Raw genomic sequence first — 56731 nt, forward strand, 5'->3', positions numbered from 1 at the left:
GGGCAACTGCCCCGGTCTACCCGACAGGAACTCCTGGGCATCCTGGGGGAGGGGAAACTGACCCGTTCCATCGCCGCGCACCGCCAGCGAGTGGTAGGCGCCCGCGGCAATGGCGGTGATGCTGGTGAGGCCCGAGACCTGGACGGGCGTGGAGCGGTGGGTCGTCGACCCATCACCGAGCTGCCCGTTGGTGTTGTAGCCCCAGGCCCAGACGGTGCAGTCACTGCGATGGCTTCTATCCCGCCTATGCACCCCAGACGGTGATGATCAAGCAGCCGTCCCGCTGAGTGGGGACACGGGAAGACAACACGGTCCGCCGGACGTCACGGAGGGCCGTAGCCCTGCACGCGCGAGTTCAACTCCACCGCGGTGGCGTAGATCTGCGCCCAGGTCTGGAACTTGATGCGGTTGCCCAGGCCCTTCTGGTCATGCGCGTAGTCGAAGAGATCCTCGCGGAAGAGGGCGTCGGCGGCCTTGCGCGCATCCGGCCCGAGCGGCGTGCCCTTGCGATCGTAGTAGCGCAGCAGGTCGTAGCCGTAGTCGTGCGTCTTGGCCGCGGGATCGAACTCCATGTCCGGACCCACCTTGCCGGGGGCGGAGGCGGAGCCGAACGGATCCTGCATCCGCTGGCCATGCTGGGTCTGGATGGCGAAGGGCTTGTAGCCCATGACCTTCTCGAAGTCGGCCGGAGGCGGACGAGCACCGGTGAGGTACTCGGTCATCAGCGTGCCGTGATTGCTCGCGGGGGCGGCGCCCACCTGGGCCGTGCGCTGCAGGGCGGTGGTCGTCTGGCTGAACGCATCCCGCGGCGCGGAGCGCGTCAGGGCGGGGGCCAGCGCCTGGGCCGGAGCCGCGGCCGGAGGAGTGTGGGCCGGGCGCGGCGGGGTGGCGATGGGCGAATTTCGGACGATCATGGGACCCTGGTGGAGGACGGACTCTTGGGTTATCGGATTCTGGGACCCGGCGGTTGCATCGCCGTGACGGTTCCCTGGTGACGCGCCGCGCAGCACGGGAGGGGCTCAATGAAAACAAACCTTTATCGCGACGGAATGGCTCGGCTGGAAGCGGGGGACGTGAAGGAGGGGCGCCGGTTGCTGGAGGAGGCGCTGCGGGCAAGTCCCGATGACGCGGAGGTGATGCACGGGCTGGCGCTCGCCCTGGACCCGCTGGGGGAGCGCGATCGGGCGCTGGAACTGCTGGAGTCCGCGCATGCCCGCGCGCCCTCGGAGCCGGGACCGGCCTGTAGCCTGGCCATGGCGCTGCTGGAACGGGGCGAGGACGCGCGGGCCGATCAGGTGCTCGAGCCCGTGCTGGCCGTGCATCCCGACCACCCCCGCGCGAACCTCTACGCGGCCATGGCCCTGGCGAAGACGGATCCCACCCACGCGCGCACCCTGCTGTCGACGGTGCGGGGGGATCCGGAGCTGCGGCGCGAAGCGCAGGCCCTGGATCTCGTGTTGTCCAAACACGAGCCCTCGGTTTGAGCGCCCAGCCGCAGCGGGCGTCACCCTTCTTCTTGTCGCCGTCGCAATTGAACACGAGGCCGCTGGTTCGCTTCCAGCCGGGCAGATGCCCGCGGTTCAACTCCTGTCACAGACAACCTTGGCGTTGCGCAACTCATAGCTCATCAGCTCATCGAACCAGCGCATCTCGGGCGCTCGCTCCAGCCGGATGCCCGGCACTCGCAGCAGCCGATCGAGGAACACGCGCGTTTCGTGCATCGCCACCTGCGCGCCCGGGCAGCGATGATTGCCGTCACCGAAGCTCATATAGGAACCGAGCACCTTCATCCGCCTGGCGCGGTCGGGATCGATCATGTGCGGGCAGGGGCCCGTCACGGCCTCGTCGGTGTTCGCCGCCCGGATGTCAATGGCGACGACCGACCCGGCGGCGATGGACCCCGCCGCGGCCAGCTGCGTCTCCTCGGCGGCGCGCCGGTGCAGCATCGCCGCTACCGGCTCCAGGCGCAGGATCTCCTCGAGGATCGCGAACTGCTCGTCTTCACCGCCGTTCAAGAAGCGCTCGCGCAGCGCGTCGCGCTCGAACAGATGCCACGCGGCCATCACGATGAACTCGCGCGTGGTGACCATGCCCGCGACGGCGTAGGTCATGCACTCGATCAGGATCGCCTGATCCGAGTAGCCCTCGTCAAGCAGATGCGAGATCACATCGTCCCGGCGCTTCTCGCGCCGCGCGGCGATCGCCGGGCGCACGTCGCGCAAGAAGAAGGAAAGCCCGTGGTAGCGTTGAGTGGCCGCCGCGACGAGACGGCCGACCGGCCCCCACTTGCGGAGGCCGCCCGACGGAAGCGTGGCGCGGATCCGCGCGGCCATGCCGATCTGGTCGCTCTGGGTGAGACCCACGATCTCGGCCGCGACCGCCACCGCGAGCTGGAAGCTGCTCCTGTCGAGCATGGCGCCGCCCTGGGCCCGCATGGAGGCCAGCAGCTCGTCGGTCGTGCGCTCCATCACCTCGCGGTAGCGGGTGGAGATGGCCTTGGGGGTGAAGAAACGGGCGATGGCGGCACGCCGACGACGGTGCGGCTCGCCGTCGAGAAAGAACACCGAGCGCTGGCTCGGATCGTCCTTCTTGCCCGCGTCCGCGTCGGCACCCGCCTGCCTCATGGCACCGCTGCGCAAGACCTCGCGCGCGAAGGCGAAGCTGCCGGCCACTCGCGCGCCAGGCACCGGTGAAACCCGCTCCGCCGCGCCGCATGGGCGTACATGGCCTCGGAGATCGCGCTGCCCGCCGTGATGCGCCGCACATCCAGCTTCTCCAACTCGGCGGCGGGGGCGAGGGTGGGGCGGGCCATGATGTTCACCGGCTACGGCCCGGCCGCGCGTTATGTCCGCTGGACTGACGGCGGCATGGACTCCGAGTGGTGGTGGGGCCACTACGGTGTCGTGATGGATGACGCGGTCGTTGCCGTGTTCCGGTAGCCCCGCCTCCCGCTCACTCAAGTAAGCCCTGGCCGCTCGCTGCCTCGAGCCCTGGCTGGCAAGAGGGCGTTCGCCTTGCCCGGTGCGGGAAGGAACGCCCTCCGCCTTCAACGGCGTGTCATCAAAGAGTGGGGCGCATGCACACCCACCTGTTGAAGGGGATGTCCTGGCAATAACACTCGCCCAAGGTGCCATCGCCATACACACAGGCCCCCTCGGACAACGGATTGCAGACCCTGTTCTGCATCGTGTCACAGGACATGAGGAGTCCCGCCTTCTCCTGCTGCTCGGGCGTTCCGTTCCCGGCGTCGGCTGGAATTTCCCCTCCACATCCCAGTCCCATGGCAGCTGCGAGGAAGGCGGAAACGAAGATACGTCGAAGCATGAGTGAAGCCCCTTTCACCTTGGCTGAAGCGCAATAGGACATAGCGTATGGGGGCATCAGTCAAGATTTTCGCGCCTCCACCATCAGGTAACAGATGGACGGGCCTCCGGTGCTTGGTTCACTCACCACGAATTCGCCTGGAGGACTTCGGATGTTCACCCATCGGTTTGGTCGACGCGTGCTTGGCGTAACGCTGCTGCTGTGGCTCTCGGGTTGTGAGAAGGATGAGGGCCTGGTTTGTGACCGGCTCGCGCCCCGGCTGCAGCACGCGCTCGAGGAGGCCACCTTGGCCGAGGATCTCCCCGGGGTCACCGTCTCGCTGCGTCTCCAGGACTGTACGTGGCGGGGCGCGATGGGCGATTCCAGGGTGGAGCCCGCCACCGGGCTGAAGGTCGAGGACCGGCTGCGCGTGGGCAGCATCACCAAGAACTTCGTCTCCGTGGTGGCACTGCAGCTCCAGGCCGAGGGGAAGCTGTCCCTGGACGCGCCGCTGGCCACCTGGGTGCCGGACTTTCCCCGTGCGGACCTCATCTCCGTGCGCCAGCTCCTCAACCACACGAGCGGCGCGTTCAACTACACCCAGAGCCAGGACTTCCTCGCCCAGGTAGAGGCGAACCCCGGGAAGACGTGGGCCGCCGAGGAGCTCATCGCGCTGGGCGCCGCGAAGTCCCCCTCCTTCGAACCAGGGACGGGCTGGGAGTACTCCAATACCAACTACATCCTCCTCGGCCACATCCTCGAGTCGGTGACGGGGACGCCGTTGGCGCAGCAAATTCGCACGCGCATCCTCGAGCCCCTGGACCTGGACAGCACGGGGATGGACGGCGCCGAGCCGCTGCCGCCCCTCGTCGTGCGGGGCTATTCGCGGGACCCACGCGATGGCTCGTGGAGGGACTTCACCGACTTCGTCCATCCGTCCGCGGCCGGCGCGGCCGGTGCCCTGATCTCCAGCGCCGATGACCTCAGCGCCTTCTATCAGGCCCTCTTCGAGGGCTCGCTGCTCGCCTCGGAGCAGCTCGCGGAGATGACCGACTGGGTGGCGACGCCCGTCCCAGGCATGCCCGGGTATGGCCTGGGCATGGTGCGGGCCGACACCCCCGTGGGGCCTGGCAATGGCCATGACGGTGCCATCCCCGGGTTCTCCTCCCTGGCCTTCTACCTGCCCGAGCGCAAGGCCTCACTCGCGGTGCTGACCAACCGCGAGGGGGCCTCCGTGTCGGGTGTCACCAGCAGGCTGCTGAAGGTGCTCGCCACGGAGTGAGGCGGTTCCTGCGTGCGCCGCCAGTGCGTGGTGCAGCGGCGGCCGTCCAGCCATCCGAGGCACATGCGTATAAACGCTACCGGAGCCCGGAAAAGGTGGCGCGGACTTCCTCCACGAAGGCCGCCGGTTGCTCCAGCGCCGCGAAATGACCACCCCGCTCCAACTCGTTGAAGTGGACGAGGTTGGCGAAGCGGGGTTCCGCCCAGCGTCGGGACAGCCGCACCTGCTCGCCGGGAAACATGCTGATGCCGGCCGGCGTCGGCATGGGCATGGTTGGCATGCCACCTTGCTTCATCGCCTGCGCGCTTTCCCAGTACAAGCGCGCGGAGCTCGGCCCGGCGTTTGGCAACCAGTAGAGCATGATGTCGTCCAGCATCTCATCGAGCGTGAACACGCGCTCCGGATCGCCGCCGCTGTCCGAGACGTCCTGGAATAGCGCATAGATCCACGCGGCCAGTCCGACAGGTGAGTCCGCGAGGCTGAACGCGACGGACTGTGGCCGGGTATTCTGGAGCTTGTAATAGCCAGAGAACTGCTCGTCATAGCGTTGCGCGTCAGCAAGCATCTTCCGCTCGTGAGCGTCAGCATTCGCACGTTCCTCGCCGGTCGGTTGGAACATCACCATATTGAGGTGGATACCGATCAGGCCGGCTGGTGCCATGTAGCCGAGCGTCGTCGTGACCCCCGCTCCCCAGTCGCCGCCCTGCGCGGCCCAACGCTCATAGCCCAGCCTCTGCATCAACGAGCTCCACGCGCTGGCGATGCGCCCGATGTGCCACCCTGGCCCGGTGGGCTTGTCGGAAAAGCCAAACCCCGGCAGCGACGGGATGACGAGATGGAAGGCGTCAGACGCCTTGCCGCCATGCGCGACCGGGTTCGTGAGGGGCCCTATCACGTCACGGAACTCCAGCACCGACCCTGGCCAGCCATGCGTCATGAGGAGCGGCAACGCCTCTGGCTCGGGCGAGCGGATGTGCAGGAAATGGATGCCAAGTCCGTCGATCTCGGTGCGATACTGGCCGAAGCCGTTGAGCAACGCTTCGCACCGGCGCCAGTCATAGCCATCGCGCCACCGCTCCGCGAGCGCACGAATCCTGGCGAGCGGCGGACCCTGGCGGGTGTCCTCGACCGTCCCCGGATCGGGCCAGCGGGTGTGCATCAGCCGCGCACGCAGGTCGTCCAGTTCGGACTGCGGCACGGACAGGTGAAACGGCTCGATGCGGCCAGTCATCAGGAACACTCCAGTTCGGGATGGGGAGTTATACGGGGCCGGCGAGGACGTCTTCGACGGACGTCCAATTCGTCTTGCCATACCGTTCATTATCGAGGGGGGAAAGCTTGCCCCGGCCGCTCGACATGTCGCGGAGATATTGCATCCCCTGCCAGGCAGGGAATGGCGCATCCGTCTTGGGTGAGAGTGTGCGGGCAATCTTGATGACAACACCGAACAGACCCATCCCGCCCGCACGGAACAACGTGTAGCGTTGACCGCTCAACCGCGTCATGATGCCAGCCAGGTCACGGGGGCTCGCGGAGGCTCCGGCGACCCGCAGGAAGCGAGGCGCGTCGGCATCCAGGGCGACGTCGGCGGTATAATCGGCCACATCGTCCTTCGTGGTGAAGTCAAGCAGTTGATCGGCATCGCCCCAGTAAAGGATCCGGCGACGGTTGCGCAGGATGATGGGGGCCTCTCCCGTCAGCAGATCCGTGAACATCCCATTCAACACGGAGTGAGCGCGAATGGGTGCTTGATCCACCCGAGCCATGAAAGAGCGACGAAGGTCCAGGTTGCGGTTGTCGCCAGGTCGCGTCTTGGTGAAGTCGAGCGAGAAATCAGACGGCATGAATCGCGGCACGCCGGCCGCGACCGCGGCGTCGAGCAGTTGGCTTTGCAGGCCAATGATCGTCGGTTCCAACCCGTTGAGAACGGAAACGACGCAGGCGGCGCCGGCGCAGGCGCGTTCGAGCGCCGCGGCATCGTCGAAGTCGACTTCGACGGGGGTCGCGCCGGTAGCTCGCACCGCGGCTTTTCTCGTCTCCGAAGTGCCCGCCCGAACCAGTGCGCGGACCTGCGCGTGTCTCCGGGTCAACGCGCTCGCGAGGCGTCCGCCCAGGTCTCCGGTTGCCCCCGCGACAGCGATGATCTGACCGGTACCGTCCATCATGGCGCCCACTCCCCTTCGTGCGCGTCACTCCACTCCTCGAGCGTCATCCTGGCCACGTCACACGTCCCCTCGATGAATTAACTGAACGATGCCGTTCAGTTGAAATGAGCGGGGAAGTAGCCTATGCGTTCCGGTCATGCAAGGGAAAAGCACCTCTCCCAAGAAAGCTCCGGCGGCTCGAAGGGGCCGGGGTGGTCGTCCGTCGGCGGAGCAGGCCGGCGAAGTCGATCGCCGTATCCTGGAGGCGGCTACACGTTTGTTCTTGCACCTTGGCTTCGAGGCGACGAGTTGTGATGAGGTCGCGGTTCAGGCAGGCGCGGGCAAGGCCAGCATCTATGCGCGATACGCCAACAAGGAGGAGCTGTTCACCGCGGTGGTCCGCCACAGCGTCGGGTGCATGCTTGCACCGTCCAAGGACCTCCCGGTCGGCCTGACGCTGCGGGAGCGGTTGCGTACCGTGGGGAACGGCATCCTGGCCCATGCACTTCAGCCCGGGGTGGTTGCCTTGATGCGGGTGGTGATTACAACCGCCTATCGCCTGCCGGAACTTGCTCGACTTACGGACAGGATTGGACGGGACCGCGGTATACAACTTGTCGCGGAGGCGATCGCGGGCCCGCAATCAGGGACCACCGCGGCAATCGAGCGAGCATTGCCAGCCGCCGCCAAGTTCATCGACCTGGTGTTCGTACCGCATCAAATGCGCGCGCTGCTGGGTGACGATCTGGACGAGCTGGCAGCCAAGGCAACCCACAGCATCGACGAAGCCATCGACCTTCTTTCTCGCGGAGGATGGCTCAACGGGTGGGAGTAGCACCGGGCGGGTGTCGGTCTACTCGTCGAACTCCGCGTGCATGACGACGTCGCAGAACCCGGGAATCGGCAGGTGCTCCCGCTCTCGGCCGACCTCGCCCATGAGGGGCATCGATTCCCGCCGCCTCCACTCTGCCTACTGGCGCACGACGCGCTTGAGCTTGAAGGGCGAGGGGGACTCGCTCATCGTGTAATAGCTCGTCCCGGTGGAGTCGTACTCGATGGCCTCGCCCTGGCCTTCCACGGTGTCCGTCAGGGAGACGGGGAGGGCGGCGAAGGCGGTCTCGAAGGCCGCGCCCGGGGCGGCGCGGAACTCATACACCTAGCGGTAGGTGCGCAGCAGGAAGCGGTTGGCACACGGGTGGATGTTGCCCGAGGTGGCGGCGGCGTAGTTGGTGTCCGTGGTGGTGGGCAGCTGGAGGTCGGACACGAAGACGAGCGTGGACAGGGTGCCCGGGGCCGGCAGCGGCTGCGGGAACTTGTAGACCTTGCTCGCGCCCGCGTAGGACTTGGTGATGATGTAGATGTCGCCCGTGGTGGGGTGGACCATGATGGTCTCCGCGTCCTTGGGCGTGTCCGGGTACTGGAACGGGAAGGCCTGCGCGGTGAGGCTGCCGCTCGTCTGGCCCGCGCCGAGGTTCGGCTCCGGGATGCGGTAGACGGCGAAGGTGGAGGGCGGCGTGGGGAAGTTGGCGCTCGAGCGGCCGATGTCCCCCATGTAGATGCACTTGCCGGTGGGGCAGGGCCCGGTGGCGACGTCCTCCCAGTCCGCGGGCGTCACGTTGGACACGTTGAAGGTGCCCAGGGTGCTCGCGTCCGTGGTGCTGATGGCGACGATGGCGGTGGTGTCCTCGTTGTGCACGTAGAGGACGCCCGGGGTGAGGCGGCTGGCCGCGAGGCCTGATGGCTCCACGATGGCGGTGGCCGTCACGGTGCCCTGGGTGGTGTACGTGGTGGCGAAGGTGTCGCCCACGCCGCAGGAGGAGGACGCGTTCGCCGCCCGGAGCGCGACGACCTGGGCGGTGTTCGTCTGTGCGTAGGGCGAGCTGCCGTTGAACGCGGGCTGCGCGCCCGCCACGCCCAGGTCCTTGTAGGCCGCGTTGAAGAGCAGGCCGGTGGACGAGGACACGAGGCAGGTGTCGAACGGCTCGGTGAAGCCCGCCGGCGGGACGATGGGGCTGGCCGGGCACGCGGCGCCGGTCCAGATCTGCGCGCCGAACCACACCGCGACACCGTTGGCGGTGGTGGTGGTGATGGCGGGCGTGTCGAAGCTGGCGGTGGTGCCGTTCTTCTGGCCGCTCTGCGCGTCAATGGGGTTGGCCGTGTCCGCGCCGGAGAAGGCCGAGATGCTGCCAGCCATGTAACTGGCGAGATCGATGGCGAACGCGTAGCTGGCGGGCTCGGACGCCGTCGCGACCTTGTAGAAGACCCACGACTTGAGCTGCGACGCGCTCTGGTCCGAGCGCAGGAGCGTCCAGCCCGCGGGAGGCGTCGCCACCGCGGCCACGTTGTTGCGGTTGACGAGGTGCGCCAGGAGCACGTCGCCCGCCACCGTGCCCGTGGGCTTCGTGATGCTCAGCGAGGTGATGCTTTTGCCGGTCGCCGTGGAGCCGCTCCGGTACGCCACCGTGGACAGCGCCCGTGGGGTGGCGCTGACCTCGGCCGCGACCCCGTCCTGCTCGGAAGGAAGAGGAGCGTCCCTGTCCAGCGGACCACACCCCGCGAGCGCGAACAGCGACACCGAACACAGCCTGCGTAGAAGAGCCTGATTGAAGAACCGCAAGTTCACTCCCGCCTGGATGGTGATGCGACACGAACGTCCACGAGAACCCCAGATGTTCTCGCTCGAATTTCGACAAAACGGCAATTCACGCCTATAATGTTTTTCATGAAAACACAACGATGGCGGTGACCCTCACCCTGGCGGGTGCGGCCACGGTGGCGACCCCAGGCTGCGGGGGCGGCGAGGCGGAGGACGCGGCCCATAACGCGCGCGTCATGCTCGTGGATGCCATTGTCTGGAGGCGTGCCGGATGGGCCCGGGGAACGCTCCTCCCGGGCCCTCGGGCATCATGTCGATTCCGATGACCCGAAGCCAGCCGCGAGAGTCTCCGTAGGAGCCAGGGCAAACTTCAACCTCCGTCCGTCAACCAAGGCAGGATTCATGCTCCATTTCAAACGCTCAAAGCTGTTCCTTCGTTCCGCATGCTCGGCGCTGTTGCTCACGGGCGCGTGCTCTCCGGTGAACAGTTCGCCTGAAGGGCAGGACGACGTCACGGAGGCCGCCTCGAGTCCGTTGCTCCTCTCCGGCGTGAGCTTCAAGACGGTGCTCGGCGGCCGCTATGTGGGCGCCCAGAACAATGGAGGTGGCGCGGTCATCGCGACGGCGACGAGCGCCCAGGCGTGGGAGAAGTTCACGATCGATGACATCAACGGCGGGGCCCTCGAGAGTGGAGACTCGATCTTCATCACCGCGGGCACCGGGCAGTACTTTCAGGCCGCCAACGGCGGTGGCTCGACGCTGAACGCCGCCAGCTGGAATCGCCTGGGCTGGGAGACGTTCCGCATCGTCAAGAAGAGCGGGAGCGGCCCGATCGCCAACGGCGACATCGTCGGCCTGCAGGCGGTCACGACTGGCCATTGGGTGTCGGCGGAGAACGGTGGCGGCGGCACGGTGTTCGCGTATGGCGCCGTGCTCGACTCGTGGGAGCAGTTGACGATCTCTGGCTTGTCCGGAGGCACGACGCCGCCTCCCACCACGGGCTGTGACGCTCCCGGCCTCGTCTGGAAGACCGCCAACAAGACCAACTACACGTCATACCCGGATCCGGGCAGCGAGGAGTGCACCAAGTACAACGGCTGCACGTGGGCAGGGCAGTTCGCGGCGTGCGAAGGGAAGAAGTCGGAGGCGTGGGTGGCGGCGCACAACATCGTCGCGGTGTTCCCCAACATGAACGCGCTCAAGCTCCATGACCTTTGCCTGAAGTCCGGCACGAAGACCATCGTGGTCACCGTGCTCGACACGTGCGCCGACTCGGACTGCTCGGGTTGCTGCACCCAGAACAAGGGGAACGCCGACGCGCTGATCGACCTCGAGAGCTATACCAACGAGCGCTGGGGCGTCCCCGACGGCAGCATCCAATGGGCGGACCTCGGTCCGACCAAGGGGAGCGGCTGTAACTGATTCCCACTCGGGATGAAGTCGTGGGTCGCCGAGCAGCCAGCCCTGGTGCCCGGCCAGCAAGCAGGCCAGCACGGGCGACGTTCCCAGGCCAGTCACGATTGTCTCCACGAAGCTCCTTCCAGGTGGCCGCGGTGATGACGCCGCGGTCACACAAGGAGCAAGACCATGAACGAGTCGACGCAGAAGGACGCCCTGAACCAGGATCAGCTCGCGGAGGAGAAGCAGTTGACCCTCGAGGAGCTGGAGCAGGTCGTGGGCGGGGATAGCGGATTCAAGGTGATTGGGCACAAGGATCCGGACAGCGAGACCAAGCTCATCGAGTTTTGATCTCGGGCACCGGAGGGAGTTGCCGCGCTTCGCGGCTTGCTCTCCTCCGGGCCTCTCTTCTCGATGTCGGCCGAGTCCCCGGGATGGCGCCGCCTCTTCCGCGGCGCCGTCCCTCCCCCGCGGATCCCCGCCATGCCCAGCGCTTCCTCTCTCCCCCTTTCTTTCGAACCCCATCCGGAGTCGCTCGCGCGAATCCCTCTCGTGCGCCGGATGCTCTCCGATGCCCTGGTGCGTTTCGTGCCGCGCGCCATCGATCAACAGTGGAAGTACAAGCACCTCATCCCCGTGAGCCTGGCGGGCTTCAACCCCTTCCAGCGGAGCCTCTTCCTCGCGAGCAACTCAGCCCTCTCGCGCTGGCTCGCCGATCCCCATGGCTCCGCCCGGGACTACAACGAGGACGATCGCCTGGTCCGGGAGGTGCTGTTCGCCGCGCACGATTATCTGCACTGCTGGTCCGCGGCGGTCATCGCGGAACTGGCCCCGTGGGTCCGGTTCGATACCGGCCCCATCCACCGCGACAACCTCGAGGACTTCGTCTTCTGCCATCTCCTCACGGAGGCCGCCGCGACGGTCGGCCTCGATTACTGGTATCTCTCGACGATCGACCTCGACGAGCGGATCCCCATCGGGACGACGTGCACCACCCTCACGGTGGACTATCACGAGCACTACGTCTGCGAGTACCGCCGGTTCTGCCCCGGCTGGGACGCGCAGCGCCCCGGTTTCTTCGGCGACATCGCCCGGTTCTATTGCTCGGGGGTCTTCAAGGGCTTCGACGTGCGGGACGCTCGCAGGAGCGCGCGTCTGCTCAAATGGCTCTCGCACGAGTTGCGCTACGGCGCCCAGCAGCGGGAGTACGCCCGGGAGTGGCTCGGCTTTCTGGCCGCCACGCGGCTGCCGGATGAGCCCCACCGGCTGGCCGCCCCCGTCTCCTTCGAGGAGCCGTGGAAGCAGCGGCTGATTCACGAACTGGGGCTCGTGCTGTTCGCCAAGGTGAAGGAGGACTCCGACAGCGGACTCGTGCTCGAGAATCGGAACACGCCTCCCGAGAGCCCGAAGGCGTGCCCGCCCGACTTCCGCTTCGTCAACGCGAACGTCGTCCCGCTCACGCCAGAGGCCGCTGCCTCCCCCAAGAGCCTGAAGTACTACGTCATCCAGCGCATCGCCGCGACGGTCCTCGACTCGGTGAGCGAGGACAACCAGCGGGCCCTCCAGAGTGCGCTCCGGCGCGAGGAGTACGAGGCGGCGTTGCGAATCATCGAACCGGCGGAGCGTGTCCCTCCCGTGGGCACCGAGCCACGGGATCTGTTCGTCTTGAACTAGCGCGGAGCTCGAAGCTCACGCAGGAGTCAACCGTGTCCGCGACCTGTCAGCCTCCACAGCCCTCCCTTCCAGACTCCTGGTGGGTTCCCATCCCGGTCGCGCCGGCCGGTTTCACCGCGCTGCACGCGAGCCATGCCCGGTATGCCGTCCAGGTCGATCTGGGACGCATCGGCCCCTTCGGGTTCTCGGCGCCGCCGGAGCACGAAGCCGAGCTCTTGTACTCGGACCTCCAGACCAACGCGGACATCAACGTCTCCCACCGGCTGGGGTCGGGCCGGGCGGGTTTTCATGGGGGCAAGTACCTCAAGGGCGTGGGCCGCACGCTGCTCGCGGCGAACTGGAACCACCCGATGGATCGCTACCACAGCAGTGGGCACCTGTTCCCCTCCGCCGCCATGAGGGAGTACCTCGTGAGCTGTTACCTGGAGGAACTGGGAGCGGGTGACACCCTCGTCGGGTGCGAGGGGCTGCTCCTCGCGCCCTTGCCACCCGGCGCCGAGCGCTATCTCGAGTCGTTCTTCCCTCAGCGGGACTTCCGCGACTTCGCGGCGGTGGATCGGCGGCTCCAGGCGATCACGGTCAAAGGAGGGGAGTTCGCGCGCCTGTCCAACTTCACCTGGTCGTTCTCGCAGTGGCAGTACGGAGTTCCATTCCTGATCGATCTCTTCCTGAAGATGGCCCAGTACCTCGGGGGACCCACCCAGCCGCGGGTGCGCTCCCGCGAGGTCACCCCCGAGACGCTCGCGGAGCGCCTGGAGGGAGCCCTCGAGCGGCTGGTCCACCACTTCGAGCGCTACTTCCAGGCCGGCGTCTACTGGGGCTCCTTCCACAACAACTTCACCGCGGACGGCCGCTTCCTCGACCTGGAGACGCCCATCGTCTTCGGAGCACCCTTCGTGGGGGTGCTCGCCACTCCGGGTGAGTTGCCCGAGTCGGTGGACCTGGCGGCTCCCAACGGCTTCGTCGGGTGTGAGGTGCTGATCTGTCTGCGGCAGGTCCGCACGTTCCTCTCCTTCCTGATCGATCGGCTGGAGTGGCTCGGCCGCAACGCCTGGAAGGTGGGTGGGCTGGAACGCCGCTTCTTCCGGGACACGGTCGAGGCGTTGCGCGCGCGGTTTCCCTCCTCGCACTGGCTCCATGACGCGGGCGCACTGGAGGAGAAGCTGACCGCGGGCTTCATCTCGGTGCTCGGGCTCCCGCCCGGGGCGGAGGCGGAGCTGGCGGCGCTGGTGCGGGCGCAGTGCCGGGTGATGCTGAACGAAGAGCCCGGGCGCACGGCGAAGACCAGGCTCGTGCCGATGGAGTTCTTGCTCGCCAATCCGGAGCCGACGAGCCCGGTCATGGCCGGCGTCCCCCACTTCCTCGAGGGCTTCGTGGGCCAGACACGCCCGGGCCGGGTCTTCAACGCGGCCCTCCTTCAGGTGGAGCAGGCCGTTGATGTCACCACCGCCCTGCGGGAACTCCGAGAGGCGGAGGCGACCCTCCGGGGCTCCGTCCGCGAACGAGGCAAGCTCCCCTGAGCGCGCCCCGGGGCGGACAAGAAAATCCACGAAATTCGTTTTTCTGGGATGGGGGAGAATCTCGTCCCTCTTCCAGGGTGTGAATGCCCAAGGCTCCAAGTCGATACGCGCTCTTGCCGTCTGGGCCTCCTGTTTCCTCGTGCTGTCGGGTTGCGGGGGCCCCGAGGAGATCCCCGAGGAGCCCGGCGAGGTGGCCTCCCCCCTCGTGAACGCCGGCTACTGGGCCAACGTCACCAAGGCCTTCCCGCGGACTCCGACCGGACATGTGGCGGCCATCGGCCGGCACAACTGCTACGTGACCACCGAGACGACCTCCTCGGCCAACCTCACGAAGACGAACGCGACGGTACAGTCCGCCATCAATGCCGACGCCGACCTCCTCGAGTTCGACGTCAAGGAGGAGGGGGGGAGGGTGTACGTCCACCATGAGGACGATGGTTCCACCAACGGGCCCCTCCTGGCCAACGTGCTGGACTACGCCTCGCTGAAGTCCGACGACGCGGTGCTCTACATCGAGATCAAGGAGACGAGCACGTCCCAGAGCATCGCCCGCCAGTTGCTGGACCTGCTCCGGGCCCGGCGGACCTGGTACGCGCGCGCCGGCCGCCCCGTCGTCTTCCGCGGCTTCTACGCCCGCCGGGCCAATCTCGCGGCGGTGCAGGCCCTCCTCCCCGAGTATCCGGATCTCAGCCCCTACATCCAGTTCCACGTCTTCCTCAGGGATGGCGACGCCGCCGACATGCTCGCCTTCCATGGGCTGCTCCGGGATGCGAAGACCCGGGGGTGGCATGGTGTCGAGTTCCCCTATGACAGCGAGAACCTCCTGTCGAAGGTGGCCTATGCGAAGTCCCTGGGGCTGGGCGTCTCGCTGTGGACCATTCCCACCAGCATGGGCGAGGTCTACCTGTCGAACATGCGCGAGGAGGTGGATGCCTTCGTCTGCGAATACGACGTGACCAAGGCGCGGGGAGTGATCTCGGACGCCAACCAGCTCCTCTACATGAGCGTCTGGAACCAGCCAGCCGGGGCGACGAGTGTCCGCTATTACCGCACCGGAGCCACGGCCTACACGGTACCGGTCAACGTCGCGGGGGCACCGACCACGAGGACGGACGCCGAGGGAGAGGATCGTCATGGCACTTCACTCGTCTTCTCCGCGCCCTCCGCGCAGGCGCTGCCCTTCTACGATGCGGACACGGCCGCCGGGCAGGGCTACCTCGTGAGCGCGTATGTCAATTTCGATGATCTGCTCACCACCTGCCCGGGAGGAGCGAGCAGCTGCACGATGGCGCTGCTGAACAAGGCGGAGGCCGGCGGGTTCGCGCTCGAGCTGCACCGCTCCAGCAGCGGCGCGCGAGTGCTGCGCTTTGGCGTCCACGTGGCGGGGGGTTACCAGTACGCCACCCTTCCGCTCGATGGCCTCAACGGCAGCAATGGCTACCTCATCACGGGTTGCTATGACGGGAGCGGTGCGGTCCGGCTCTGGGTGGACAACAGCGCGGCGGGCACCACGCCGACGGCCTCCTTCACCGGGGGGGTGCAGAACACGGACGTCCCCGTGATGGGCGGCGCGGACCCGCAGGCCAGCGGGGCCCCGCGCATGTTCCTGAGCGCCAAGGTGCAGATGCTCCAGGTCCTGCGCTGGACCGGTACCGGGCACTGATACCCAGGTTTTTGTTATTTCGTTGGGATGACTCCGGTTCCGGGGGCTCTACAGGAGAGCAAGCCCTCAATGGTCCCGGACGCCATGCCCCCAGACTCCCCCTCCCGCTCCGCTTCCCCCACCCAGAGCCCTTCGAGCCGACATGTGATGCGCGGCGCCACGGTATTGGGTGCGGCGGCCCTGCTCGCGGGGGTCGCGCTGATCGGCGCCGGCTCGCGTGAGTCGGAGGGCGGGGACGAGACGCGGTCGGCAACCGTGCCGGGCGGCCCGAACCCGGGGCCGTCCCAGCGGGGCTCCGCCACCGGGTCCACCGGCCCTGGGGAAGAGGCGCAGGAGGCCGTCGCGGCCCCTCCGCGGTTCGAGTCCACGACGTGCTGGCCGGACCTGGAACGCTTCAACGACGACGTGACGATCGACAACTTCCGCGAGTGGGCCGCGCCCATGCTGTCCGCGCGCGAGCCGCTCGTCCGGGACTACCTGAAGGAGCGGCTCACGGAGCTGATCGGCAATGACGCGGGCCGCGCCAGTCAGGTGCTGGGCTGGGCCCGCGAGGCCGGGCCCAAGGACGCCAAGGTGTATCTGGCGGCCCTCCGGGACTCCGAGGCCATCCAGCTTCCCCAGGTCGCGGCGCGGCTCATGGACATGAGCCTGGACGGCAGCCTCGAGCCCCATCAACGCGCGGGGTTCCTGTCGGCCCTGGATACCCAGAAGCGGCTCGAGCCCACGGCGCTCACGCGGCTGGCGAACTTCGCCAGGGATCCGGTCTCCGGCGAGGCGGGCTGGGCCGCCACCCGCACGATCGCTCGGGTCATGAAGCGGGACTTCAACCAGAGCGGCAGCCTCGCTCCTTATATGGACAAGCTGCTCACCATCGGCGCCGAGTCGCCGGACGAGCAGATCCGCTACCTGGCGCTGTCGATGCCCATGCACGCGGCGCCCGTCCTCGATGCCGAGGCCACCGAGCGGTACACGCGGATCCTCGCCACCGAGGGCAGCGAGGGCGGCCGCGAGGCGGCAGTGCACAACCTCTCCCTGTCCCAGGACAGGGCGAAGGTGCTGGAACTGTTCGGCAGCTCCTTCGAGACCGAGCAGGACGTGTGTGTGCGCTGGGCCCTGTTCCGCTTCGCGGCGCGCGCCGCGGGAAGGGACGCGCTCCCGGTCATGGCGACCATGGCCCTGAAGGACCCGCGCTTCCAGCCGGACTACCAGGCCTTCGAGCAAATCTACGCCAGTGGAACCCTGGACTTCGTGCGGCTGTGGAACAGCCTGCCCAATCAGGATCCCCACAACTGCCTCGATCGCCACGACTGAGCACCGGAGCCCCCATGACCCGCCCCTCCGCCTTCACCTCGAACGTGCTCGGCCTGCTGGCACTCACGCTCTGCCATGTCGTGCCCACACCCGCCTCCGCGCAGGGGGTCTCCTCGCGCCCGGCTCCCGTCATCCAGGGGGAGACGTGCTCGGTGCGGGGCCTGATGGATCAGATCCGGCGGGGTCTCGGCTCGAAGTCGGAGGCCTACAAGCGCTACCTGCGCACGCTCCTGCGCGAGTCCGCCGTCACCCTGCCTGACAGCGAGCTCCGGGCGGCGTTCGAACGGGAGACGGATCCGCTCATGGTCGAGCACCTGGCGGTGGCCCTGGTCGCGCGGACCGAGCGCGGGGCGGACCCCAGCGCGATGCAGGCCGTGGCCAGGCGGGCCCTGGAGGAGCGCGATCCGGCGGTCCGCGCCGCCACGGTCCGCGCGATGCGACGCACCAGCGCCATCGAGAACACGGGGGACATGTATGAGCGCCTGGTGCGGGACGCCTCGCCCGAGGTGCGCATGGAGGCGGCGACCAACCTCATCGAGGACAACCAGTTCGTCTACTCGGGTCACCACGGCCCGGCCGCGGACACGGCGGTGGCGGCGGCCTTCGCCTCCACGGATCCGAAGGTGACCGCGAAGCTCCTCGGCAACCTCTCGACCGAGGCGATCAGCGCCGACTCGACGAGCCGGCTCCAGTCACTGCTGCGCAGCGACCACGCGGAGGTCCGCGAGGCGGCGGCCACCGCGCTGGGCGGAGTGCCCTCGACGCGGATGGCCAGCGCCCGGGAGTCGCTGCTCGCCATGTACCTCGGCGAGAAGGACTCCTCGGTGCGCAAGGCGCTGCTGCAGAGCATCGCCCAGTTGGGCTTCGCGGACGCGGTGCCCGAACTCCAGCGGCTGCGCGGCGTCGATCCCAGTCTGGTGGCGGAGATCGACGCGTGGACGCGAGCACTCGGCATGGGCCTTCAGGAGTGGAGCCTGATCCTGAGGGAGAAACAGCGGCTGATGCAGGCTCGATGATTCGCACTTCCGATGGGGGCCAGTGAGCTGGCCCGAAAGGAGCAACAATGCATCACACGATCAAGACGGCACTGGTGTCACTGGCTTCCCTGGCGATCCTCCCGGCCGCGGCGACGGCGCACACGGTCAAGGCTCCCTTCCCCGGCACGATCACGGCCACCACGTACTACCCGAGCGGCGGGTACCACGGCGCCATCGACGTCTCCAGCGGCCGCTGCAACTACTGGGGTGCCGAGACGGCCGTGGTGGGCTCGGTCTCCTGGAACGTGACGATCAACACCACCGGTGTCGTCTGTAATGGCAACGGCTACGAGAACGCGAACATGGCGACCCACACCTGGGCGGACGGCTGGAAGTTCACCCAGAAGCACTTCATCAAGACCGCCGACTCGTACGACCGGACGTGCGACCGCTGCCAGGTCGGCAACGAGGGTGGCACCGGCCAGGCCACGGGTCCTCACGCGCACCTGATGCAGGACAAGCTCGGCACCAAGGACACCTCCTGGTACTCGGGCTACACCACCCAGGGCGAGGCCGTGACCCGCAGCGAGACCCTCGGCGTCCTCGACTGACCCCCGAGCGGGAGCGGAGGAGGCGAGCGAGGCGCCCCAGGTAGCTGCGTCTACCCGTCCGAGCTGGCGCGTGCCGGGTCAGGAGATCCGGAAGCCCAGCTGCGCCAGGGCGGCCTTCACCCAATCCTTGAGGGACGCGGTCTCGAACGGGGTGGCCTCGCGCTTGGGGTACTTCTTCTCGAAGTAGCTCACCGCGGCGATGCCCATGGCGAAGGCGGTGCCACCACTCGCCGCGCCCTTGATCAGCCAGCCCACGAGGGGAATCTGGCCCACCGTCTCACCCAGCACCGAGGTGGCCACCGTGCGCACGACGATGCCCGTGCCCAGCGTGGGCACGAGCGCGAGCGCCTCGCCGAGCGTGAGCGTCTCTCCGTAGATGCCGGCCACGTGGTAGATCATGTAGGCCTCGATGGCCGACGTGAGCGCCGTGTGCGCTCCCGGGATGGGCAGCGGGATGGCTCCCGCCGCCGCCGCGCGCGTCGCGCTCTCCTCGACCCAATTGCGTGCCGCCTTCTCCGCGTTCATCGGTGTCCCCCTTACATCCGGACCAACGTTGGAGGGGCGCACCTTATCGGCTCGGAACGTGCGCGGCTACTCCAGGGACGTCCACAGCTCGTCGAAGGCGCGGCAGAAGGCCTGCACGAGCCGGGGATCATCCGACACGAGCACATTCTCGTGGTTCTCGGACGCGGCCGAGCGGGTCCAGTTGTAGCTGCCGGTGAGCAGGCGCATCCGGTCGAACACCGCGAACTTGTGGTGCATGTGCGCCTCGGTGCGGTCCAGGCGCACGGGAATGCCCGCCTCGCGCAGCCGATGGACGTCCGAGCCTGGATCCAGGGCCTTGTCGTCGTCCGACACCACGCGCAGCCGCAAGCCGCGCGCGTGCGCCTCGAGCAGCACCCGGGTGATGCGATCATCCGTGAGGGTGAAGACACACACGTCCGCGCTGCCCCGGGCCTCGCCGATGAGCCGCACGATGGTGCGCAGCGGGCCCTCTCCCGGACTGAACTGGACATCCACCTGGCTCGCCTCGCGCGCGGGCAGCAGCGTCTTCACCATGTCCTCCAGCCAGGTGATGACCTGGCGGGCCCGATGGTCGGAGACGGAGTCGCGCGCCAGCTCGAACGCCCGTGAGCGGAAGAGCGCCAGGAGGGCTTCACTCGCCTTGCGCTCCTCCAACACGGCCTGGAGCGCCTGCTTCTCGGTCCGGGTGAGCTTCCGATCCTCCAGGGTGGCGGAGAGGATGGCGTCGATGTCGGCGGCGTTCATGGGCGGCTCCCGGGCGAATCCAGCCTGGGAAGACTACCAGGGGTGTCCGGGAGGATGCCGGGCTGGACGGTGGGGAGAGACGCACCGTGTCATCGACTCATGACGCACGCGTACATGTTTATTATGATATTCATGTTTTTCGCTTATTGACCTGGTTCCCTGTTGTGTGACAGACACGCGCCGTTCACCCAACCAGACATCTGTCTTGTTCGAGGAGTGCGCGATGCAAATCAACGACAGCTCGTACCAGGGAGAGAAGGGGACGTGGCGCCGGGGCCTGTTCGCGGGAGCGGCGTTCGGACTGGCGGCGCTTTGCGGCTTCTCGCCGTCCGAGGCCCACGCGCTCAACATGCTCAAGACGAGCGGGCGCAACATCGTGGACTCCACCACGGGCGCCGTCGTGCGGCTGCGTGGCGTCAACCTGGGCGGCTGGCTGGTGCAGGAGCGGTGGATGACGCCGCTGGACAGCGGCAACCTCCCGGACACCTACAGCGTCATGAAGGAACTGGACCGGCGCTTTGGCGTGGCCACCGAGCAGAGCCTGATGAAGACGTATCAGGACAATTGGATCACCACCACGGACCTGGATAACATCCGCGCCGGTGGCTACAACGTCGTGCGCGTTCCGGTGTGGTGGGGCAACTTCTACGCGCTCGACAACGTGTCCAACTCGGGCTGGCGCGCGGATGCCTTCGAGAAGCTGGACTGGATCGTGAACAACGCGGGGGCTCGCGGCCTCTACGTCATCATCGACATGCACGGCGTGGTGGGCGGGCAGAGCCTGTCGGACACCACCGGCCAGGCCAACCGCAACGAGTACTGGGTCAATGGCAGCCACCAGGGCAACACCGCGTGGATGTGGTGGCAGATCGCCAACCACTTCAAGGGCAACGGCACGGTGGCGGGGTATGATCTCATCAACGAGCCCATCGGCGCGCCGAGCGCCTCGGCCGTGTGGAGCGCCTACGACAGCCTCTACAAGAGCGTGCGCTCCGTGGATCCCGCCCACATGATCTTCCTGGAGGGCGCCTACGGGAACTGGAACTGGAACATGCTGCCCAACCCCGCGCAGTACGGTTGGACCAACGTGGTCTACGAGATGCACGAGTACCAGTACAACGGCAGCGCGGCCCAGGTGCAGCAGGGCGCCACCAACCAGGTGACGGACTTCAACAACCACGCCTCGTGGAACGTCCCCGGCTACATCGGTGAGTTCAACTCCATGGGCACCGGCGCCTCCACCTGGGCGGCCACGAAGAAGACGTACGACAACGCGGGCCTGAGCTGGACCATGTGGTCCTACAAGGCCACCCACGGCCTCGTGCCGGACAGCTGGGGCTGGTACGACCCGACCTGGTGGCCCGCCACGCCCAACATCTCCACGGACTCGGCCGCCACCATCTCCAGCAAGTGGCAGCAGTGGAAGACGACCACGTCCTTCGGCAAGAACACCTCCATCAGCATGTAGTCCGTCCGGAAGGGGGCTCCCCCCGGAGCCCCTTTCCCGCTCAGGGGCAGTCGTAGCGGAGAAGGTGTCAGACGATTCGTAGGAGCAGGGTGGCGGAGAGGATGGCGTCGATGTCGGCGACGTTCATGGGCGGCTCCCGGGCGAATCCAGCCCGGGAAGACTACCAGGGGTGTCCGGGAGGGTGCCGAGTTGGACGGAGGGACGTGCGGCCCCGGTAGCGGCTGCAACTGATTCCCAGAGGGGAGCTTCCAAAAGGAGCCTGCGTATATGAGAGGCTCCAGGCTGGCCTCGGAGAGGGGCTGCCTTGCCGGGTAGGGCAGGGCGGCGCGGGCGGCACGGGCCTCGTCGTCGGTGGGACTCGGGCGGTGGGTGAGGAGCGCCTCGGGCTCCTCGAGGGCGACGGCCTCGCGCACGGAGGCCATCTACTTCTCTCGTCCTTCATGCGTCCACGCCTGTCCGGCATCGTTGCCCTGGTGCGACTCACCGCCGGGTGGCTTCATCGATTGAGCTGGCTTGCGCTCCTGTTGCTCCTCACGGGATGCGCTGCGCGGTTTCCCTCCACGGCTCCCCGGTGGTACGGGCAGAGCAGTTCTCGGACCGTCGACATCGACGTCGAGGCGGCCACGCCTCGACAGGCGGAAGCGCTGCGACGCGGCGGCGTCCAACTGCCTCGGGTCTCCGAGTGGACCGCCGACCCTCGCGAGCATCGTGATTTCATCGATCTCCGAGTCACGGCTGTGGGCTTTGGCCTCACCGAGGGTGGCTATCTCCTCTACTGCGAGGGGTTACCGCTGCCCGTCCTCATCCCGGAGTCCCAGGTCGACCTGGGAGTGACGAGCGCCGAGCCGCTTCATGCCTCCATCTACCCGGACCGGGACACCGCCCTGGCGGATCTGGCGGTCAGCACCTCGGATGCAGGACAGCCGAGGTATGCGTGCCTGGGGTCAAGCCGCTGCAGCGGCCTGTTGGCTCCAGTTCCACCCAGAATGCGCAACTCCAGGCGGACATCCAATACCTACGGCAGATAGGCGCCACGAACATCCGGGTCAATCAACAACAAATCACGTACAACAATGGCCAGCGCGTCGGAGTCACGGCCACTGGGAAGGCGTCTTCCATGCCAGCCGATCCTCAGGGCCGGGGCGCCGGGGGAATGGATTTCGGAGCCCAGAGCAGCCCCAATTCCAGCGGCTCGGCGTCGAAGGGCTCGGCGCGGATTGTCTCCTCCCCTGTGTGACGAGCGGCCAGCGTCCAGCCCTTCCTTCCCCGGCGGTACACCTCGAGGGAGTGGGCCCGGGGGTCCACGAGCCAGGAGTGCCTCACGCCTTCCTGGTGATAGAGGGCGGGTTTGCGCCCCCGGTCCAGCGCGGCCGTGGATGGGGAGAGCACCTCGCACACCCAATCGGGCGCGACGTCGAAGAAGGGGTCATCCCGCTCCAGCAGCCCCGGCACCCGCTCCCGGCGCCAGCCCGCCAGATCCGGCACCAGCACCTGGCGGCCCAGGTGCAATTCCGGTTCGAGCAGGAGCCACCATCCCCCGGGTCCCCCCTGCCCGAGGTCGAAGGTGTTACCCAACCGGGCCATGAGCACCGTGGTCGCTCGGGCATGCCACTTCGCCGGCCGGGGAAAGGCCCACAGCTCGTCGTCGATGATTTCCCCCACCCATCCGGGCGGAAGGGCCTCGATGTCCTCGTGGTGGCTGGACGCCTTCCCCGACCCATGTTCGCTCCTCGCCCTGGCGCTCCCGCCAGACTCCTCCCATCATACCGGAGGGGGTGACATGGGTGGTAGGATCGAGCCGACTGGGGGGACGTGCGGCCCATCGCAACACTTGCCCTGGTACTCGGCCTGATTGCTGAAGCAGGGGGGCTTCTTCTCCAACGCCACCCAGCAGCCCTTGTTGATCTCCACCTCGCCCTTGTTGGTCTCACAGGGAGGCACGGCCTGTTTCGTCCAGGGCTTTTCGGGGAGAGGGTAGGCGATGGCGTCCGGGTCCGGCTTGCTCCGGTCGATGAAGTCCGACTCCCGTCGCAGGGCATCCTCGATGGCCCAGACACGAGTCCCGACATGGGGATGCGCGGCGTCCAGCCTCGTGAAGATGAACAGGCCGAACCCGCCCAAGCCGAGCATTGAGCCGAGGACGTAGAGCACCTTGACCCAGGCGGGTGCTTGGAAGTTCGGCACCCCGTGGTGCTGCGTGTTGTGGATGACGATGTCGCCCTTCACGAAATACCCCGTGTTGACGCCGACGACGGTGTCGGCGCCCGAGGCATGCACGAGTAGTCTCGGAGCTCGTTCCTGCAACGCCCGCTGGAGGTTGCTCAGCTCCTCACGCAGCGTCACGTCGCGTGCCGCTGCTTCCTCGAGCCGGGACCGAAGCCACTGTTTGCGCTCCTCCTTCCCCACGCCACCGTCACGAGGTCTGGCTTGTGGCGAGCCAGGGCCTCGGCGGTCGACCGCCCGGGGACACCACCCCGGGGCGCATGCTTCAGCGGGGTTCGAGCCCGCGTGCCCTCAACGGAGCGAGCACCTCGGTCTCCATCGACTTGCGCGCGAGGTCCAGGTAGGCCCGCGACTTCATCCACCCGAGTGCATGGATCTCGGCGGGCTCCTCCTCTGCCTGTGCGGCGACGCGGGCCTGGTTCTCCCGGACCGCGGCGATCGTCTTCCCCGCCGCCTCGCGGAGCACCTCCCGCTCGTCCTCCTCCAGCATGGGCAGTGCCCAGTCCAGGAACATCCACCCGAACTGCCCGTGCGCGGCCTCGTCCTTCACGATCCGTCCCAGCACCGCCTTCACCAGCGGGTGCGTCGCGGAGCGCCAGGTGCCTCGGAGCAGGGGGATGGAGATGGCTTCGCCCACGCAGAAGTAGCGGACGACGAGCTCCGCTGCCTGCGCGAGCGCACGGCCCGGCTGGGGCGGTGGAACCATCCCCAGCGGATCATGCAGGAGGGGGATGCCTCCGCCCAGCTCGCTCGCCAGCCGCGCGCACAGCTCGACGTGGACCATCTCGTCGAGTGGGAAGCGGCATGCCATGGAGATGAGATCCAACGGCGCCCGCGCGGCGATGAGCGCCTGCAGCGTCGCGGTGCACGCGGCGGCGGTGCGGTGCTCCTGGAAGGCGGCCTCGGTCCAGGCCCTCCGCGCCGCGAGGACGAGGTGTTCGGGAAACTCCTCCGGGCGGAGCGTCCCCCAGGGGAGTGCCTCCACCTCGGGCCGGAGCTTGCGGTAGCGGCGCTCGACGTTGCCTCCGAGCATCCCCAGCTCGAACAGCTCCTCGCCGGGGACGTGGGGCAGGACGAACGTACTCATTGACCGCCGTCCGCGGTGCCGCCATCCCCGGTACCGCCATCCGAGCCCGCATCCAGACCGCCATCCACGCCCGCGTCAGGGCCCGGCTCGCAGTAGGGCTCATTGTTCGGGTTGTCATCGCACGGCGGTGGCGCGACGAGATTGCCGGAGATGAGGCACCCACTGGCCATCTTCACGAGTGCGACGCCCGCGGTGGCGAGCAGCAGGGGGCGGGTGGTGCGCTGGGAGGGTCTGCGGCCCTGGGGAAGATCTGCCATGTCGTTCTCCTCGTACCCGGGTCGTTGCCCGGTTCCGGGAGCAAGCCTATCGGAAGGATGGATGCACGGTTAACTGCACCGAAGTGGCAAAGCTCCAGGTGCAGCGCCACGACGTCACCGTCTTCGGAGCCAGTAAGCGAGGAGCACCAGCGCGGGAGCCATCCCTGGCGAACTCGGCAAACACGAGGTACTCGCCGGGAGGGAAGTGGACACCGCATGAGGTGTTACCGTTCAGGGCCTTCACTTCGATCTCGGTCTGCGTGGGCCCCTTCCAGACCGTGGTGACCTGAAAGCGGGCGGTATTCAAGTAGGCCGCCTCGCCGAACGAGAATTGAGAACTGCGCCTATAGATCGAAATTGGTGGGCAACATGACAACGTCTCGGATGGTCATTCCGCGCGGTCGCGTGAGCATGAACCGAACAACGTCCGCCACCTCACTGGCCTCCAGCAGGCTGCCTGATTCCTTTGCTTCCTTGAGCTTTTCGGGTGGCCAGTCGGCGAGCAGCGCGCTGATCACCGGGCCAGGGGAGATCGAGCCGACGCGCAGGCCGTGCTTGAACACCTGGCGCCGCACGGTCTGGACAAAGCAATTGATCGCCCATTTGGACGACGCATAGACTGGCTCCCACGGCGTCGGGTAGTGAGCTGCCAGCGAACTCGTGATGATGATGTCCCCGGTCCGGCGCTGGATCATGTGCGGCAGCACGTCGTGCACATTCTTCATCACCACGTTGACGTTCAGGTTCAGCATCCGGTCGATTGCGTGCGTGTCGGCGTCGACAAGGTCGCCCCCCACATACGTCCCGGCATTCGCGTGCAGGATGTCGATCCGCCCTGTCGTCTCCAACACTCGAGGCACCAGCGTCGCACAGTCCCTGGGATCGAGCAGGTCGACGACCAGGGGAATCGCCGTGTCGCCGTACTGGCTGCAAATCGCCTGGAGTGCGGCCTCATTGCGGTCCACCAGCACGACGCGCGCGCCTTCAGCCAGCATCATCGCGCTGCTCGCCAGCCCAATGCCCGACGCCGCTCCCGTGACGACGGCCACCTTGCCTTCAAACTCCTTGGTCATGACGTTTCTTTCCTGTCACTGCGCTGTGGTACGTATGTCGCAAGAGACTTCCCGGGGCTCTGCGGCGGGCCGGTCGAGCGAGCAGATCAGCGTCGGCGAGGAGGCCAGCAGCCACGCCAGGCCCGCGGGGAGCGCCAGGAGGAGCAGGCCGACGCCCAGCGCGCGCAGCCGCGCGAGGGCCAGGCCCGTGCGAGGTGTCAGCGTCTCCGCGGGGGTCCACAGCGACACGGCCAGCCCTCCGAGGTAGCCGCCCACGTCTGACGCCGCGGTCAACATCACCCTCACTCCCGTGAATGATGCGCCCGTGGCCATTGCCCAGGACGTGTCCACTCCCGCGAACACGTCGCGGGCCATCACGCTCACGGGGAGTGACGTGGACAGCCTTCAAGGTGAATGACGCGTCCCTGGACTCCAGCCCGGCCACGGTGCGCATCTCCATCACGTCGAGTGCGTCCACACTCGAGGCCGGCAAGTCGCTGTAGGCCCCAGCTCCCTCTCCCTCTGGGAGAGGGTAGTGTCGGAGGCCATGCATGGAACGAAGAAGCTGTGTCTCCTGACGCTGGCCCTGGGGTTATCGGCCTGTGTCTCCTCCAATGGCGCGCGGATCTCGGACTTCTCCCTGCGCGGCGAGATCCCCACGGACCCGGAGGGGTTCGATCTGGCCCTCTACGAGACCCTGGGCACCCGCTTCACCACGGGCAACCAGGTGGAGTGGATCGACAACGGCGCGCTCTTCGAACTCATCGAGAAGGACGTGCGCACGGCGAAATCCTCCATCAACATCGTGCTGTTCATCTGGCGCTCCGGTCAGCCTGGGGACTCGCTCGCCGAGCAGATCGCCGCGCGCACGAAGACGGGCGTCGTCTGCCGGGTGCTGCTGGATCCGTTTGGAAGCACCGACCTGGAGATCGTGAAGCCCCAGTTGGAGCGGGCAGGCTGTGACGTGCGCGTCTTCCGGCCCCTGCCCGCCGACGAGACGCTGGGGCGCAACCACCGCAAGCTCGTCATCGTGGATGGGCGCGTCGGGTACACGGGCGGCTTCGGGGTCCACACGAGCTGGCTCGGGGACGCACGCAACGAGAAGGAGTGGCGGGACGTCGCGATACGGGCCGAGGGGCCCGTCGTGGCGCAGATGCAGCAGGCGTTCGCGGAGAACTGGCAGGAGATGGGGGGCGTGCTGCTGCCCGCCTCGGACTTCGCGGCCATGTACGCGCCCCCCAAGCCCGGAGGCGCGCGCGCCGCCTTCATCACCAGCACGCCCAACCCGGAGCTGACCCGCGCCGAGCGCAGCATCCTCCTGATGTGCAAGGCGGCCCGCAAGCGGCTGTGGATCGGCCAGTCGTACTTCACGCCCACCTCCACGCTGCTCGCGCTCCTGGTGGATCAGGCGCACGCGGGGGTGGACACGCGGGTGCTCACCCCCGGTGACAAGAACGACCAGCCCGTCATCACCGCCTTCCAGCGGAGGTCCTACCCGGACCTCGCCACCGCGGGCGTGCGCATCTGGGAGTGGCCCATCTCCATGATGCACTCCAAGGTCATCCTCGCGGACGACCACCTGGTCATGGTGGGCTCCATCAACTTCGACATCCTCTCCTTCCGGTTGCTGGAGGAGGGGGCGCTCATCGTCGACGACGAGGCCTTCGCCAGACAGGCGGAGCGCGCCTTCCTCTCCGACTTCCAGAAGTCCGTCGAGGTCAGCCTGCCCTGGACCCACTCGCGCGAGGGCGAGAAGAAGTAGCCCGTCCAGAGGTGTGCCGGTCCGGCCGTGATGAATCCGCTTGCAAAGCGATTGGGCCCTGAACACTCAATCGTGCCGTTCCCACCTGAGGAGACGACGACATGAAGCGAGTCCTGGGAGTGTTGGCGGGCCTTCTGGCGATGACGGCGGCGGCCAGGCCCGTGCAGAAGCCGGTGGTGTATGAGCTGGAGGGAACGAAGTTCGAGGGCGTGCTCGTCTACGACGACTCCGTGAAGACTCCCCGTCCGGGGCTGGTGCTGGTTCCCAACTGGCTGGGCGTCAACGAGCCCAACGTGAAGCAGGCGTTCTTGGTGGCCGGCAAGAAGTACATCGTCTTCGTCACCGACCTGTACGGACAGGCCGTACGTCCCAAGAACCCCGACGAGGCGGGCAAGGTCTCCGGTGTGTTGAAGCACGATCGCAACCTCATGCGCGCGCGTGTGAACAAAGCCCTGGACGTGCTGCGCGCCGAGGGCAAGGCGGTGGGGCTCGACGCGAAGAAGCTGGGCGCCGTCGGCTTCTGTGTGGGCGGTACCGCGGTGCTGGAGATGGCGCGCAGCGGCGTCCCTGTCGCCGGCGTGGTGTCCTTCCATGGCGGCCTGGACGCGCCCCTTCCCGCCGCCGAGGGCGCCGTCACCGCCAAGGTGCTCGTGCTGCATGGGGCCGAGGATCCCCAGGTCCCCCCCTCCGAGGTGAAGGGCTTCGAGGAGGAGATGCGCAAGGCCAAGGCCGACTGGGAGCTGGTGTCCTACGGCGGCGCGGTGCACAGCTTCACCATTGTCGAGGCCAACACCCCGGGAAAGGTCCAGTACGACGCCAAGGTGGCCAGGCGCGCCTACCTCGCGATGAACGACTTCCTCACCGAGGTCTTCGCGAAGTAGCCAATGCGGGGGGCTCGCGTGTTCCTCTACTTGGAGAGCCCCTGCGCGCGCAGGAACTCGCGCACGCTGGGCGCATTGCGCGCCTCCGAGTCCACGCACAGCGAGATGGACTCGAGCGCACGGGCGAGCGCGCGCGGTCCGCCCTCGATGCCCTTCACCCGCGGGCCGAGCAGCGCCTCGGCCTCCGCACGCTGGGCGGGGTCGCAGAGCACGCCCACGCCCTCGATGAGCTGGCCAAGCTCGTCGGAGCGCATCCGCTCCGCGAGGCGGTCGAAGTTCTCGCGGTAGAAGGCCCACGCCCGCGCCCGCGTGTCCTCGCCGGAGAGGGCCGTGCTCAGGATCTCCACGGTCTCGCGCACGTCGAACTCGCTTCCGGTCACCAGGCCCAGCGCCTCTCCCAGCAGTGCCCGGTCCTCGAAGGAGCCGAGCACGGAGAGCAGCACCGAGCGCTCGCGGCGGTCCTTCGCGCCGCGAGCCTGCGTGAGCAGCGTGTCGAACAGCGCCCGGTCTCCCTGTTTCGCGGCGACCCGCAGCGCCACCTGGGCCACGTCCTCCTTCACCGCGTCGCGGTCCGCGAGCCACGCCCGGCCCAGCCGCGCGGCCTCCCGGCTCAGCGCGGGGTCCTCGCCCACGCCCGCCGCCAGTGACAGCAGCAGCAGGCGCAGCCGCTGCTGGCTCTCGTCCTCCCCGGGTCTGGCCACCCATCCGAGCGTCCGGGCGCGCGGTGCGTAGAGGCCGCGGATCCACGCCCGGTAGCGGGCGCGGTCCTCCGCGGAGAGCCGGTCCACCCGCACGCTCCCGAGCAGCCGCAGGCCGCGCTGCACGACGAGCCGGCTCGGGTCCTTCGCCGTGGCGGGAACGGCGCGCAGCGCCTCTCCGCTGAGCAGATCCCCGCGCGAGACGCCCGCCCGCACGTCGGCGAGCAGCGCGAGCCGCTCGTCCTCGCTCAGCGTCCCCGCGGGGGCTCCGAGCAGGGCGTCCAGCTGTGGGCGCGCGTACCCGGAGTGGTAGTAGCCGCGGCCGTCCGCGTTGAGCAGCACCCAGCGCGGGCAGCCGGGCGTCTTCAGCTCCAACTCACCCTCGGCCCGCGTGAGCAGCGTGCAGCCGCGCTCGGCCTGGCTTCCGGTCCCGGCGCGCACGCACACCGGCACCGCCCACGTCTGGCCCAGCTCGCCCTGGGAGCCGGCGGGCCAGAAGCGCTCCTGGCGCAGCCGCAGCCGCGCGGGGGCGCCGGGCTGGCACCGCAGCTCCGCCTGGATGAGTGGGACGCCGGGCTGATCCACGAAGCTCTGGAAGACGCGCACGGCGTCCGCTCCGGCGACTTCCCCCAGCGTTCGCAGGAAGTCGTCCGAGGTGGCCGTCTTCCAGGCGTGGGTGCGCACGTGCTGGCGCATCACGTCGCGCACGCGCTCCTCGCCGAGCCACGGCTCCAGCATCCCCAGCACGGCGGAGCCCTTGGAGTAGGTGGTCCCGTTGTCAAAGGCGCCAATGATGTCGTCGTTGCTCGCCACCGGCTTGCGCACCGGGGGCGTGTTCACGAGCGAGTCCGTGCCCATCGCGTGCGCGAGCGCGTTCGCGCTGAACTCGCGGCCCAGTCCCCAGGAGGGCTCGAAGCCGTCCATCGTCTTGCGATCGAGCCAGCTGGTGAAGGACTCGTTGAGCCACACGTCGTCCCACCAGCGGCAGGTGACGACGTCGCCGAACCAGTAGTGACCCAGCTCGTGCCCGAGGATGGTGGCGTAGCGCTGGCGCCGCTCGAGCGTCTCCTGGCCGGGCGTGATGAGCGTGAGCGGTTGGCCCATCGCGACGATGCCCGGGTGCTCCATGGTGCCCCAGAAACGCGGCACCACGGCGACGTCCAGCTTCTCGAAGGGGTAGGGCTGGTCGAAGAAGTCCTCCAGCACCCCGACGATGCGCGGCGTGACGCTCGCGGCATACGCCGTCTCCGACCCGCGCCCCCTGGGCACGATGAAGCGCAGCGGTACCGGCGTGCGGCCCACCGTGCCGGCCTCCACCACGTCGAAGGGCCCCACCATGAAGGCGACGAGGTAGCTCGGCATGGGCTTGCTCTCGGCGAAGGTGACGCGCTTGAGACCGCCAGGCAGCGGCTCCTCGCGCACGGCCGGCGCGTTCGCCGCCGCCACGTGCGACTCCTTCACCGTGAAGGTGAGCTGCCAGGGCACCTTGAAGGTGGGCTCATCGAAGCAGGGGAAGGCGCGGCGCGCGTCGATGGGCTCGAAGAAGGTGTAGAGGTACGGCTCGCCAGCCTCCGTCTCCCCGTACAGCCCCTGGCTGCGCGTGCGCTCCACCCGCCCGGTGAACCGCAGCACCAGCCGCGCGCGTCCCGCGGGAAGTTCCTCGGGGAGCAGCAGCCCCAGGCGCCCCGTGTCCGCGGTGGTGATGCGGGCCTCGAAGCCATGGCCCTCGCGCTCCACGCGCGCCGAGGAGACCTGTACGTCCTGTGCGTGCAGCCACACCTGGCGCACCGGCGCCCGCACCTCCACGTCGATGCTCACGGTACCGGGGTACGTCGCCTCCTGGGGCAGCAGGGTGAGCTCCAGCGCGTAGCGCACCGGCCGCACCGTGTCCGGGAGCCTCAGCGCGGGCGGCGCGGGCTCGGGATACGCCACGGTCGCCGGAGCAGCCGCGGCGGGAGCGGAGCCCGTGGGAGCGGCCGGAGGTGCATGGGTGCAGTGCAGCAGACCGAGGGCGAGGAGCAGCAGCGGGAGTCGGCGCATCCCGCCACGCCAGCCTCCCGGAGTCGCCGAGTCAACCGCGATCGGTCGCGCGGGCCGAAACGCGTCGGTCGCGGGCAGCGGTAGCCGCCGAGCCCGTGAAGCGCCAGGCCAGAGGGAGGCGGGCCGCGACACCGTGGAGGCAACAAGGACTCAGGGGTTCACGAGAATCACCGATACCCCTGATTCCAAGCCCGGGAGGTCCTCCCCCCGGGCCGCCTGCTGGAGTGCGTCATGCGTCCCCGCGTTCACGCCGTCCTCGCCTTCCTGCTCGTCGCCCTCCTCACCCGCTGCGCTCCGCCCGAGTCCACCCCCGAGGAGGAAGCCTTCCCGGCGCGAGCCACCCAGGCCCTCACGCCCGGCGGAGGGCTGCGGTTCATGACGTACAACATCAAGCACGGCGAGCTCAGCAGCCTCGAGGCCATCGCGGGCGTCATCAACGCGCAGGCGCCGGATCTCGTCGCGCTCCAGGAGGTCGATGTCCTCACCGTGCGCTCGGGCAAGGTGGACCAGGCCGCGCGGCTCGGCCAGCTCACCGGCATGAATGCCGTGTTCGTTCCCTCGTTGCTCAGCTTCGACTCGGGCCAGTACGGGCTGGCCCTCCTGTCGCGCTACCCCATCCGCTCCTCGCAGCGCATTGCCCTGCGCTCCGCCGCCGAGCAGCGCATCCTCGCGCTCTACACGGTGGAACTGGATGCCCAGCACCTGCTGCCCGTGGGCGTCACCCACTTTGGCACCACCGACTCCGCCGAGCGGCTCAACCAGGCCGCGGACGTCAAGGCGGCGCTCGCGGGACAGCCCTGGGCCCTGCTCGGCGGTGACTTCAACGCCACGCCCTCCGAGGCCGGCATCTCCAGCCTGATGCAGCAGCTCACCGACGCCTGGAGCCGGGGCGGCTCGGGCAGTGGCTACACCAGCTCCGCGGGCTTTCCCACGCGGCGCATCGACTACCTGATGCTCGGCTCCGCGTGGACCTCGCCGGTGTCCGCCACCGTGCCCGGCGCGTCGTCCCAGTCGGATCACCGCCCCGTGGTGGCCACCCTCATCCTGCCGTGGCGTCAGAGCCTGCTCGGAGACCGCGTGCCGGGCACCCCCGTGCAGGCGGACACGAAGGCCGTCGAGGTCGGCGTCCGGTTCCGGAGCAATGTCGCGGGCACCGTCACCGCGCTCCGCTTCTACCGGGGCACCGGTAATGCCAACGGCTACGTGGCGCGCCTGTGGACCCTGTCGGGAACGCTGCTGGCCCAGGTCCCGGTCCGCGACGGCCGCCTTCCCGGCTGGCAGGAAGTCACCTTGTCCTCGCCCGTGCCCATCACCGCGGGCACGACCTATGTGGTCTCCTACTACTCGTCCAATGGCCAGTTCGCGCGGGACGTGGATGGGTTCGCGAGCACGCTCGTCAGCGGCAATCTCACCGCCCCCGCGAGCGCGAGCGTGGGGGGCAATGGTGTCTACGTCTATGCCTCGGGCGGAGGCTTCCCGACGAACTCGTACAAGGACACCAACTACTGGGTGGACGTCCGCTTCACCCCCGCGCCTTGAGACGAGTTCCCCCAGACCGTCGTTCCCCTCAATCCTCCTCGTCCTCGCAGGGCAGGTGGGCGCGGACCATGAAGTCGGCCCGGTTGGTCACTCCGAAGGGCTTGAGCTTCTCGTAGATGTGACGCAGGTGCTTCTTCACGGTCTCGTGGCTGTTCTTCTCGCCCTTCTTGTTGAAGAGCCGATCGGCGAGCTCCTTGTCGGACAGGTTCTTGTGTTTGTACAGGAGGTTGGCGATCTCGATCTCCTTGGGCGTCAGGACCTTGAGCCAGACGATGAGCTGGGGATGAGTCACCTCCTGGAAGCGCAACTGCCAGTAGGACTTGTTCCCCACGGGCGGCAACTGGAAGTAGGTCACCCGCAGGGTCTTCCGGCTGCCCGCCATCTCCCAGATGCCAATCCCGTTCTGGAGGAAGCTCGATTGGCTCATCGCCGTGTTCAGCTTCTCCAACAGGGCCAGGGGCAATCGCCCCGGGGGGTCCGTGAACCATTTCTCCATCAGCTTGTCGATGGGACCCAGGCGCTGCACCACCTCGAAGCGGGTGGTCAGCACGAGGCTCGCCGTCTTCTGGGCCGCCGTTTGCGCTTCCAGCAGCCGGCCCGTCAACTCCCGCTCCACGAACACCTGACAGCGCTGGATGGCCGAGGCGAGGTGCGACGTACTGGACGAGGTTGCGCTCGTGGTCGGAGAAGGGCCGGGGCTTGAGGCGGTAGGCGCTGAAGCCGCCATTGCCGTCCCAGCCCGCCTGGGTGAGATAGACCGACATGACGTGCTCGAGCGGCACCCCCATGTCCTGGCCGATCCGGTAGATCTTGGTGGCCTGCAGATCCTTGTGCGCGATGATGTCTCCATCCCGCATGACCCGGTTGGGGTTGCGCACGTTGGCGTCACGAATGAAGTCATCCTTCTTCCATTCCTCATACTGGGCGAAATACACCTCGGGCATCTTCGCCACCAACCAGTCGTCCAGCGAGGGCTGTCCGATGCGCGAGGCGCACAGGGCCATGCAGTCCGCGGACGTCAACCGGATCAGGCTGTCCTCCGTGGTGTGCACGACCTCCGAGAGGGTCTTGGCGTGGTTCAGCGCTTCCACCAACTGGCCGATGAGCAAGCGCTCCTTGGGCTTCATGTGGATCTGATCCCGTTTCATCCTCTCGCCTTTCTTCCAGACCCGTGGGGCGGTTCCGGCTCCGCGCCGGGTGTCCACTCGCGGATCTAAGTCCCCGGGCCGAATGTTGTCCGTACCCCCAAAGGGGTATGGACATGGGGCATGGAAAGAGACAGGCGGATTGCCATGACGACGAAGTTGCGAGCCATCGTGATGCGGCGGACCGGTCCGCCAGGAGTCCTCGCGGTCGAGGAGATCGCGCTCGCGCCGCTCGTCCGAGGCGAGGTGCGGCTGCGCTCGCTCGCCTCGGCCATCAATCACTCGGACCTCGAGATTCGTGCCGGCAACTGGCCCATCCTGAGGACAGCACGCTTCCCCTACGTGCCGGGGCTGGAGGTCGTCGGTGAGGTCGTCGAGGTCGCGGATGACGTGAGTGGGTTCGCCGTCGGGGAGCGCGCCTGGACAACGATGCAGGGCCTGGGCGGCGTGCGTGCGGAGCGTGACGGCGGTTATGCCGAGTACGTCACCGTCTCGGCCGACGTGCTCGCGCCGTTGCCGGCCGACCTGGACGCAGTGGGGTTCGCCGCCATCGGGCTCGCCGGCGTGACGGCGCTCGAGGCCATGCGAAGGCTCGGACCGCTCGGCGGCAAGACGCTCCTCGTCTCGGGGGCGACGGGCGGCGTGGGCGCCGTGGCGGTGGAGATTGGCCGCGCGCTCGGCGCGGACGTCGTCCCGTTGGAGCGCGGCTCCCCGTCACCGCGGCCCGACAGCGCCGACGCGGTGCTCGATGGCGTCGCGGGACCGCTCTTCCCGACACTCATCTCCGCGCTTCGCCCAACCGGTCGGTATTGCCTCGTCGGCGCGGCGGCTGGTGGCGACGTCTCCTTCGACGCCTGGAGCCTGCTCGACGGGCGCGTCCTCACCGGCTACTCGACGGAGACGCTCGACGGAGACGTGTTGCGAGCGGCCACGCGCGAGTTGCTCGCCCTGCGGCTGCCTCCTCCGCCAACCACGGTGCTCCCGCTCGCCGAGGCGGCGCGCGCCCACGAACTCCTCGAGCGACGAGAGGTTCGGGGGCGCGTGGTGCTCGTGCCGTAGACCGAGACGTCAGGGACAAGCCCGCGGGCTCAGGTCCCTGCCGTCTCGGGCGCCCCGAGGCTCAGCGCTTCTCCGTGATGAACTCGACACGGCGGTTCGCGCGCTGTCCCTCGGGCGTGCTGTTGTCCGCCACGGGGCGGCTGGACCCGTACCCCTTGGCGGTCAGGCGGGAGCCCGCGATGCCGCGCTGGATGAGGTACTCGCGCACCATGTCCGCGCGCTGCTGACTCAGCGTGACATTGAGTTCCTCGGGACCGGTGCTGTCCGTGTGCCCCTCGACGCGAACCGACAGCTCCGGGTGGGCCTTGAGGTAGTCCGCGATGTCATCCAGCTGCCGCTTCTCTTCCTCCCGCAGGGACGACTCCCCCACCGGGAAGAGGACATGGTGGTCCGTCGGCGGTGCGGCCTGCTCGGGCGGCGGTGCCTGCTCGGGCGGCGGTGCCTGCTCGGGCGGGGGTTCGGGAGGCGGCGCCTGGGTGGGCTTCTCCTCCTGGACCGGGCAGCCGCGATTCGTCCTGACTCCGGCCTCGCGTGGGCAGGCGTCCTCGTCGTCCGCGATGCCATCCCCGTCCTCGTCGGGGGCGGGGCAGCCCTGGTAGCGCGGCAGTCCCGGCTCGGAGGCGCACCGGTCCTGGCGGTCCACGACGCCGTCCCCGTCCGAGTCGCCATCCGGGCAGCCGCCGTTGTCCACCGCGCCGGCCTCGAGCGGGCAGCGGTCCTGCGCGTTGGCCACCGAGTCCCCGTCGTCGTCCTGCTCCGGGCACTGCTCGGGCGTGTGGGACCGGCCCTCCGCGCAGACGTCTTCACGGGCACGGGTAGGAGACGCCCGGGGGGCCCAGGCGATCCCCGCGGCCACGCGGAACGAGGGCGTGCCCGGAATGTCCGTGAAGCCATGCCCCGCCAGCGCGAACGCCTCGAAGCCCTGGCCCACCGGCAGCCTCAAGCCACCGAGCAACTCCAGCGCCACATCCGGCGCCACGAGCGACTCGGCCGCCTCCAGCGCGATCTCGGCGCGCAGTCCTTCGCCGCGCGTGGCCACCACGAGCCCCTGCTCGAGTTCGCTTCCGAAGTTCCGACCGGGCTCGACCTCCGTGGAGCGGATCCTCACGCCCGCGCTGGCGCCCAGCGACAGCGGACCCACCTCGCGTCCCACGGCCACCCGGGGCGCGAACTGGAACCCCGCCCAGCCATTCTGACGGCCGAACGCACTCGCCGTTCCGCCGGGCAGTCCGATGTCCAGTCCCAGGCCGAGGAACACCGGCGCCCCGTCCTCACGGCGAAGCAGTGCATAGCGCGCGCCCAGCTCCGGCGTTCCCAGTCCGAAGGAGGTCGGCGCCGTCACTCCGACCAGCGACTCCGCGCCCGACCCTCCCTGGGCGATGATGATGGGCAGCCGCGCGGACAGCTCCAGGCGCTCGACGGGAGACCAGGCCCCCGCGAGCCAGCCCGCGACGCGGTAGTCGATGATGGAGCGCTCCACGCCATCACTGCCCCTGAGCAGCAGGATGCCGCGCTCGTAGCCGGCCATGAGGAGCAGTCGATAGTTCCCCTCGGGGAGCACGTGACCGGTGTCCACCAGCAGGGAGTCCGTCGCCGCGGGATTGAAGCGCAGGCGCTCCAGGTCCATCGGGAGGATGGGCCCGGCGCTCTGGGCCTGGACGGCGGGGGCAAGCAAGGTCACCAGGAGCGCGACCAGCACCCGGCACTGAGCCTGTGTACGCGAGGGGAAGTCCATTGGCGCGGAGCGGCGACGGCGCAGCCCGCTCCACCAGGCCAGCCCCAGCAGGAGCGCCAGCGACGAGACCGTCCCACTGCCCGTGCTCTGGCAGCCGCCTCCGGCGATGGACACCACCGTTGCCTGGACCGTGACCTGGAAGGAGCACTGCGCGGAGTTGCCGGCCGCGTCCGTGGCGGTGACGGTGACGCGCGTAGCGCCATGTCTGAAGACGCTGCCCGAGGCCGGCGAGGCGGTCACCGTCGAAGAGGAGACGGCGTCCGTGGACGCGGGAAGATCGAACGTCACGGACGTGCCCGAGGCATCATCCGAGCGCACCTGAATGTCCTCCGGGCACGTCACGGACGGGGGCGTCGTGTCCTGGACGGTGAACTGGAACGTGCACGACGCCGTGCCGCCCGAACCGTCCGTGGCCGTGGCCGTGACGGTCGTGCTCCCCAGGGGGAAGGTGCTGTCGGCGGGCGGCGAATAGGTAATGGTGGGGTTGGCGGTGCTCTCGTCGGTGGCCGTGGCGGGAGGCCAGTTGCCCGGGGCTCCGTCGGGGCCCACCGCTTCGCTCACGGTGTCCGCGGGGCAGGTGATGGTGGGCGGCGGATTCGTGACGTCGAGGTCCACGGTGGCGACGTTGCTGTCCTGGCCGCAGTCGCGAACCCGGAAGGAGAAGCTGTCGGGGCCCTCGTAGCCCGGCTCGGGCGTATAGGTGAGGGAGGGCGGCGTGCCGCTCAGCGTCCCGTGCTGCGGGGGCGTGACGACGGTCCAGCTCAACGTCTGCCCCACATCCGGGTCGGTCCCGACGAGGGTGATGGCCACGGGAGTGCCGCGGGTCGTGGAGACCGTCTGGGGCTGCGCCGTGGGCACGGTATTGGGGAGCACCGTCACCACGCGCCCACCCGGAATGGCATTGGCGAAGACGGACAGGGCATACGTGCCTGGCGGGACGTCGGCCGGCACGGTCACCGTCGCGCTCGTGGCGGACATGTCGGTCGCGGGAAGCGTCCAGAGCCGCCCACCCTCGGCGCCCCGCAGGCGCACCAGGGGGAAGTCCGTCGGGGAGTCACCGAAGTTGCCGCCGCTCGCGCCCGAGAGGCCCCGGAAGCGCTCGCCCTGGAGGACGCTCGGACAGGCGGGGAAGAGGACGTCCGGCTGATTCACCACCGGGCGCCACGCGGGTTGTGCGCCGGTGTCCTCGTACAGCTCGGCCCCCGTCGCGGCCGAGCCGCCCGCGAGCAGCACCTCGCCCGAGGGCAGGGCGACCGCGACGAGCCCTCCGCGCGTGGACGGAGCGCTGACGGAGGTCCAGTCATGAAGGGCGGGGTCATAGACGTCCGCCGAGGTGGAGGGCGTGCCCGGCGCGCTCAGTCCCCCCGCGATCAGGACCTTGCCCGAAGGCGCGAGCGTCGCGGTGTGGTACCCGTGCGCCTGGGAGAGCGCGGGCCCGGCGGTCCACGTGTTGGAGCCGACGTCATACAGCTCCGTGGACGTGCGGCCCCCGGCGCCCGAGAGCCCTCCCGCCGCCAGCACCTGACCGGAGGGCAGCGGCGTCAGCGTGAGGCCTTCGCGACCCTGTGTCAGCCCCGCGGCGGGGGCCCAGGTGTTGGCGGCCGGGTCGTACACCTCCGCCGAGGCGAGCGCCGTGCCCGCGCCGTTGCGTCCCCCGGCGACGAGCACCCGGCCATCGGGAAGCAGCGCGGCGGCATGCGCGGACCGGACCGTGGCCAGGGGGGCCGCCGGGGTCCACGCGTTGGCGGCGGGGTCATACAGCTCCGCCGTCCCGAGCACCGTGGTGTCGCGCTGTCCGCCCACGACGAGCACCCGGCCGTCCGTGAGGAGCGTGGCGGTGTGGAAGTGCCTGGCACTGGCGAGCGGCGCGGTCGGGCTCCAGGCATTGGTGGCCGCATCGTAGCGCTCGGTCGAGCCCACCGAGCCGCCCCCGCTCAGGCCGCCGACGACGAGCACCGAGCCCGAGCGCAGCAGCGTCGCCGTGGCGCGCTCACGCGCAATGGAGAGGGCCGGCGCGGACGTCCAGGCGTTGCTCGTCCGGTCATAGAGCTGCGCCGAGGCCAGCGACGCGCCGCCGCCGTCGCGGCCCCCCGCGACGAGGACGCGGCCGGAGGGCAGCAGGGCCACCAGCGGATCCACCCGGGCGCCTCCCAGCGCGCCAGCCGGGGTCCATCCGTTGACGCCCGGGTCATACAGCTCCGTGCTCGCGAAGTAGGCAGCGCTCGCCGCGTTGTAGCCGCCCACGGCCAGCACCTTGCCGGACGGCAGCAGCGTCGCGGTGTGACTCTCCCGCCCGACCCCCAGGGTGCCCCCGGGGGACCACAGGCCGGTGGCGGGGTCATAGAGCTCCGAGACCTGTTGCGCGACCTGGCCGCTGGAGCCACCGGTCACCAGGACCTTGCCATCGGGCAGCAGCGTGGCCGAATGGCCCGAGCGCGCGAAGGCCAGGCCGCTCGTGGCGGTCCACGTGTTGCTCACCGGATCGTACAGCTCCGCGCTGGACAGGGCTCCGTTGGCGTCGAGGCCACCGGCGATCAGCACGCGCCCATCGGGCAGCAACGTGCTGGTGAAGTAGTACCGCGCGACGAGGGGCGGCACGACGGCGGACCAGGTGCCGGTCGCGGGATCATAGAGGTCCGCGCCGGGGACCTCACCATCCTGGTTGTAGCCACTCACGGCGAGTACCCTGCCGTCCTTGAGTCGCGTGGCGGAGTGCGCTCCCCGGCTCAGCGTCATGCTGCCGGTGGGCGTGAACGTGTTGGTGACGGGATCGTACAGGTCGGCGGAGGTGAGCCGGTCTCCAGAGAAACTCGTTCCACCGGCGACCAGCACCTGCCCCGACTCCAGGAGGGTGATGCTGGGCAGCACCCGGTCCTCCGACAGGTCACCCGTGGCCGTCCACGTGCCCGTGGCGGGGTCATGGAGGCTCCCTGTCCGGGAGCCCGTCAGCACGAGCACCTTGCCATTGGGGAGCAGCACGGCCTGCGTGATGTTGCCCTGGATGCCGGGCCCCCCCGCGGAAGTCCACGTATCGGTGGCCGGATCGTAGAGCTCCACGCCGGTGATGAAGCCCGACCTGTCGACGCCATTGATGATCAGGAGCTTGCCGGAGCCGAGCAGGACGGCGGCATGCCGCGCGCGCGCACTGGCCAGGGGCGCGGTGGAGGACCATCCGGGGGCCACGGCCAGGGGCGCGGTGATGGAGGCCACGGCGTCGTCGTTGGCGGGCGACGGGGCTTCCTTCGCGCACGACAGCAGGAGCGCGCTCCCCACCAACACCAGCAACCTGCTCCAGACATCGCGAGGTAACAGCATCACGGGAACTCCAATACGAGAGGACCGTTCGGTCTTATACACTCGATGGAGGCCGCCACCAGGGCTATCACGAGATGCCGAGCGTCTCCCGCGGATGCGAGCTGCCCGCCACCCCGCCACGGGCCATCCATCCTTCCTCCACTCTTACATCCTTCCTGTACTCATGGGGTCGGAGCCGCCCCATGTGTCCGGCGAGGTGCGGCAAACACATATCAAGCCATGCCGCGGCCGTTGGCGCGGCGGTTGGCGTCACCCAGCCTCTTCCGTTTTCGAGGGCATTCGCCATGGCGGCACGGCGTGGAGCTGCGCCCTGGGCCCGGAGCAGAAGCTGGAGTGCGGGGAGAAGTCCGCCCGGGGCCAGGACCAGGGCGACCGCTCCTTCGTCCAGCTGTTCAACGGACGCAACGACCAAGGCTACCAGGGCTTCTTCTACGTGGGGGCGGTCTCGGCCTCGCCGCCGGCCGTGCGGCAGGGGGTGGAGCCGGCCGGAGCCGCGCGCGGCGCCTCGTCTGGCAGGTAGCGTCCGCGCGAGAGAAGCAGCGCTGAAGGGGCAGGGGCGCCATGCGTCTCGCTTGACACGAGACCGGACGCTCATATTATGAGCGTAATATGAACGCGCGCCGCGGTGGAGCTGCCCGGCACGAGGTTCAATCAAGGTCCTCGCGCCGGGACGCGCTGGCCTTCATGTCAGGGAGACGGAAATGCCATTGTGGAAAATCTATCACCCGGTGGGTGCATTCACCGGCGAGGACAAGCAGGCGCTCTCCAAGAGGATCACGGAGATCTATTCGCCAGTCCTGCCAAGGTTCTATGTCGGTGTGATCTTCCAGGAGATCGCGGCGGACTCGTTTTATATTGGCGGAGAGCCGACGAAGAACTTCGTCAGGATTCATGCGGATCATATTGCTCGCACGCTGAATTCAGATGAGGCCAGGGCGAGATTTCTCGCCAGGGTCGATGCCGCCCTCGATCCCTTCATCAAGGACCGAGGCTTCGATTGGGAGTTCCACGTCGACGAGACGCCCTTCGAACTCTGGACGATCCAGGGCCTTCGACCGCCACGCCCGGGAACGGAAGACGAGAAGCGGTGGATCGCGGAGAACAAGCCCTCACCCAGGACCCATGCTTGAGGCAGGTCGCTGAGTTGCTGATGTGAAGAAACAATCGCGCGGAGTGGAGGGACGGACGTCCCTCTCCGCGCCTCACCGCGAGGAATCATGATCATGGGCAAGGAAAAAGGCCTGGCAGTTGTCACCGGAGCTTCTTCGGGTATTGGTGCCACGTATGCCGCGCGGCTGGCGGCGCGCGGCTACTCGCTCTTGCTGGTCGCGCGTCGGCCTGACCGCCTCGCCAGCCTCAAGGATGAATTGTCTCGCGCGCACCAGGTAGACGTGGAGACGGTCGTCGCGGATCTCGAGAGTCCTTCGGATCTGTCCAACGTCGAGGCGCGCGTCGCGTCCGATGACGTCACCTTCCTCGTCAACAACGCCGGCGCGGGAGGTCTGGGCAGAAGCGCCAATATGACCGCCGATCAGCTTGATCGCGTCATCAAGTTGAACATCACCGCCCTCACGCGCCTCTCGCACGCGGCGCTGTCGGCCTTCCGCGAGCGCAACGCGGGCGTTCTGGTGAATATCGGCTCGGTCGTGGCGCATTCGCCGTCGGCGGGTGGCGCCGCCTACAGCGCTTCGAAGGCCTATGTGCTGAACTTCACCCGGTCCTTGCAGATGGAGTACGCGGACAAGCCGATCCAGATTCAACTCGTCATGCCCGGGCCGATCCGCACCGAGTTCTTCTCGTCCCAAGGCATGAGCGACTCGGTCTTTCCGAACGAGGCCTATCTCACCGCGGAACAGCTCGTGGACGCCGCACTCGCCGGGCTCGATGCGGGGGAGGGCGTGACCGTGCCGTCCGTGCTCGACGTGCGGACCTGGCAGGCATTGGAGGCGGCGCGCGTCGAGTTCATGAAGGCGACGATGTCGGGCAAGGTCGCGCCGCGCTACCTCAGGTAATCGGCTAGGGTGGTGTCCACCATGACGGAGACCCTCCTCGACCCGACCTCGCTTCCGTTGCAGCCGACCGCGCCTGGCTCCAGCGTGCGGCGTTTCACCAAGACGTTCCCCACGCAGCTGCCGCCCGAGGTGCTCTGGACGGAGTTCACGCGCACCCTGACGGACTCGCACGAGGGCGTCCTGTGGGCGAACGACATCTCCTGGATACGCGCCTTGAACGCCCCCTTGAGGGAGGGCACCGTGCTCGCCGAGCGCATGGAGCCCACGGGCGCCGTGCTGCACTACCGCCTGATGGAGTTCTCCCCCCCGAAGCAGCTGCGGTACGCCTCGCTTCAGGGCCATCCCCTGGCGGCGAGCGCCACGGTCTCCATCGAGGCGCCCGAGGGGAAGGCCACGCTGCTCTGGCAGGGCGAGTATTTCGGTTCCGAGGCCCAGTTGCTGGGGTTGGACCGTGTGCACGCGGCGTTCTTCTCTCAGTTCGCCGCGCGGCTCCAGCAGTTGGACGCCACGAGATGAGTCAGCTCGTCGGGGGCCGCAGCTCCCGGCGGAGGATCTTCCCCACGTTGCTCTTGGGAAGCTCCGCGCGGAACTCGATGGACTTGGGCCGCTTGTAGCCGGTGAGCTGCTCGCGGCAGAAGTCGATCACCTGGGCCTCGGTGAGGGCCGGGTCCTTCTTCACCACGAAGAGCTTCACCGCCTCGCCCGAGTGCGCGTCGGGCACGCCCACGGCCGCCACCTCCAGGACACCGGGGTGCGCGGCGACCACGCCCTCCACCTCGTTGGGGTAGACGTTGAAGCCCGACACGAGGATCATGTCCTTCTTGCGGTCCACGATGCGCAGGAAGCCGCGCTCGTCCTGGACGGCGATGTCGCCGGATTTGAGGAAGCCATCGGGCGTCATGACCCGGGCCGTCTCCTCCGGGCGGTTCCAGTAGCCGGCCATCACCTGGGGGCCGCGGATGCACAGCTCCCCGGGCTCTCCGAGCGGCACCTCCTTTCCCTCGTCATCGCGCAGGGAGACCTCGGTGGAGGGCAGGGGCAGACCGATGCCGCCGGAGTATTCCGTGTCGGTGAGCGGGTTGCAGGTCACCCCGGGGGAGGCCTCCGTCAGGCCGTAGCTCTCGAGGAGCGGCACGCCGGTCAGGGAGAACCACTTCTGCGCGACGACCCGCTGCGCCGCCGCGCCACCGCAGGTGGCGATCAGCATTTGGGAGAGGTCGAGCTTGCCGAGATCGGGGTGGTGGACGAGCGCGTTGAAGAAGGTGTTGACCCCCGGCAGGGCATGGATGGGCCGATGGGACAGGGTCTGGATGATGCCGGTGATGTCTCGCGGGTTGGGGATGAGGATGTTCATCGCGCCCACGTGCATGCCCAGCAGCGCGCAATTGTTGAGCGCGTAGATGTGGTAGAGCGGCAGCACGCAGACGAAGGTGAGGGGTTGGCCCTGGCGCTTGCGCAGGACGGGCTGAAGCCAGGCCTCGGTCTGCAGCATGCTGGCGACCAGGTTGCGGTGCAGCAGCATGGCGCCCTTGACCACGCCGGTGGTGCCCCCCGTGTATTGGAGGAAGGCGATGTCGTCGGGCGACACGGTGATGGGGGCGAGCGGGAGCGTCTGGCCCTCGGCCAGCACGCGCTCGAACGGGACCGCCTGGGGCAGGGGAGAGGCGGTGCCCGGCGCGCCCGCGGCCACCGTCACCACGTGCCTCAAGGCGGTGTTGCCCAGGATCTTCTGGAGGGTGGGGGCGAAGGTCTCCAGGAGGAAGAGGGCCACGGCCCCGCTGTCCTTGAGCTGGTACTCCAGCTCGCGCGGGGTGTAGAGCGGGTTGACGTTCACCACGGTGCAGCCCGCGCGCAGGATGGCGGCGACACACACCGGGTACTGCGTCAGGTTGGGCATCATGATGGCCACGGCCGAGCCACGCGCGAGCCCCCGGGCCTGCAACCACGCCGCCACCTGGCGCGACAGGGCATCGAGCTCGCGGTAGGTGATGGACTGGCCCATGCACTCGAACGCGGGGCGATCGGCGTACATGCGGAACGACTCGTCCATGAGGTGGGCGAGCGAGGCGTAGCGCGTGCCATCGATCTCGGTTGGAACGCCCGGGGGGTAGTACTCGAGCCAGCTCTTCTCCATGCGTGTCGCCTCGTCGATCCTGGATCCTGACCCCGGATGATAGCCGTGCCCGGCCACCTTGTGGCCTGTCGTGTGGACTGACGGCTGAAGAGGCTCGGCTCATGCGCCTTCACGCGAGGTCGGTGGAGGCCGCGAAGTCCTTCTGGGGCTCGATGTCCGCCAGGCGCTCCCTGAGTGCCTTCACGAGCGCCGCGTACGCGTCACCGCCGAGCACCAGGCGCTTGGGCGCGGGATGCTGATCGACACTCGCGATCATGAGCTGGGCCATCCTGGCGGCGTCGCCCTTGGGCAGGTGCGACGTGTCCTCGAGGAGCGCGTGGACCCTGCCCACGGGCGTGCCCTCGTAGACGGCCATCTTCGCGCCGACCTTCGCGCTCCCGAATCGGAACTTCGTTCGTGCGCCGCCCGGCTCGACGATCGTGACGCCGATGTTGAACGGCGCGAGCTCCTGCATCATCGACTCGACGAAGCCCTCGATGCCCCACTTGCTCGCGTGGTAGAGCGACCCCCCGGCGCCGGCCGCCTGTCCGCCGTACGTGGAGATCTGGAGGATTCGCCCACCCCCTTGCGCGCGCAGGTGCGGAGTGGCGGCGCGAATGACCTGGATCGAGCCGAGCAGGTTGGTGTTGAGCTGGTGGACGATCTGCTCGTCCGTGAACGCCTCGGCGGCGCCGAAGAGGCCGTAGCCGGCGTTGTTGACGACCACGTCCACTCGCCCGAGTTCGGCGAACGCCCGGTTCACCACCTGCTTGATGGCCGGCGTATCGGTGACGTCGAGGTGCGCGAGCCAGAGGCGATCACCGTGGCGCGCCTGGAGGTCGTCCATCGCGTCCAGCTCGCGAACGGTGCCCGCGACGCGGTCGCCGCGCGCCAGGAGTTGCTCCGTCATGTGGCGGCCGAAACCACTGCCCACGCCCGTGATGAACCAGGTTCTCTGTGTCATGGCCACGTCCTTGCGGTGCCGCGAGGTAGATGCGGTCATCTTTCGCATCCAGGGCGGACATGGACAATTCCCCCGGGGAGAGACACACTGGAACGCATGCCGTACCAATCAGACCATGCGCTCGAGGAGCTCCGGGCCTTCGTCGCGGTAGTCGAGGCCCAGGGATTCAGCGCCGCCGCGCGGGCGACGCGGGGAAGGAAGGCGACGCTCAGCAAGCGCGTCCAGGAGCTCGAGGCGCGCCTCGGCGTGCCGCTGCTCGTGCGGACCACGCGCTCGCTGCGACTGACCGACGAGGGCCGCGCCTATTTCGAGCATGCGTCGCGCGCACTCGCCTCGGTGCGCGACGCCGAGGCCGTGGTCCTCTCCGCGAAGGCCGAGCCGCGCGGCGTCTTGCGTGTCACGACCTCGGCGGCGCTGGCGGCCCTGGTGATGGACAGCGTGGTGGCGGCCTACCTCGCCAGGCATGCGCGGGTGCGTGTCGAGCTCCACGTGTCGGAGCATCGAGGTGATCTCGTCCGCGAGGGCTTCGACCTCGCCGTGTGGGCGGGCGCGCTCGAGGATTCGTCACTCATCGCGCGAAGGCTCGGCGTCGCCGACGGGGGTTACTACGCCAGCCCGCACTATCTCGCGCGGAGACCCGAGCCGAAGTCGCCAGAGGAGGTCGCGGCGCACGACACGATCGCGGTTCCCAAGGGCGATGCGCCGATGGACTGGACCTTCGTCGTCGCGGGAAGGCCCAAGCGAGTCACGTTGCGCCCCCGCCTGGTCGTGTCCGACCTGGCGCTCGCGGCGCGGGCCGCGGCCGCTGGGATGGGGATCGTCCGCGCTCCGTCCTCGGTCGTGGAGCCGTATCTCGCGAAGAAGCAGCTCGTGGCCATCCTGCGAGAGTCGACACCGCCTGGGCTCGAGGTGCATGCCGTCTTTCCCGTCGGTGGTGCACTCGTGCCCAAGACGCGCGTGTTCGTGGATCTGCTTCAGGCGTGGTTCGAGCGCGAGCCGCACGGAGCCAGGCGCGGCGACAGGCAGCGCTGAGGGCGATACCAGCAGGTCTGATCAGTAAGAGACGGCGCACAGGCCATCTGGACGGATGGCCAACCCCCCTTCCTTCCTGCTCCATTGCCGCGTCTTCAAGTCGCGCGGGGGGTTCATGAAAAGGGCATTCATTCCATGGATGTTGGCGCTCACCGTGGCGCTGCTGGCGGGCTGCTCGGCCTCTTCCTCCGAAACCGGCTCGGCACGGTTCGCCGTCTCCGTGCCCCAAGCCCTCTCCTCAGAGATCGCCCGCGTCTCCGTCACTTCCAGCGCCTCGGACATTCCCTCCGTGACCTTGGAGCTGGCACCCACCCAGGGCATCTGGGGCGGTACCCTCGGCAACATCCCCGCGGGCGCCCATCGCTCCTTCCAGGCACGGGCCTTCGACGCTTCGGGCATCCTGCTCTTCCAGGGCGCCGCTTCCGGCGTCACCCTCTCTGAAAACCAGACGACCCTCGTCGCCATCACCCTCCAGGAAGTCAATCCTCCTCCCGCCTTCGACAATGAGGCCCCGCTCATTGACTTCCTGGAGGCCTCCGCCATCTCCGTGCCCGTCGGCGGCTCTCTTTCCCTGGTGGCCTCGGCCCATGATCCCAACCCGGGCGACACCCTCTCCCATGACTGGACGGCCACCGCGGGCTCCTTCTCTTCTCCCTCCGAGTCCTCCACTTCGTGGACGGCGCCTGCCTCCACCGGCATTCAGACCCTCACCCTCACCGTGACGGACTCACGTGGCCTGTCCGCTCGCGTTGTCCTCGCCATCCAGGTCTCCTTCCACGGCGGAGCGGGAGAGGCTCAACTTTCCATCGCCTTCAACAGCTCACCTCGGGTGGCCTCCCTCACGGCCTCGCCCACGCGGCTTCCCGTCGGGCAGACGACCTCTGTCTCCGTCTCCGCCTCCGACCCGGATGGCGACAGCCTTTCCTATTCATGGAGCGCCTCCTGCGCCGGCTCCTGGACCAACGCCTCCTCCCACTCCGCTCGATTCACCCCCTCACTCCTGCCCGCCGGCGCCTGCAACAACTGCCGCCTGACTGTCGCGGTTTCAGACGGACACGGCGGGCTGAACACCGGCACCGTCGCCCTGTGCATCAGCAACACGCCTCCTTCCCACCAGTTCCCTCCCGACATCCTCCGCACCTACCGCTCCTCGGACTCCGCCTCCCCGGGCCAGGTGCTCACCTATGAAGTGGTTGCCAGCGATCCGCAGGGCTCTGCCCTCTCCTTCAACTGGGAGGCCTCGACAGGTGCGCTGGACCCGCCGAGCCACGACGCCTTCCGCAGCCGCGTCACCTGGACCGCCCCTTCCTGTGTCAGCGCCAGCACGCCCCCGTCCATCACCGTCACCGTCATCAACGCCTTCTACCGGACCGCGACCCGGAGCTTCGCGGTGACGGGGCTGCCGGCCTATCCTCCCCCCGTGGGCAGTTGGGCCCGGACGGGCTCCATGGTCCAACCCCGCCGCGCCCACAGGGCGACGGTGCTGCCCGACGGCAAGGTCCTCGTCAGCGGGGGAGTGCTCGAGGAATTCGAGCTGGATGCCTACTCCTACAAGACGGCGGAGGTGTACGACCCGGCCACGGGCACCTGGAGCCTGACCGGTTCCATGGCCGGCGAGCGCGCCTACCACACGACGACGCTGCTGCCCGACGGCAAGGTGCTCGTCGTGGGGGGAACCGGTCTCGACGCGATGGAAGGAACGATCGGCGGGGTCGAGACGGCGGAGGTGTATGACCCGGCCACGGGCGCCTGGACCGCGACTGGCTCCATGGCGGACGAGCGCACCCACCACACGGCGACGCCGCTGCCCGACGGCAAGGTGCTCGTCGTGGGGGGCAGCAACCGCTCGACCACGGAGCTGTATGACCCGGCCACGGGCACTTGGAGCGCTACCGGCTCCATGGCCTCACCTCGCTACGATCACACGGCGACGCTGCTGCCCGACGGCAAGGTCCTCGTCGCCGGGGGATGGAGCGGTACAAGCTTTCTCGCGACAGCGGAGGTGTATGACCCGGCCACGGGCACCTGGAGCGCCACCGGATCCATGGCCTCATCCCGCGAAGGCCACACGGCGACGCCGCTGTCCGACGGCAAGGTGCTCGTCGTGGGGGGCCGCAACCTCCCGACCGCGGAGGTGTATGACCCGGCCACTGGCACCTGGAGCGCCACCGGCTCCATGGCCGAAGCGCACTTCACCCACACGGCGACGCGGCTGCCCGACGGCAAGGTGCTCGTCGTGGGAGGATTTGGCGGCATCGAAGCGTCCCAGGTGACGGCGGAGGTGTACGACCCGGCCACAGGTACCTGGCGCCTCGCCGCCCCCATGCTCATCGCTCGCCAGAACCTCGCGGCGGTGCTGCTGCCCGACGGCAAGCTCCTCATCGCGGGAGGACATATCGTCGATGGCGATATTCAACTCGCGGCGGCGGAGCTGTTCACGCCCTGAAGATCAGGAAGTTCGTTCCATATATTGGCCCCATGGGAGCGGAACGCCGGAGCTGTGCCCGTCGGCGTGTCCCCGCCCAGGAGCCCCCCATGTTCGCCCTCCCGATTCTCGTCCTCCTCGCCACGACGCCCGCCCCGTCCTCCCTCCGGGAGTCCCTCCAGGAGCGCATCTCCCAGGTGAAGGGCGCGTCCGTGGCGGTCGCCTACCAACGCCTCGGGGGTTCCCCGGACGCCCTCTACCTGGAGGCGGATCGCTCCTTCCACGCCGCCAGCACCATGAAGGTGCCAGTGATGCTCGAGGTCTTCCGCCAGGTGGACGCCGGCACCCTGTCCCTGGAGGAGCCCGTGACGCTCACCCGCGAGTTCGCCTCCATCGTGGATGGCTCGCCCTATGTGCTCGACGCGAAGGACGACGAGGACGCCGCCCTCCATGAGCGGCTCGGACAGTCCGTGCCGCTGCGTGAGCTGGTGGAGCGGATGATCACCCGCTCGAGCAACCTGGCCACCAACCTGGTCCTCTCCCGGGTGGACGCCCGGCGCGTGACGAAGACCCTGCGCGCCCTGGGAGCCCGGCGGATGACCGTCCTTCGAGGCGTGGAGGACGGCAAGGCCTATGCCCAGGGCCTGAACAACACCGCGACGGCGCGGGATCTCGCCTCGCTGTTGTCCGCCCTCGAGCGGGGCAGGGCGGCCTCTCCGGCCTCCACCCGCGCCATGCGCTCCATCCTCCTGGCCCAGGAGCTCAACCGGGAGATCCCCGCCGGACTCCCACCGGGCACGCCCGTGGCGCACAAGACCGGGCAGATCTCCGGCATCCTCCACGACGCCGCCATCGTCTACCCCCCGGGCCAGCCCGCCTACGTCCTCGTGGTGCTCACCCGCGGCATCCCCGACGAGGCGGTGGCGCGCTCGCTCATCGTGGAGCTTTCCCGCCAGGTGTACGCGCACGCGACGCGTTGACACCCCTCGCCGGACGCGGCCGCCGAATGGTATGGGCGCGCACGCCCTTCCTTCGGAGGATGATCTCCTTGCGTCCACTGCTGCTTTCCCTCGTCCTGCTCGTCACGGGTTGCGCGACGGCCCCCCGGGCCAAGACCGCCTCGGAGCGCCTCGCGGAACTCAAACGCGAGCGTCAGGGAGCCCTGGCTCCCGCTTCACCGGAGGCGACTGCTTCGGAGGTGCCTCCCGAGCAGCCCGCTCCCCCCACGCCTCCCGAGGCTCCGGCGCCACCCGTCCCCGAGGCACCCCAGCCTCCCGCGCCCCCCGAACATCCACCCATGGAGCCCGCGGCGCCCGCCGCACCGGAGGCCCCCCCGGCACCTACCGCTCCCGTGTCTCCCTCCGCGCCCGTCCAGGGAAACGGTCCGCACAAGGGTGCACTGGGTCTCCATGGCTCCCTGGTCGGCTCGGTGACCGGGACGGGCACGGGTTCCCTCTCGACGGTGGGCGTGCGCTATTTCGTCTCGGACTGGGTGGGGCTCAACCTGGAGGCGGGCTTCTCCATCGGCGCGGCGGAGCAAGCGACGGTGTCCGGTCTGGGATTGGGCGTGGGGGTGAACCTCTATGGCGACAGCCCGGACGCCGCGTTGCGGCCCTACTTCACGACCGGCCTGGGGTTCACCAGTGTGACGGCCGGCAGCACCGGACTCATCAGCGTGGCCGTCTCGGCGGGAGGAGGATTGGAGTACTGGGTCCTCCCCCGGCTCTCGGTGAATGCGAGCCTCCTGCTCAACCTCGCCGCGGTCCCGGAGGCCGACACCTTCGCCCTGGCGACGGTCCGTCCGGGACTCGGCGTGACGCTCTACACCCCCTGACTCAGGGCGTCGCGGCCGATGGAGGCGTCTCCCGTGTCCTGCCTTTTTCACGGTGCGCGAACATGGTCTATCCGCGTGTGATGCCACCTCCGGTCGTCACCGTCCTGCTGCCCGCCCGAAACGCCGAGCGCACCGTGGCCCGCGCGGTGACGAGTCTCCTCGACGGCACGCTGAGGAACATCCAGGTGCTGGCGGTGGACGACGGCTCGACGGACGGGACGCGCGGGGTGCTCGAGGCGCTGGCGGCGCGCGACGCCCGGGTGGAGGTGCTGGACGGGGGAGGGCACGGACTGGTGGCGGCGCTCAATCTCGCGCTCGCGCGGGCGGCCTCGCCCTACGTGGCGCGCATGGACGCGGATGACGAGTCGCTGCCCCGGCGTCTGGAGGCGAGTGTCGCGGCCCTGGATGCGGATCCTCGCCTGGGCGGCGTGGGCACCGGTGTGGAGCTCTTCCGCGAGGATCAGCCGGTGAGTCCCTCGATGAGGGACTACGCGGCGTGGCTCAACGGGCTCACCTCGGCCGAGCGGTTACACCGCGAGCGCTTCGTGGAGAGTCCCATCTGCCATCCCTCGGTGTGCCTGCGGCGGGAGGCGGTGGTGGCCGCGGGAGGGTGGGCGCACGGGGACTTCCCGGAGGACTACGAGCTGTGGCTGAGGCTCATCGATCGGGGCCATGGGATGTACAACCTGCCCGAGGTGCTGTTCCGCTGGAGGGACAGCGCGGAGCGGCTGACGCGCACGGATCCGAGGTACGCGCACAAGCGCTTCATCTGGGTGAAGGCACGCTACCTGGCGCGCAGCCGCGAGGTGGCGGGGCGTCCGCTGACGGTGTGGGGCACGGGTCCGGGAGGGCTCATGCTCACGCGCTTCCTGCTCGCCGAGGGTGCCCGGGTGACGCGCTTCATCGACGTGCACCCGCGCAAGGTGGGCACGCGCATCCACGGGATTCCCGTGGACCGGCCCGAGTCCCTGGGAGCGTCACCGGAGGACACGCACCTCATCGCGGCGGTGGGCGTGCGCGGCATCCGCGATGAGATCCGCGCCACCCTCGGCGCGCTCGGTTGGATCGAGGGCGTGCACTTCACCTGCGCGGCATGAGCGAACACATGAACGGACTGCTGCTGGATGATCGCTGGGCGCCTCTCACGTCGGAGATGGGCTTCCTGGAGACCGGTGCGGAGCACGCCGCGCGCGCCTTCGCGGCGTGGCATACGGGGCTGCTCGCGCCGCGCGGCATCACCGTGGAGGTGCGTGCGGTATCAGGTTCCCTGGAGCAGGCCCTCTCCACGCTGCTACCCATCACCACCCCAGAGGTGCAACGGCAACTCTTCCTGCCGACACGCAGCCCCTGGACGGCGTATCTCGAGAACGGGTGGGGGGGGACCGACGCTTCGAGCGCCATGCGCTACATGGCCCGGACCCTGGGCTGCCGGGGCCTGCGTGTGGTCGCCGTGCCCAACACCATTCGGAAGGACAAGGGCCGTTTTGGTGCCGTGATGCTCACGATGTATGGCCCGCAGAGGAAGGGGCCGGTCCTTCCCACCCACGCGGAGTTCACCCTGGCCCAGGCCCGGGAGGAGTTCTGACGTGTTCGGATGGTAGGCTCGGGCCCAGGCCCGTCCCCATGCTCTTCCAACGCACCATCCTCGATCAGATCCAACGGCTCGGACCCGGAGAAGGATGATCACCGGATCCTCGGCACGCTCGGCTGGATCAAGGGCGTGCACTTCACCTGCGCGGCATGAGCGAACGGGAAGGTCTTCATGCCTCTTGTGAACACTGGTCATTCCAGAATGCGGAGCGCCCATCGGTTGAACGGGCTGGTGCTCCTGCTGTTTCTCACGGGATGTGCCGCGCAACCCTTCATGGGAGGCGCTCCATGGTATGGGCAGAGTGGGGCGAGGGTCGGGCAACACGCTGTCGACGTCGACTTCGAGTTGCCCACGCCCCAACGAGCAGAGGAGTTGCGCCAAAGAGGCGTGCAACTGCCCCGGCTCTCCACGGAAGCAGCCAACCCACGAGCGCATCGAGACTTCGTTGATCTCCGTGTGACGGCCGTGGGCTTTGGTCTCACGGTGGGCGGGTACCTTCTGTACTGCGAGGGGTTGCCGCTGCCCGTGCTGGTTCCGGACTCTCATGTCGATCTGGGACTCACGAGCACGGAGCCGCTGAATCCGTCCATCTATCCGGACCGGGACACGGCCCTGACGGACATGGCGGCCAGTGCCTCCAAGTCTGGGCAAGCGAGGTACGCCTACTACCGTGGAGCGGGAGGGGCGCTCATCGTGCCCACCCTCTTTTCTCCGGCCACGACTCCCCGCATTGCCCGGTTGATGCTCGAGGTTCGTGAGCACCTGGGCGAAACAGTCCAGCGTGAACTCAAGGTGATGTTGCTGACCCTGACGGGGACCAGGGTTCTGCAGGGAGCCTTCTCGCGCGTGGTGCGGATGGCCTCGGGACCCGCCCTCCGTCCGACCGCGCGGAAGGAGGTACTCGAGGGAGAGGCTCCGGCGTCGCGAACACCGGTGACGCGAGCCACCGCACCCGCGACAGACACCGCTTCCGCGTCAGCGGTGCCCGCTCCTACGACGGTGACGGGCGCACCCGCGCCATCTCGGGGATTGGTCCAGGCGCTCGCTGGCAACAACCCGACGCCGCCAATGGCTCCGGGCCCGCGCCTACCACAGGATGTCGCGATCAGCCCGACGGTGCCCAGGTTGCGTAAGCTGAACCGTCCCATCGGCCCCAGCCCGAGCCAGAACGCACAACTCCAGGCGGACATTGAGTACTTGCGAAAGATGGGTGCCACGAATATCCGGGTGAACCAGCAGCAGATTACGGCACGCAATGCCCAGCGCGTTGGAGTCAATCGACCGGACCTTCAGTTCGACTATAACGGCCGCCGCTATCAGGTGGAGTATGACACGCCCATGTCGGCTCGTGGCCCTGGCCACCAGTTGCGCACCGCCTCCAACGATCCCAACGCGGAGATCATCCTCCTCATTGCGCCCTGATGGGCGAGGCTTACCTGATGACCGAGAACATGAAGGGACTGCTGCTGGAGGACCGCTGGGCGCCTCTCACTTCGGAACTGGGTTTTCTGGAGACCGATGCGGAGCACGCCGCGCGCGCCTTCGCGGCGTGGCATGCAAAACTGCAAGCGCCCCGCGGCATTGCCGTGGAGGTGCGTCCGGTATCAGGTTCCCTGGAGCAGGCCCTCTCCGCGCTGCTGCCCATCACCACTCCAGAGGTGCAACGGCAACTCTTCCTGCCGACACGCAGCCCCTGGACGGCGTATCTCGAGAACGGGTGGGGGGGCACCGATGCTTCGAGCGCCATGTCCTATATGGCCCAAACACTGGGCTGCCGGGGCCTGCGTGTGGTCGCCGTGCCCAACACCATTCGGAAGGACAAGGGCCGCTTTGGTGCCGTGATGCTCGAGGTGTACGGCCCGCATCGGACGGAGTGGCTCAACTACGTGCGAGTCGTCAGCGCGTCCAATGACGGGGGCCACTGGGTCTTCGACCAGTCCGGCGAGCCCTTTCCCTTCGAGAAGGTGGAGCAGTACCAGGCTCGCCGGGTGAAGGACCGGTTCACGTTCGACATGCTCAAGGAGTACCTGCGTCACCTGGGGCTGTCGCCCTTCGAGGAGGACTTCTACCTGCCCAATGGAGCCCCCGCCTGGCTGGTGGAGAGGAAGGGGCCGGTCCTTCCCACCCACGCGGAGTTCACCCTGGCCCAGGCCCGGGAGGAGTTCTGACGTGTTCGGATGGTAGGCTCGGGCCCAGGCCCGTCCCCATGCTCCTCCAACGCACCATCCTCGATCAGATCCAACGGCTCGACCCGGAGAAGGATGATCACCGGATCCTCTTCCTGAGCTGGTCCCATGACTTCGTCTGGGACAGCCGCAAGGCGCTGGAGTTCGCCCTGTTCCGCACCTACGCCGTGCCGAGCATCGGCAAGTTGCTCGACTCCACGGGCGAGTTCACCCGCCGCACCCAGAAGCGCTACGACGACACGGATCTGCTCATCGCCGAGTTCCTCGAGTCCGGCTACGACAGCGACCGGGGCCGCCGCGCCATCCGGCGCATGAACCAGCTCCACCACCGCTTCGACATCTCCAACGACGACTACCTCTACGTCCTCTCCACCTTCGTCCTGGAGCCCATCCGGTGGATGGAGCGCTTCGGCTGGCGGCCCTACACGGACCACGAGCGGCTCGCCGGTTTCCACTTCTTCAAGCAGGTGGGGCGGCGGATGAACATCCACGGCATCCCCGCCACCCTCGAGGAGTTCCAGCGCTTCAACCTCCAGTACGAGCGCGAGCACTTCCGCTACACCGAGGAGAGCCGCCGCGTGGGCGAGGCCACCCGCGACCTGTTCCTCGGCTGGTTCCTGCCCAAGCAGTTGCACGGCTACGGCGCTCCCGCGGTGCATGCGCTGATGGATTCCCCGCTCCTGCGGGCCTTCGGTTTCCCCGAACCCCCGTCCTGGTTGCGACAAGTGGTGATGGGGGCCATGAAGACCCGCGCCCGGCTGCTGCGCCTCATGCCCGAGCGCAAGCGGCCCCACCTCACCACCCAGGCCCCCCATCCCACCTATCCCCACGGCTACCAGATCGAGCAGCTCGGGCCCGAGGGGGTTCCACCACCCACGAGCGAGAAGAAGCCATGACGGAGCGCACCACCATCCTGGTGGTCGACGATGATCCGCACCTGCGCGAGGTGGTGGGCTTCGCCCTCACGCAGGCGGGCTTCCACATCGAGCAGGCCCGCGACGGCCGCGAGGGTCTGGAGTTCGTGCGCCGCTCGGTGCCCGCGCTCATCGTCCTGGACATCATGATGCCGGAGATGGACGGCCTGGAGATGTGCCGCGAGGTGCGCCGCGCCCACGACTGCCCCATCGTCTTCCTCTCCTCGCGCGATGACGAGGTGGACCGCATCCTCGGTCTGGAGCTGGGCGGCGACGACTACCTCACCAAGCCCTTCAGCCCCCGGGAGCTGGTGGCGCGGGTGAAGGCCGTGCTGCGGCGCTCCCGCGCCCTCGCGAGCCCGCCGCCCGCGGCCCCCTCGCCGGTGCTGCGGCGCGGCCCCCTGCGCCTGGACGTGGACTTGTGGCGCGCCTGGTGGAACGAGCACGAGGTGGTGCTCACCGTCACCGAGTTCCACCTGCTCGCCGCGCTCCTGCGCGCCCCCGGCAAGGCGTTCACCCGCGACGAGCTGATGACCCGCGTCTACGAGGACGTGGTGGTGAGTGATCGGACCATCGACAGCCACGTGCGGCACATCCGGCGCAAGTTCGCCGACGCCGGGGGCGAGGTCATCCAGACGGTGCACGGCCTTGGCTATCGGCTCGCGATCCCCTGACGGCGGGCGCTCCCGCCCGCGCCTGTGGCTGGTGTTCGCGGCGGTGGGCCTGGGCGCCTTCGTGCTCGCGCTGCTCGGCCTGGTGGTCGTGCGCGTCTACGATGATCAGCTCATCCGCCAGACGGAGTCCGAGCTCATCACCCAGGGCGTCGTCGTCGCGGAGCTGTACCGCTCCCGGCTGCGCGAGCGCGTGGAGCCCGGCTACGGGTTGATGGCCTTGTCGCCCGGTCCGTCCGTGCCCATCGCGGGCTCCTCGCTGCGGCCCATCTTTCCATCCCTCCGGGCCTCGGACGAGGTGCTGCCCCCCGTGGAGGCCCCCCCGCCCCGGTCCATCCTCCCCGCCGAGCCTCGTGCCCGCGAGGCCGCCGAGCCCCTCTCCGCGCTGCTCCAGGAGGTGAACCGCTCCACCCTGGCGGGCATCCGCGTGGTGGACCTCCAGGGGGTGGTCGTCGCCAGCTCTGCCTCGGAGTCGGATCTGGGCGCCACCCTCATCGGCCGGCAGGAGGTTCAGGAGGCCCTGCGGGGGGAGTACCGCGCGGTGCTGCGGATGCGCCTGTCCTTCTCCGGCGACGCGCCCCTGGCCTCCGCGAGCCGGGACAACGTCGTGCGGGTGTTGGTGGTGCTGCCCGTGCGGGAGGGGGAGCGCATCTGGGGCGCGGTGGTGCTCTCGCGCACGCCGATGACGCTCGCCAAGGCCGTCTACGCGGACCGCTGGAACCTCACCGCCATCGGGCTGGTGCTCCTGGGGGTGGTGACGCTCATGTCCCTGGCCGGCGCGGCGCTGGTGGTCCGTCCCGTCCGGGCCCTCGTGCGACAGACGCGCGACATCGCCACCGGCGCTCCCGAGGGCTTCGCGCCCATCTCCCACCCGGTGGTGCGCGAGCTCGCCGAGCTGTCCGAGTCCCTCGCGGGCATGGCCACCGCGCTCCGGGATCGCAACCAGTACATCCGCTCCTTCGCGGCCAACGTGTCGCACG

General features: G+C 68.6%; 53 protein-coding genes and 1 pseudogene (1 of these 54 cut by a window edge). 34 read left to right on the forward strand and 20 right to left on the reverse strand.

What is annotated here, in order from left to right:
• Window positions 1–63: 63 nt before the first annotated feature.
• A pseudogene (locus D187_RS32775) lies at window positions 64–228 on the reverse strand (hypothetical protein); the annotation flags it as partial.
• A gap of 95 nt (window positions 229–323) precedes the next feature.
• Window positions 324–914, reverse strand: a complete 591-nt coding sequence (locus D187_RS32780; protein ID WP_002630469.1) for a hypothetical protein — start codon at window positions 912–914, stop codon at window positions 324–326.
• Window positions 915–1022: 108 nt separating this feature from the next.
• On the opposite strand from D187_RS32780, the gene D187_RS32785 reads away from it, so the two are divergent.
• Window positions 1023–1484 carry a tetratricopeptide repeat protein gene (locus D187_RS32785; RefSeq protein ID WP_002630470.1) on the forward strand — a complete coding sequence of 154 codons (462 nt, stop codon included), beginning with the start codon at window positions 1023–1025 and terminating at the stop codon, window positions 1482–1484.
• 96 nt (window positions 1485–1580) lie between these two features.
• On the opposite strand, the gene D187_RS32790 is transcribed toward D187_RS32785, so the two are convergent.
• On the reverse strand, window positions 1581–2672 hold the full coding sequence (locus D187_RS32790; RefSeq protein ID WP_211241594.1) for a cytochrome P450: 1092 nt from the start codon (window positions 2670–2672) through the stop codon (window positions 1581–1583).
• Window positions 2673–2723: 51 nt separating this feature from the next.
• Here D187_RS32790 and D187_RS57220 point away from each other — a divergent pair, with 51 nt between their 5' ends.
• Entirely contained in the window at window positions 2724–2939 is a 216-nt protein-coding gene (locus D187_RS57220) for a hypothetical protein (protein ID WP_002630472.1), read from the forward strand.
• A gap of 536 nt (window positions 2940–3475) precedes the next feature.
• A complete protein-coding gene (locus D187_RS32800) occupies window positions 3476–4585 on the forward strand; it encodes a serine hydrolase domain-containing protein (RefSeq protein ID WP_020918428.1) in 1110 nt (369 codons plus the stop codon).
• 76 nt (window positions 4586–4661) lie between these two features.
• On the opposite strand, the gene D187_RS32805 is transcribed toward D187_RS32800, so the two are convergent.
• The gene (locus D187_RS32805) at window positions 4662–5816 is read right to left on the reverse strand and encodes an epoxide hydrolase family protein (RefSeq protein WP_002630475.1); all 1155 of its coding nucleotides are present in this window, start codon (window positions 5814–5816) and stop codon (window positions 4662–4664) included.
• A 28-nt stretch (window positions 5817–5844) separates the two neighbouring features.
• The gene (locus D187_RS32810) at window positions 5845–6750 is read right to left on the reverse strand and encodes an NmrA family NAD(P)-binding protein (protein WP_002630476.1); all 906 of its coding nucleotides are present in this window, start codon (window positions 6748–6750) and stop codon (window positions 5845–5847) included.
• Window positions 6751–6886: 136 nt separating this feature from the next.
• On the opposite strand from D187_RS32810, the gene D187_RS32815 reads away from it, so the two are divergent.
• On the forward strand, window positions 6887–7564 hold the full coding sequence (locus tag D187_RS32815) for a TetR/AcrR family transcriptional regulator (RefSeq protein WP_043432607.1): 678 nt from the start codon (window positions 6887–6889) through the stop codon (window positions 7562–7564).
• A 135-nt stretch (window positions 7565–7699) separates the two neighbouring features.
• Here D187_RS32815 and D187_RS58270 read toward each other — a convergent pair whose 3' ends face one another.
• Window positions 7700–7885: a hypothetical protein gene (locus D187_RS58270; RefSeq protein WP_002630478.1), complete on the reverse strand. Its 186-nt coding sequence runs from the start codon at window positions 7883–7885 to the stop codon at window positions 7700–7702.
• Complete coding sequence (locus D187_RS32820) at window positions 7886–9304, reverse strand: cell wall anchor protein (RefSeq protein WP_245591879.1); 1419 nt, start codon at window positions 9302–9304, stop codon at window positions 7886–7888. It lies immediately after the preceding gene.
• Window positions 9305–9805: 501 nt separating this feature from the next.
• On the opposite strand from D187_RS32820, the gene D187_RS32825 reads away from it, so the two are divergent.
• The 8 genes from D187_RS32825 to D187_RS32855 all read left to right on the forward strand — a co-directional run bounded on the left by D187_RS32825 (window position 9806) and on the right by D187_RS32855 (window position 18479).
• A complete protein-coding gene (locus D187_RS32825) occupies window positions 9806–10747 on the forward strand; it encodes a fascin domain-containing protein (RefSeq protein ID WP_245591880.1) in 942 nt (313 codons plus the stop codon).
• Between the two features lie 165 nt (window positions 10748–10912).
• On the forward strand, window positions 10913–11074 hold the full coding sequence (locus D187_RS55640; RefSeq protein WP_002630481.1) for a hypothetical protein: 162 nt from the start codon (window positions 10913–10915) through the stop codon (window positions 11072–11074).
• A 201-nt stretch (window positions 11075–11275) separates the two neighbouring features.
• The gene (locus D187_RS32830; RefSeq protein WP_155893759.1) at window positions 11276–12397 is read left to right on the forward strand and encodes a hypothetical protein; all 1122 of its coding nucleotides are present in this window, start codon (window positions 11276–11278) and stop codon (window positions 12395–12397) included.
• A gap of 32 nt (window positions 12398–12429) precedes the next feature.
• Window positions 12430–13917 (forward strand): hypothetical protein, encoded by a 1488-nt coding sequence (locus D187_RS32835; protein WP_002630483.1) that lies wholly within the window; start codon window positions 12430–12432, stop codon window positions 13915–13917.
• A gap of 190 nt (window positions 13918–14107) precedes the next feature.
• Window positions 14108–15580, forward strand: a complete 1473-nt coding sequence (locus tag D187_RS32840; RefSeq protein ID WP_155893760.1) for a glycerophosphodiester phosphodiesterase — start codon at window positions 14108–14110, stop codon at window positions 15578–15580.
• Window positions 15581–15649: 69 nt separating this feature from the next.
• A complete protein-coding gene (locus D187_RS32845; RefSeq protein ID WP_002630485.1) occupies window positions 15650–16891 on the forward strand; it encodes a hypothetical protein in 1242 nt (413 codons plus the stop codon).
• 14 nt (window positions 16892–16905) lie between these two features.
• On the forward strand, window positions 16906–17907 hold the full coding sequence (locus D187_RS32850; protein WP_002630486.1) for a HEAT repeat domain-containing protein: 1002 nt from the start codon (window positions 16906–16908) through the stop codon (window positions 17905–17907).
• Window positions 17908–17954: 47 nt separating this feature from the next.
• A complete protein-coding gene (locus D187_RS32855; protein WP_002630487.1) occupies window positions 17955–18479 on the forward strand; it encodes a hypothetical protein in 525 nt (174 codons plus the stop codon).
• Between the two features lie 78 nt (window positions 18480–18557).
• Here D187_RS32855 and D187_RS32860 read toward each other — a convergent pair whose 3' ends face one another.
• Both D187_RS32860 and D187_RS32865 read right to left on the reverse strand, forming a co-directional pair.
• Complete coding sequence (locus tag D187_RS32860; RefSeq protein ID WP_002630488.1) at window positions 18558–19004, reverse strand: DUF697 domain-containing protein; 447 nt, start codon at window positions 19002–19004, stop codon at window positions 18558–18560.
• A 66-nt stretch (window positions 19005–19070) separates the two neighbouring features.
• Window positions 19071–19748 (reverse strand): phospholipase D-like domain-containing protein, encoded by a 678-nt coding sequence (locus D187_RS32865; RefSeq protein WP_002630489.1) that lies wholly within the window; start codon window positions 19746–19748, stop codon window positions 19071–19073.
• A gap of 223 nt (window positions 19749–19971) precedes the next feature.
• Here D187_RS32865 and D187_RS32870 point away from each other — a divergent pair, with 223 nt between their 5' ends.
• Together D187_RS32870 and D187_RS32875 are read left to right on the forward strand one after the other, a co-directional pair.
• Complete coding sequence (locus tag D187_RS32870; protein WP_002630490.1) at window positions 19972–21216, forward strand: glycoside hydrolase family 5 protein; 1245 nt, start codon at window positions 19972–19974, stop codon at window positions 21214–21216.
• 365 nt (window positions 21217–21581) lie between these two features.
• Window positions 21582–22244, forward strand: a complete 663-nt coding sequence (locus tag D187_RS32875) for a hypothetical protein (RefSeq protein WP_043432622.1) — start codon at window positions 21582–21584, stop codon at window positions 22242–22244.
• Between the two features lie 103 nt (window positions 22245–22347).
• Here the strand turns inward: D187_RS32875 and D187_RS32880 are convergent, their stop codons facing one another.
• From D187_RS32880 to D187_RS32905, 6 genes are all read right to left on the reverse strand, one after another.
• The gene (locus D187_RS32880) at window positions 22348–22878 is read right to left on the reverse strand and encodes a Uma2 family endonuclease (RefSeq protein WP_002630492.1); all 531 of its coding nucleotides are present in this window, start codon (window positions 22876–22878) and stop codon (window positions 22348–22350) included.
• Window positions 22879–22977: 99 nt separating this feature from the next.
• Window positions 22978–23559: a hypothetical protein gene (locus D187_RS32885; RefSeq protein WP_020918436.1), complete on the reverse strand. Its 582-nt coding sequence runs from the start codon at window positions 23557–23559 to the stop codon at window positions 22978–22980.
• A 145-nt stretch (window positions 23560–23704) separates the two neighbouring features.
• Window positions 23705–24526, reverse strand: coding sequence for a ferritin-like domain-containing protein (locus tag D187_RS32890; RefSeq protein ID WP_002630494.1), 822 nt, complete (start codon window positions 24524–24526; stop codon window positions 23705–23707).
• A complete protein-coding gene (locus D187_RS32895) occupies window positions 24523–24783 on the reverse strand; it encodes a hypothetical protein (RefSeq protein ID WP_002630495.1) in 261 nt (86 codons plus the stop codon). Before D187_RS32895 ends, D187_RS32890 begins: the two co-directional genes overlap by 4 nt.
• A 344-nt stretch (window positions 24784–25127) precedes the next feature.
• A complete protein-coding gene (locus D187_RS32900) occupies window positions 25128–25856 on the reverse strand; it encodes an SDR family oxidoreductase (protein WP_002630496.1) in 729 nt (242 codons plus the stop codon).
• 15 nt (window positions 25857–25871) lie between these two features.
• Window positions 25872–26219 (reverse strand): hypothetical protein, encoded by a 348-nt coding sequence (locus tag D187_RS32905; protein ID WP_155893761.1) that lies wholly within the window; start codon window positions 26217–26219, stop codon window positions 25872–25874.
• Window positions 26220–26382: 163 nt separating this feature from the next.
• Here D187_RS32905 and D187_RS32910 point away from each other — a divergent pair, with 163 nt between their 5' ends.
• Together D187_RS32910 and D187_RS32915 are read left to right on the forward strand one after the other, a co-directional pair.
• Window positions 26383–27597 carry a phospholipase D-like domain-containing protein gene (locus D187_RS32910; protein WP_043432672.1) on the forward strand — a complete coding sequence of 405 codons (1215 nt, stop codon included), beginning with the start codon at window positions 26383–26385 and terminating at the stop codon, window positions 27595–27597.
• A gap of 101 nt (window positions 27598–27698) precedes the next feature.
• Window positions 27699–28478 carry a dienelactone hydrolase family protein gene (locus tag D187_RS32915; RefSeq protein ID WP_002630500.1) on the forward strand — a complete coding sequence of 260 codons (780 nt, stop codon included), beginning with the start codon at window positions 27699–27701 and terminating at the stop codon, window positions 28476–28478.
• Window positions 28479–28504: 26 nt separating this feature from the next.
• Here the strand turns inward: D187_RS32915 and D187_RS32920 are convergent, their stop codons facing one another.
• Entirely contained in the window at window positions 28505–31216 is a 2712-nt protein-coding gene (locus tag D187_RS32920) for a M1 family metallopeptidase (RefSeq protein WP_002630501.1), read from the reverse strand.
• A gap of 231 nt (window positions 31217–31447) precedes the next feature.
• Between D187_RS32920 and D187_RS32925 the strand changes: the two genes are divergently transcribed.
• Window positions 31448–32755 (forward strand): DUF4082 domain-containing protein, encoded by a 1308-nt coding sequence (locus D187_RS32925; protein ID WP_002630502.1) that lies wholly within the window; start codon window positions 31448–31450, stop codon window positions 32753–32755.
• Between the two features lie 28 nt (window positions 32756–32783).
• Here the strand turns inward: D187_RS32925 and D187_RS50700 are convergent, their stop codons facing one another.
• Window positions 32784–33371, reverse strand: coding sequence for a response regulator transcription factor (locus D187_RS50700; RefSeq protein WP_155893762.1), 588 nt, complete (start codon window positions 33369–33371; stop codon window positions 32784–32786).
• A 275-nt stretch (window positions 33372–33646) separates the two neighbouring features.
• On the opposite strand from D187_RS50700, the gene D187_RS50705 reads away from it, so the two are divergent.
• Window positions 33647–33892: a hypothetical protein gene (locus D187_RS50705; protein WP_051256650.1), complete on the forward strand. Its 246-nt coding sequence runs from the start codon at window positions 33647–33649 to the stop codon at window positions 33890–33892.
• 155 nt (window positions 33893–34047) lie between these two features.
• Window positions 34048–34959, forward strand: coding sequence for a quinone oxidoreductase family protein (locus D187_RS50710; protein ID WP_002630504.1), 912 nt, complete (start codon window positions 34048–34050; stop codon window positions 34957–34959).
• Between the two features lie 61 nt (window positions 34960–35020).
• Here the strand turns inward: D187_RS50710 and D187_RS54255 are convergent, their stop codons facing one another.
• Window positions 35021–40009: a Kelch repeat-containing protein gene (locus D187_RS54255; RefSeq protein WP_002630505.1), complete on the reverse strand. Its 4989-nt coding sequence runs from the start codon at window positions 40007–40009 to the stop codon at window positions 35021–35023.
• Window positions 40010–40205: 196 nt separating this feature from the next.
• Between D187_RS54255 and D187_RS32950 the strand changes: the two genes are divergently transcribed.
• From D187_RS32950 to D187_RS32965, 4 genes are all read left to right on the forward strand, one after another.
• Window positions 40206–40529, forward strand: coding sequence for a hypothetical protein (locus D187_RS32950; RefSeq protein ID WP_211241597.1), 324 nt, complete (start codon window positions 40206–40208; stop codon window positions 40527–40529).
• 181 nt (window positions 40530–40710) lie between these two features.
• Window positions 40711–41139, forward strand: coding sequence for a tautomerase family protein (locus D187_RS32955; RefSeq protein ID WP_002630507.1), 429 nt, complete (start codon window positions 40711–40713; stop codon window positions 41137–41139).
• 87 nt (window positions 41140–41226) lie between these two features.
• Window positions 41227–42021 (forward strand): SDR family NAD(P)-dependent oxidoreductase, encoded by a 795-nt coding sequence (locus D187_RS32960; protein ID WP_043432624.1) that lies wholly within the window; start codon window positions 41227–41229, stop codon window positions 42019–42021.
• A 21-nt stretch (window positions 42022–42042) separates the two neighbouring features.
• Window positions 42043–42537, forward strand: coding sequence for a hypothetical protein (locus D187_RS32965; protein WP_155893763.1), 495 nt, complete (start codon window positions 42043–42045; stop codon window positions 42535–42537).
• A gap of 1 nt (window position 42538) precedes the next feature.
• Here the strand turns inward: D187_RS32965 and D187_RS32970 are convergent, their stop codons facing one another.
• Both D187_RS32970 and D187_RS32975 read right to left on the reverse strand, forming a co-directional pair.
• Window positions 42539–44155 carry a long-chain-fatty-acid--CoA ligase gene (locus D187_RS32970; RefSeq protein ID WP_002630510.1) on the reverse strand — a complete coding sequence of 539 codons (1617 nt, stop codon included), beginning with the start codon at window positions 44153–44155 and terminating at the stop codon, window positions 42539–42541.
• 109 nt (window positions 44156–44264) lie between these two features.
• Window positions 44265–45137 carry an SDR family oxidoreductase gene (locus D187_RS32975; protein ID WP_002630511.1) on the reverse strand — a complete coding sequence of 291 codons (873 nt, stop codon included), beginning with the start codon at window positions 45135–45137 and terminating at the stop codon, window positions 44265–44267.
• Window positions 45138–45194: 57 nt separating this feature from the next.
• On the opposite strand from D187_RS32975, the gene D187_RS32980 reads away from it, so the two are divergent.
• From D187_RS32980 to D187_RS58915, 11 genes are all read left to right on the forward strand, one after another.
• On the forward strand, window positions 45195–46130 hold the full coding sequence (locus D187_RS32980) for a LysR family transcriptional regulator (protein ID WP_002630512.1): 936 nt from the start codon (window positions 45195–45197) through the stop codon (window positions 46128–46130).
• A gap of 115 nt (window positions 46131–46245) precedes the next feature.
• Window positions 46246–48576, forward strand: a complete 2331-nt coding sequence (locus tag D187_RS32985; protein ID WP_043432681.1) for a Kelch repeat-containing protein — start codon at window positions 46246–46248, stop codon at window positions 48574–48576.
• A gap of 89 nt (window positions 48577–48665) precedes the next feature.
• Window positions 48666–49535, forward strand: a complete 870-nt coding sequence (locus D187_RS32990) for a serine hydrolase (RefSeq protein WP_002630514.1) — start codon at window positions 48666–48668, stop codon at window positions 49533–49535.
• A 68-nt stretch (window positions 49536–49603) separates the two neighbouring features.
• Complete coding sequence (locus D187_RS55650) at window positions 49604–50389, forward strand: outer membrane beta-barrel protein (protein WP_155893764.1); 786 nt, start codon at window positions 49604–49606, stop codon at window positions 50387–50389.
• Between the two features lie 62 nt (window positions 50390–50451).
• A complete protein-coding gene (locus D187_RS33000; RefSeq protein ID WP_245591882.1) occupies window positions 50452–51486 on the forward strand; it encodes a glycosyltransferase family 2 protein in 1035 nt (344 codons plus the stop codon).
• 8 nt (window positions 51487–51494) lie between these two features.
• Entirely contained in the window at window positions 51495–51974 is a 480-nt protein-coding gene (locus D187_RS33005; protein WP_002630517.1) for a hypothetical protein, read from the forward strand.
• A 393-nt stretch (window positions 51975–52367) separates the two neighbouring features.
• On the forward strand, window positions 52368–53402 hold the full coding sequence (locus tag D187_RS57225) for a P-loop NTPase family protein (RefSeq protein ID WP_211241598.1): 1035 nt from the start codon (window positions 52368–52370) through the stop codon (window positions 53400–53402).
• A 17-nt stretch (window positions 53403–53419) separates the two neighbouring features.
• Window positions 53420–54148 carry a hypothetical protein gene (locus D187_RS33015; protein WP_002630519.1) on the forward strand — a complete coding sequence of 243 codons (729 nt, stop codon included), beginning with the start codon at window positions 53420–53422 and terminating at the stop codon, window positions 54146–54148.
• Window positions 54149–54186: 38 nt separating this feature from the next.
• The gene (locus tag D187_RS33020) at window positions 54187–55062 is read left to right on the forward strand and encodes an oxygenase MpaB family protein (protein WP_002630520.1); all 876 of its coding nucleotides are present in this window, start codon (window positions 54187–54189) and stop codon (window positions 55060–55062) included.
• Entirely contained in the window at window positions 55059–55754 is a 696-nt protein-coding gene (locus D187_RS33025; protein WP_002630521.1) for a response regulator transcription factor, read from the forward strand. Before D187_RS33020 ends, D187_RS33025 begins: the two co-directional genes overlap by 4 nt.
• Window positions 55729–56731: the 5' portion of a sensor histidine kinase gene (locus D187_RS58915; protein WP_051256652.1), read on the forward strand. Its footprint extends 653 nt past the window's final position; 1003 of the gene's 1656 nt are visible here — the first part of the coding sequence; its start codon is at window positions 55729–55731; its stop codon lies off the right edge, out of view. Before D187_RS33025 ends, D187_RS58915 begins: the two co-directional genes overlap by 26 nt.

It is taken from the genome of Cystobacter fuscus DSM 2262, from assembly GCF_000335475.2.
Classification (GTDB): Bacteria; Myxococcota; Myxococcia; order Myxococcales; family Myxococcaceae; genus Cystobacter; species Cystobacter fuscus.

Bases quoted from the DNA above. Each gene is read 5' to 3' on its own strand.
- D187_RS32780 (WP_002630469.1), bottom strand. From the start codon at position 914: ATGATCGTCCGAAATTCGCCCATCGCCACCCCGCCGCGCCCGGCCCAC.
- D187_RS32785 (WP_002630470.1), top strand. From the start codon at position 1,023: ATGAAAACAAACCTTTATCGCGACGGAATGGCTCGGCTGGAAGCGGGG.
- D187_RS57220 (WP_002630472.1), top strand. From the start codon at position 2,724: ATGGCCTCGGAGATCGCGCTGCCCGCCGTGATGCGCCGCACATCCAGC.
- D187_RS32800 (WP_020918428.1), top strand. From the start codon at position 3,476: ATGTTCACCCATCGGTTTGGTCGACGCGTGCTTGGCGTAACGCTGCTG.
- D187_RS32805 (WP_002630475.1), bottom strand. From the start codon at position 5,816: ATGACTGGCCGCATCGAGCCGTTTCACCTGTCCGTGCCGCAGTCCGAA.
- D187_RS32810 (WP_002630476.1), bottom strand. From the start codon at position 6,750: ATGATGGACGGTACCGGTCAGATCATCGCTGTCGCGGGGGCAACCGGA.
- D187_RS32815 (WP_043432607.1), top strand. From the start codon at position 6,887: ATGCAAGGGAAAAGCACCTCTCCCAAGAAAGCTCCGGCGGCTCGAAGG.
- D187_RS55640 (WP_002630481.1), top strand. From the start codon at position 10,913: ATGAACGAGTCGACGCAGAAGGACGCCCTGAACCAGGATCAGCTCGCG.
- D187_RS32845 (WP_002630485.1), top strand. From the start codon at position 15,650: ATGGTCCCGGACGCCATGCCCCCAGACTCCCCCTCCCGCTCCGCTTCC.
- D187_RS32850 (WP_002630486.1), top strand. From the start codon at position 16,906: ATGACCCGCCCCTCCGCCTTCACCTCGAACGTGCTCGGCCTGCTGGCA.
- D187_RS32855 (WP_002630487.1), top strand. From the start codon at position 17,955: ATGCATCACACGATCAAGACGGCACTGGTGTCACTGGCTTCCCTGGCG.
- D187_RS32860 (WP_002630488.1), bottom strand. From the start codon at position 19,004: ATGAACGCGGAGAAGGCGGCACGCAATTGGGTCGAGGAGAGCGCGACG.
- D187_RS32865 (WP_002630489.1), bottom strand. From the start codon at position 19,748: ATGAACGCCGCCGACATCGACGCCATCCTCTCCGCCACCCTGGAGGAT.
- D187_RS32870 (WP_002630490.1), top strand. From the start codon at position 19,972: ATGCAAATCAACGACAGCTCGTACCAGGGAGAGAAGGGGACGTGGCGC.
- D187_RS32890 (WP_002630494.1), bottom strand. From the start codon at position 24,526: ATGAGTACGTTCGTCCTGCCCCACGTCCCCGGCGAGGAGCTGTTCGAG.
- D187_RS32895 (WP_002630495.1), bottom strand. From the start codon at position 24,783: ATGGCAGATCTTCCCCAGGGCCGCAGACCCTCCCAGCGCACCACCCGC.
- D187_RS32900 (WP_002630496.1), bottom strand. From the start codon at position 25,856: ATGACCAAGGAGTTTGAAGGCAAGGTGGCCGTCGTCACGGGAGCGGCG.
- D187_RS32910 (WP_043432672.1), top strand. From the start codon at position 26,383: ATGCATGGAACGAAGAAGCTGTGTCTCCTGACGCTGGCCCTGGGGTTA.
- D187_RS32915 (WP_002630500.1), top strand. From the start codon at position 27,699: ATGAAGCGAGTCCTGGGAGTGTTGGCGGGCCTTCTGGCGATGACGGCG.
- D187_RS32920 (WP_002630501.1), bottom strand. From the start codon at position 31,216: ATGCGCCGACTCCCGCTGCTGCTCCTCGCCCTCGGTCTGCTGCACTGC.
- D187_RS32925 (WP_002630502.1), top strand. From the start codon at position 31,448: ATGCGTCCCCGCGTTCACGCCGTCCTCGCCTTCCTGCTCGTCGCCCTC.
- D187_RS50705 (WP_051256650.1), top strand. From the start codon at position 33,647: ATGAAGTCATCCTTCTTCCATTCCTCATACTGGGCGAAATACACCTCG.
- D187_RS50710 (WP_002630504.1), top strand. From the start codon at position 34,048: ATGACGACGAAGTTGCGAGCCATCGTGATGCGGCGGACCGGTCCGCCA.
- D187_RS54255 (WP_002630505.1), bottom strand. From the start codon at position 40,009: ATGCTGTTACCTCGCGATGTCTGGAGCAGGTTGCTGGTGTTGGTGGGG.
- D187_RS32955 (WP_002630507.1), top strand. From the start codon at position 40,711: ATGCCATTGTGGAAAATCTATCACCCGGTGGGTGCATTCACCGGCGAG.
- D187_RS32960 (WP_043432624.1), top strand. From the start codon at position 41,227: ATGATCATGGGCAAGGAAAAAGGCCTGGCAGTTGTCACCGGAGCTTCT.
- D187_RS32965 (WP_155893763.1), top strand. From the start codon at position 42,043: ATGACGGAGACCCTCCTCGACCCGACCTCGCTTCCGTTGCAGCCGACC.
- D187_RS32970 (WP_002630510.1), bottom strand. From the start codon at position 44,155: ATGGAGAAGAGCTGGCTCGAGTACTACCCCCCGGGCGTTCCAACCGAG.
- D187_RS32975 (WP_002630511.1), bottom strand. From the start codon at position 45,137: ATGACCGCATCTACCTCGCGGCACCGCAAGGACGTGGCCATGACACAG.
- D187_RS32980 (WP_002630512.1), top strand. From the start codon at position 45,195: ATGCCGTACCAATCAGACCATGCGCTCGAGGAGCTCCGGGCCTTCGTC.
- D187_RS32985 (WP_043432681.1), top strand. From the start codon at position 46,246: ATGAAAAGGGCATTCATTCCATGGATGTTGGCGCTCACCGTGGCGCTG.
- D187_RS32990 (WP_002630514.1), top strand. From the start codon at position 48,666: ATGTTCGCCCTCCCGATTCTCGTCCTCCTCGCCACGACGCCCGCCCCG.
- D187_RS33000 (WP_245591882.1), top strand. From the start codon at position 50,452: ATGGTCTATCCGCGTGTGATGCCACCTCCGGTCGTCACCGTCCTGCTG.
- D187_RS33005 (WP_002630517.1), top strand. From the start codon at position 51,495: ATGAACGGACTGCTGCTGGATGATCGCTGGGCGCCTCTCACGTCGGAG.
- D187_RS33015 (WP_002630519.1), top strand. From the start codon at position 53,420: ATGACCGAGAACATGAAGGGACTGCTGCTGGAGGACCGCTGGGCGCCT.
- D187_RS33020 (WP_002630520.1), top strand. From the start codon at position 54,187: ATGCTCCTCCAACGCACCATCCTCGATCAGATCCAACGGCTCGACCCG.
- D187_RS33025 (WP_002630521.1), top strand. From the start codon at position 55,059: ATGACGGAGCGCACCACCATCCTGGTGGTCGACGATGATCCGCACCTG.